Source organism: Streptomyces eurythermus, assembly GCF_014649115.1.
GTDB classification, from domain to species: Bacteria; Actinomycetota; Actinomycetes; order Streptomycetales; family Streptomycetaceae; genus Streptomyces; species Streptomyces eurythermus.
In genome coordinates this window covers 57,672-114,473 of the sequence record NZ_BMSK01000021.1, presented here as the reverse complement: position 1 = coordinate 114,473, position 56,802 = coordinate 57,672, and the positions used below count along the sequence as shown (strand labels likewise).

Here is a 56,802-nt window from a genome sequence, read left to right as displayed (position 1 = left end):
GCCGGCCGTTGGAGCTGGACGCCATCGGCGGCGCCCTGCTGCGGGCGGCCGAGCGGCACGGCGTACCGGTGCCGGTGGCGCGGCGGCTGGTGCGGGAGCTGCGCGAGGCGGGATACTGACCACCGGTCAGTCGAGCTGCTGACCGACGGTCACTCAGGCATACTGACCGTCGGTCACTCGTACGGCTGAAACCTCACCCGTACCACCTGTCCGGCCTCGCTTCACTAATTCGAACAGGCGTAGCATTGCCGCGTGGCTACGACCTATGAATTCCCCAGTGACCTCCTCGCCGGTCAGGAGGAGCTGCATCAGGTCCGGGCCGAGCTGTCGGCCCTGCTCAAGCGGCTGCCCTGGTCGGTCGAGCCGATGGACGGCTTCAGCGACGACAACGGCTGGCGCAAGGTGGAGCGGCCCGCGTCCCCCGGCTGGACGGAGGACGAGCAGGCCCAGGTGGAGAAGCTGCGGCGGCGCGAGCACGAGCTGGCGGTCTTCGTCAGCACCCACCGGTTCTGGACGGAGGTCCCGGCGGCGGAGCGGATGGACGCCCGGACCTGCCTGAAGCACGCCCATGAGGAGCAGGCGGAAGGACAGTGAAAGGAAGAAGGCCCCCCGGAGAGCTCCGAGGGGCCTTGTCCGTGGGCGCGGACGGTTTCGAACCGCCGACATCCTGCTTGTAAGGCAGGCGCTCTACCCCTGAGCTACGCACCCGGACAGGTCGACAGCCTACATTGCCCGGCGGGCCGCACCGCAAACAGACGGCAAGGTCACGCGCCCCGGGCGAACCGACCGGCCCGTGTCCTCGTCCTCCCCGGGTGGGACAATGACACCACCCAGGGCGAATCACCACGCAGGAGAGGCATGTGACGGCGACACCGGGCACGCCAGCGACACCGCCGCACCCGCCGCCGTCCACCGCCCGGACCCGGCGTGACCGCCGCGCCGTCCGGGACACCCCCACCCCGCTCGGCCGCCGCGCCGTCCGGGACACCCTCGTCCTGCTCGGCCTGCCGTTGCTGGCCGCGCCGCTGCTGGCCGCCGCGTTCGCCGGCGGGGGCACCCGGCGCTGGTTCGGCGGGCGGGCCCAGAACCAGCGCGCCGAGGCCCAGGCCGCCAAGGACGCCGCCGCGGCGGCCTTCTACGAACTCGACACCGCCCAGCGGGACCTGCGGATCTCGGTCGAGACCATCGCGGCGGCGGACGACTCCCCCGCCGCCCGCCGCGCCGTCACCGACTTCGCGGCGCTCGGGCACCGCGTCGACGAGGCCAGCCGGCGGTACATCGAGGCCGTCGACGCCCACGACCTGGACCGGGACGCCCTGGAGGCCGGCCCGGCCGCGCGGGCCCGCACCGAGCTGACCGCGGCCCGGGACGAACTGCTGCGGACGCGGCGGGAGCTGGAGGAGTTCGGCCGCTCGCTCGGACCGCTGCTGGACAAGGCGGAGACCCGGCTGGCCCGGCTGGTGCCCGCCGTGGAGCGGGCCCGGCAGTCGCTGCTGGCCGCGAGCAACGCCCTGGACGCCGTACGCGCGAAGCACCTGCGGGCCGACGACCTGGCCGCGCGGCTCGCCGCCCTGGCGCCGGAGCTGACCCGGCTGAACCAGGGCGCCGGGCAGCACGGGGTGGACGCCACGCTGGAGCGGGCCGAGCGGGTGCAGCGGGAGGCCGGGGCGATCCGGGCCGAGGCCGAGCGGCTGCCCGAGCGGGCGGCGGAGATCGACCACCGGCTGGTGTCCCTGCGCACCCGGGCGCAGGCGCTGACCACCCGGGCCGAGCAGGTGGAGCCGGTCCTCAGCGAGCTGCGCCGCCGGTTCACCGCCGCCTGCTGGCAGGACCTCCAGCAGGTGCCCGCGCTGGCGGCCGACCAGGTACGGCAGGCCGAGCTGAGGCTGGCGGAGGCGCGGGCGGCGCGGGACGACCAGCGGTGGGCGGACGCCACGGCGCTGCTGTCCACCGTCCGGGCGCTGCTGAACGCCACCGACGAGGCGGTGTCGGCCGCCGGTGACCGGCTGGCCCGGCTGAACGCCGTGCAGAAGGACCCGCAGGAGGAGATCGAGCGGACCCGGTTCGCGATCCGGGACGCCCAGCGGCTGGCGATGGCGGGCCGCACGACGCCCGACCCCCGGCACGCCCGCCCCCTGGACGACGCGGTGGCCCGGCTGGAGCGCGCGATCGGCACCCTGGCGGAGCGCCACCCCGACTACTGGCACTTCCTCGGCGAGACGGAGGCGGTCAGGCAGAGCGTGGCACGGGTGGTGGCCCTCATCCGCGAGGACCGGGGCGCCGGCCACTGAGCCCGGCGGGCGGCGGACGGCCGCGTGCGCTGTGATCCCGAGCGGCCGGGGCCGGCGTGCCGCCTCCACACCGGACGGGCGGGGTCACGTCGGTACCGGGCGGGCGGGGCGGGCGGGTGACGTGTGGCGCCGGTCGGCCCGGGGCCGCGCATCGCCGGGCACCGGAGCGGACGCGCCGACGGCCGCCGAAAGCGCGCTGCCGACCGCCGAGGCCGGTGCGACGCCGGGCGGCCGAGCGGGGGCGTCGCCAGTCGCCGGACCAGGCGCGTCACCGGTCGCCGCGCCGGAGTGACCCCTCGGCGGCCGGGGCCGGCGTGTTGCCGGGTGGGCGGGGCCGGTGGATATTGGGTGAACGGACGGATGGCCTCCGCTAGCGCCCGAGGAGGCGGACATGGCCACACACGCGGTGCATTCGAGGAACGCCCGGGAACGCCGGCGGACCCGGCTGGACGATCACCTGCCCGTGGACCACCGGCTCAACCGGGTCTACCGCGCCGGGGCGGGCCTGATAGGCGCGTTCCTGGTCGCCTTCGGCATTCTCGGCCTGCTGGACCAGATCGGTTTCTTCAACACGGGCGGCAACCAGGTCGCCGGGCTGAACACCAACGGCGCGCTCAGCGTGCTGTCGATCTGCATCGGCCTGCTGCTGCTGGTGGGCGCGGCCGTCGGCGGGAACTTCGCCTCCACCCTGAACATGGTCCTCGGCGTGCTGTTCCTGCTGAACGGCTTCCTGTTCCTCGGCCTGCTGGACACCCCGAACAACTTCCTGGCGTTCAAGATCCAGAACGTGTACTTCAGCTTCGTCGTGGGCCTGCTGCTGATGACCTTCGGCATGTACGGCCGGGTCGGGCACGCGCTGCCGCACGACAACCCGTACTGGCGGGCCCGCCACCCCGAGCCCTCCCCGCACGAGGAGGGCGGCGGGCGGCCGGGCCCGCGGCAGGGACCGGATCAGGTCCGGTAGGCGTAGAACGCCGCGTTCGGGTACGAGGCGACCAGGCTGGCCACCGACCGGTTGTACGTGTTGGTCGAGTGGTAGGTCACGTACGGCACGCCCAGGCGGTCCCGGGAGGTGACGATCATCGTGTGGTCCTTCGAACCGTCACGGTTGAAGTCCATCTGGATCACGTCGCCGAGGTCCGCCTGGTAGACGTTGGCGAGGCTGGTGGCCCGCTTGGACGACAGGGCGAACCAGGACCACTCGTTCACGCCGACGAACGAGTCCGACTGGATCTCGGAGTTGCCGAACCACTTGTGGAAGTCGTACGTGTACCCGGGCACGTGCTTCCAGCCGCCCGCCTTCAGCGCCTGGCTGACGAAGTTGGTGCAGTCGCCGCCGGCCCCCTGCCCGTTGAAGTTCGGGTAGTCCGGGTTGTACCTGCTCCAGTACTTCTGCGCGTAGGCGACCATGGCCTTGTAGTCGTAGCCGCTCGCGGAGAAGTTCTTCGGGTTGGCCGGCGCCGGCCGGGTGGTGGCCGCGCGGGCCGCGCTCGGCGGACCGTCGTCCTCGGCCTCGGCCTGCGGCGCGGCGACGTCCGGCTTGGCGACCTGGTTCACGGCGAGGTAGCCGTCGTCGGTGTCGCGGATGCCGGTGAGCCGCCAGTTCCCGTGCCGGTCGGCCGAGAAGGTCAGCTCGTGGTGGGCCTGGAAGCCGGTCGACTTCGGGCTCTTCTCGGTGGTCCTGCCGTAGGTCAGCGTCGTGGTCTCGGTGACCGCGACCTTCGCCGTGCGGCCCTTCACCTGCGTCGCGTCGAGCCGGACCTGGGTGCTGCCCGCGCGGTACGTCTCACCCAGCCGGGCGAGCCGGCCGCGGCGGTCGCGCAGCTGCTCCAGCGCCGACGTCTGCTCCCGCGTCTGTCCGCCGGACAGACTCACGGAACCGGAGAAACCGGCCGTGTGCCGGGTCTCCTTCGTCCCCGCGCCTTCCACCAGGGCCTGCGTGCGGTCGGTGAAGACCGCGTCGGCCAGCCGCTGGAAGGTCGCCTTGGTGGCCGCGTCCACCGTCGGGTCGTCGGTCACCGCCGCGCCCGCGCTCCAGTTCGGCACCAGGGCCACACCGGCGACCACCGAGGCGGCCGCGGCGGTCACTATGGCCGTACGTCGCCCCTTACGGCTCAGTCTTCTGGATTTCAATGATGTTCCCCTCTACGCCGGTACACCTACCGGGAGAGGGGCATCTTCGCATGGCCGCCACAGCGGTTGTGAAGAGGGGCGCACAAGTGGAATCAGCCGTGCTGACCGGTTACTTGACGACCGCCGACCAGTCCGGCGACTGGGCCGGGTCCAGGCCCCGCAGGGCGGCCAGGGTCCCCGGCTTCTGCACGTCGAGCCAGTCCGCCAGCTCCTTGAAGGAGACGCACTTGACGCCCTCCTTGGTGCACACGTTCTTGACCACCTGGTCGATGGCCTTCATGTAGATGCCGCCGTTCCAGTCCTCGAAGTGGTTGCCGATGAACAGCGGGGCGCGGCTGCCGTAGTAGACGCGGTTGAAGCCGGCCATGTAGGAGTCGACGGTGCGCTTCTCCCACTCGGGGAACTTGGCCGGGTCGCCCTGGGTCTCGCCCTCGGACTGGTTGTAGAGGAAGTTGAAGTCCATGGACAGGCCCTGGTACTTGCCGTCCTCGTACGGCAGCATCTGCAGCGGGAAGTCCCAGATGCCGTTCTTCTTCACGGGCCATATCTGGAAGTCGCCCGGGGAGCTGGCGTCGTAGCGCCAGCCGTAGTCCTTGATGGCCTTCAGCAGGTTCGGCTGGCCCTCCAGGCAGGGCGCCCGGCCGCCGGTGACCTCCCGCTTGAAGTCGAAGGGCAGCGGCGGAACATCGGTGAAGCCGGTGTTGGTCTTCCAGTTCTCCACGAACTTGTAGAACTGGTCGATCTCGCTCTTCCACTGCGCCACGCTCCAGTCGCCGCCGCCCTTGGCGCCGCAGAAGTGGCCGTTGAAGTGGGTGCCGATCTCGTTGCCGTCCTTATACGCCCTGGACAGCTCCTCCACGGTGGTGCGGATGTGGTCGTCGGTGGCGTAGTCGATCGCGGCGTCCCCCGGGGAGTGCATGGGGCCCTGGTACTGCGCCTTCTTGCTCTTCGGCAGCAGATAGATGCCGGTGAGGAAGAAGGTCATGTGCGCGTTGTACTCCTTCGCCAGCTCCCGGTAGTGCGAGAACAGGTGGTCGCCGCCCTCCAGCGCGCCGTCCCAGGAGAAGACCACGAACTGGGGCGGCTTCTCACCGGGCTTGAGCGGCACCGGCTTCAACTGGCCCTTCTGCGGGCCGGTGTAGGAGGTCGAGCCGTCCCCCAGCACCTCGACCTTGCCGTCCCAGGTCGGGGTCGGGCTGGGCTTCCTGGGGGACGCCGCCGGTTCGGGCTTCCTGCTTCCCGTCGCGGCGGCCGGTGCGCCGTCGCCGTCCGTACCGGACAGCGCCAGGAACCCGGCCACCAGCGAGGCCGCGACGAGGAGCGCGGCCAGGGTCAGGACCTGGGGGCGGGTGACACGGGGCGCGCCACGGCGGCGGGGGGCTCGACGGCGGCCTGACGACGACATCTTGCGGGGCATGCGCGGCTCATTCTGCGGAAGGGGCGGACGGACGGGCTCTTTCCCGGCTCAGCCGAGGCCCGTCGCGGCCGACCAGAGGGCATACGGGACGCTGTGGGCGGGCCCGGCCAGGCCCTGGAGCGGCAGTGGCTCCAGGGACTTGGCCAGGTCGATCCGGTAGACGACGATCGCGGTGGACACCGAGTCGGCCGTGCCCACGTACCAGGCGGCGGTGTCCTTCTCGGTGCCGCCGGCCTTCCCGGACACCCCGGACCGGCCGGCCGCCGCGTCGGGGTGGGCGGTGCGGAAGGAGTCGGTGAGCGCCTCGGTGACCTGCTCGGCCACCCGCGCGCCGACCGCCCGCTTCGGGCACGGGGTGCTCAGCGCGACCGGCGCGCCGTTGCGGGTGATCCGGCCCACCGAGTACGGCTCGGTGTGGTTGCCTCCGGCGGCGAAGGTGGCATAGCCGTTCGCCATCCGGATCGCGCTGGGCGTGGAGGTGCCCAGCGACAGCCCGGGCACCTGGGGGCCCATGCTGGAGCGCAGCAGCCCGGAGGCCACGGCGGTGTCGCGCACCTTGTCCAGTCCCGCGTCCATGCCCAGCTGCATGAACGGGGTGTTCACCGACTTGGCGAGCGCCTCGCGCAGGGTGATCTTCCCGTACGACTTCCCGCCGTCGTTGTGCGCGGCGACCTTCTTGCCGCTGCGGTCCCAGTAGGGGCCCTCGGGCGTGGTGACGGGCACGCCGTCGTCGCCGTCGTAGACGCTGTCCGGGCCCACGGGGGTGGCGGGGCCGCTGCGCGTCTTGTGCACACCGTGTTCGAGTCCGGCGGCGTAAACGAAGGGCAGGAACGCGGTGCCGGCCGGGACGGTGGTGGCGTTGGACTCGTTGTAGCCCTGCTTGCGGTGGTCCGGGCCGCCGTAGACGGCGAGGATCCTGCCGTCCGCGGCCACCGAGGCGGCGCCGTAGTGACCGTTCTGCGCCGCCTCGGGGGTCTCGTCCCGCGCCTCCTCCCGGGCCTTGGTGACGGCGTCGGTGAGGGCCTTCTCCCGCTTGCGGTCGAAGGTGGTGTAGATCTGGTAGCCGCCCAGGTCGAACTGCTTGTCCGTCAGGTGCGCGGCCTTCTTGGCGTAACTCGACGCCAGCTCCACCAGGTAGTCGCTCTGCTCGCCGGTGTCGTACAGCGGGTTGGTCTTCAACGGCTCGGGGAACTTCGTGTACTTCGCCCGCTCCTGCTTCGACAGCTTGCCGATCTTCACCATCCGGTCCAGGATCCAGGACCAGCGCTCCACCGCCCGCGCGTGGTTGGCCTTGCCGAGCGTCGGGTCGTACAGACCGGCGCCCTTGAGCAGCGAGGCGAGCATCGCCGCCTCGGAGACGTCGAGCTTGTCGACGTCCTTGCCGTAGTAGGCCTGGGCGGCGCGCTGGATGCCGTAGGTGCCCCGGCCGAACCAGCTGGTGTTGAGATAGCCCTCCAGGATCTCGTCCTTGCTCATCTTGTTGTCGAGCTTGAGGGCGATCATCGCCTCGGTGAATTTACGGCTGACCGTCTGATTCTGGGTCAGGTAAACGTTCTTCACATACTGCTGGGTAATAGTGGATCCGCCCTCGGTGTCCCCCTCGCCCACCGTGCGGAACAGTGCCCGGCTGATGCCTTTGAGGGATATGCCCGGGTCCGAGTAGAAACTCTCGTTCTCCGCCGCGAGCACCGCCCAGCGCACGTCCTGCGGGATGTCCTCCAGCGGCATCGCCTGCCGCTGCACCCAGCCCGTACGGGCCATGGGCGTGCCGTCGGACCAGAAGTAGACGTTGTCCTGCTGGGTGGCGTACGAGTTGATGTCGCTCGGTATGTCCGTCATCGCGTACGCGGTCACCAGGAACGCGCCGAGCAGGCCGAACGAGGCCAGGAGGCCGCCGATCCACTGGCGCCAGGAGGGCATCCAGCGGCGCCAGCCGGTGCGGCCGGGGCGCGGATAGACGGGCTTCAGGCGGCGCGCGTAGGGCGCTATTCGGCGGGTATACGGGGCGAGCGGGCCGAGCAGACGGCCCGCCGAGCGCTTCCGGCCGGCGGAGCGCGCGCCGCGTCGGCGGTCGGCCCGGCCACCGGTCGGCGCGGACTCCTTCGACGGCGAGGACTCCATCGAGGGCGCGGGGACGCGCAGCTGCATCGTTTCGTCCGCCCTGAGGGCGTCGACTCTCAGATGCAGGGTCTCGTCGGCCCCCAGCGGCTTGTCGCCACGGCCACCCCCCATGGGGCCGTCCTCCCCCTGCGACGCATCGGTCACGCCTGCGTCTCCCTCCGCACTCGGTCTCGCTCGCGCGGGTGAGCTGAGCATCCTCGCCACGGCGTTCACAAATTATCAGTAACGTTTTCGAATGCCCCGCACATATGCCGCACAGATGGCAACACTCATGAAACATTGAGCTGCCCCCGGCACCCCCCTGACGGCTAACCTGGGCCCATGCCTCGCTACGAGTACCGCTGCCGGAGCTGCGGCGACACGTTCGAACTCAACCGCCCTATGGCGGAGTCCGCCGACCCCGCGACGTGCCCCGCGGGGCATGACGACACGGTGAAGCTTTTGTCCACGGTGGCTGTGGGCGGCGTCTCCAGTGGGCCGGCGCCCGCGCCCCGGTCCGGGGGTGGCGGGTGTTGTGGTGGAGGGTGCTGCGGGTAGTCGCCCCCTCAGGCCGGCTGTCGGACCGTTCTCAGGAACTCCCGCAGGATTCGCTCCCCCGCCAGTACGCCCCGTTCCGGTAGTGCGGTGATCCGGGGGGCCGTCCAGCCTGTGTCCGCCAGTTCTCCGTGGCCCGGGCGCCAGCCCCGGTCGGCGGCCAGGAGGAGGTCGGCGTCCAGGAGGGAGTCGCCCGCGGCCAGGGTCAGATCCGCGCCGGTGCGGCGGGCGACCTCGCGGACGGCCGCGCTCTTGGTGAGCGGCTTGGGGACCGCGTAGATCTTGCGGCCCTGGAGCGAGACGGTCCAGCCGCGGTTCTCCGCCCACACCGCCAGCTCCTTCACCCAGTCCTCGGGCAGCAGCTCGCGCTCCACCACCAGGTAGGCGAACAGGTCTTCGGCGACCCGGTGCTTGCGCACCCACACCGGGTCGGCCGTGCGCAGCAGATGCTCGCGGACCTCCGCCAGCGGCGCGCACTCGTCGGCGAGCCGCGCCAGCACGCGCGCGTGCCAGCCGGCGTCGGTGACCCCGTCGACCAGCAGATGCCCCCCGTTGGCGCAGATCGCGTACCGGGGCGGCGGGCCGGGCAGGTTGATGCGCTGGTACTGCTTGCGCGTCCGGGTCGTCGTGGGCACGAACACGGCCGCGTCGCCGAGGTCCGTCAGCAGCCCGGCCGCCGTCTCCGTCATGTAGGACAGCGGCCTGGCCTCGTGCACCTCCACGCACAGCAGCCGGGGCGCCCGGGCGTCCGGCATGGTCAGCGCGAGGGCCGCCGAGGAGTAGATCAGCGTCCGGTCGAGGTCGCTCGCCACCAGCACCGGCATCAGACGTGCACCGCCTTTCCGTCGGCGCCCGTGGCACCGCGTGTGTATTTGGGGTGGATCAGCCCGACGCAGCTGTACGGCAGCTCGCCGACCTCCTCCACCGGCACGCCCCGCTGCTGGGCCAGCAGGCGGACGTGGTCCAGTTCGGGGCCGGCGCCCGCGCGGGCCAGGATCTTCCACGGCACCCGGCGCAGCAGGACCCGGGTGGTCTCGCCGACGCCAGGCTTGACGAGGTTCACGTCGTGGATGCCGTACTCCTCGCAGATCCGCTCGACCGCCCGCCAGCCCGCCCAGGTCGGGGTGCGGTCGGTGGCGAGGAGTTCCTTGACCGCGCCGGTGACGGTGCCGTCGACCTCCTCGAAGCGGGCGGAGACGGCGTCGAGGAAGGCCACGGAGACGTCGGCGCCGGCCAGTTCGCGGTAGAACTTCGCGCCGTGGTAGTCGTCCGGGCCGACCAGGTCCGCGCGCAGCACCGTGCGCGAGACCAGCCCGGACACGGTGGAGTTGAGGCAGGCGGAGGGGATGAGGAAGTCGTCCCGGGTGCCGTACGTGCGCACGCAGGAACCGGGGTCGGCGAGGACGGCGATCTCCGGGTCGAACCCGGTGACGCCCTCCTTCTGCGCGAACTCCTCCAGGGCCTGGGCGAGTTCCCGGGTGATGGCGCCCTTGCCGGTCCAGCCGTCCACGAAGACGACGTCCCGGGGGTCGTGGTGGGCGGCGAGCCAGCGCAGCGCGTTGGCGTCGATGCCCCGGCCGCGCACGATCGACACGGCGTAGTGCGGCAGGTCCAGCCCGTGCCGGAACCGCGCCCAGCGGCGCATCAGAATGCCCACCGGGGTGCCGGCGCGGGCCAGGGAGACCAGCACCGGGCGGGGCGAGCGCTCGGCGATCACCGTCTCGGTGACCACCCCCACCGCCCGCGCCAGCCGGGCCGCCGACGCCTCGAGGGCCGTGTGGAACAGCTCCTGGTAGCGCTCGCTGGGCTGGTACTCCACCGGCAGCGACTCGGCGTAGTGCGCGCCACCGCTCTGGACGGCCTCCTCCCGCTCCTCGGTCGGCGCCTCCAGGGGCACGTCGGACAGGTCCTGGAGCAGCCAGCCGACCTCCTCCGGCGCGTACGAGGAGAACGCGGGACCGCGGAGGGGCTCGGGCAGCATGGCCGGCCTTTCGGGAACGTGCGGGACGTACGACGGTACGACCGCGAGCAGAACGTGCGGGACCTGCTCGGCGAGCCGGGCCAGCAGGCCGTCCGGCGCGTGCAGGGCGGGGGTGTCGGCGACGGAGTCGACCACGGCCACGACGGCGTCGAAACCGGCGCCGGCCACGTTGTAGGCGTAGCGCTCGCCGGGTCCGTCCGCCGGGTCGTCGTGGGCGGGGAAGACCAGGCGGGTACGGATCGCGTAGCCCGGGTCGTCCACCGCGAGCACGGGCGAGCGGGTGGTGGTGGAGAACCGCACCTCGGCGTCCGTACCGCGCTCCAGCTCCCGCGCGAGCCGCAGCGGGGCGTACATCAGCTCCTCGAACCCGAGCACGAGCACCCGGCGCGCGCCGGCGGGCAGGGCCTCGCGTATCCGGCCGGCCATGGCGGGGAGCGCGGCTTCGAGGCGGGCGCGGTGGGCGGGGGTGAAACCGTGGCGGGCGCCGTCGGGGAGGCCGGGGGGCCAGTGCAGGTCGGCTTTTACGACGTGGCCCGGCTGAGGCGCCCCGTGCGGGGCACGGGACGGGACCTCATCCCCCGCCTCGCACTCCGCGACCAGCCGCTGCCCCTTCTCCAGCACCCCCTCCGGCAGCTCCACGACCCCGGAGGCGAGGGCCACCACATCCACCCGCGCCCCGATGTCCCCGGCGAATCGTTCCAGCCGGGCCGTGTCCTCGGCCGACCGCATGTCCACCAGCGCGACCACGACATACCGACGGCGCGGATACCGCGCGTGCAGGTCACGGATGGTGTTCAGCACGGTGTTGCCGGTGGAGAACTCGTCGTCCACCAGCACCAGCGGCCCCCGCCCGGCCAGCAGCCGCGGATCCTCGGGCAGCAGCAGATGCGACGTGGCGTGGGAGTGCGACTCCTCGAACCCGCCCGCCGGGGCGACCCCGCGCACCGGCCGCCGCGTGGAGTGCAGATACGGCACGGCACCGAGCCCGTCCGCCACGGAGTGCCCGAGCCCGGTCGCGGTCTCGGCGTACCCGAGGACGACCGCGTCCGACGCCTCGGCGCCGAGCAGCGCGGCGACCCGGCGGCCCAGGTCCAGCCCATGCTCGTAGATCACGGACGGCGACTGCGGGACGTGCTTGCCGAGGACGTGGGAGACGAGCAGGTGGGCCCGCTTGGGGTTGCGGCGCAGCGCGAGCCCCAGCAGGGCCGGCAGCCCGTCGTCGCCCACGAGCCCGACCCCGAGTCGCTCGGCGACCCAGCTGCCGGACCAGACCCCGTCGTTCACTGCGTTCTTCATGCGTTCCTTGCTGAGGTGGCGAAAGGTTCAGCCGGGTATGCCGGCGGCGAGCAGTTCCACGAAGCCGACGTCCTCGTGGGCGACACCGAACGCCTCGGCGCGCAGCAGGGTCCGCTCGGCCCAGGCGCGGTGCGGCTTCACCTCGTTCATCTTGTTCGTGTAGGCCGACCGCAGTACACCCCCGCCGCCGCGTTCGGGCCGCAGGATGTCCTGGGCGTCACTGAACTCCTCGTGACTGACCACGGAGAGCGCGTGCACGGGCAGGACGTGGGAGGGGTGGATGCAGGTCTTGCCGAGCAGACCGTTGGCCTGGTCCAGGGAGATCTCCCGGAGCAGCCCGTCCATGGCGTGGGCGATCAGCCGCTCGCGCAGCTCGGCGGCCTGCACCTGGAGGAAGGGGCTCTGCCGCAGCTGCGGCTTGAACATGCGCTCGGAGGCGCGGAAGTACTCCCAGACCGGGCCGGTGACGGTGAAACCGGTGCCGTCGGCCCGGCCGAGCATGTTCACGACGTCGGCGATCACGGAGGCGACTATCTGGACGTCGTAGGCGGTCATGTCGGGGGCCCGGCGCAGGCCGTACGAGGAGCAGAAGTCGGTGACGCCGAGGCGCAGGGCCAGCACCCGGTCGCGGTACTTGTCGACCGCGCGGGAGATGCCCTCCAGGGTCTCCACGCGCGACTCGCGGTACAGCAGCTCGGGCGACTCCAGGACCGGCATGGCGAACAGCCGCCGGCCGCCGGCGTGCTCGGCCGCCGTCAGGGCCTCCAGGAAGGGGATGCCGCGTTCCTCGGTGAACTTGGGCAGCACGAACCCGGACAGCAGGCGCCCGGCCGGGCCGAGACGGCGGACCAGGTCCGGTATCTGCTCGGGGGTGCGCACCCGGATGAACAGCAGCGGCGGCTCCGCCCCGGGCCGGGCGGCGAGGTCGGCGAACTGCCGGACGAGGTTCTCCTCGCCCGCCGCCACGTCCGCGTCGTCGATCGAGTCCTCCAGGCACAGCACCATCGAGACCACGCCCCTGCCCGCCTGCTTGACGATGTCGTCCGCGAGCCGGGGCCGGGTCGCCGGGCTGTAGAGCGTGGCACCCAGGGCCGCGGAGAGCAGCCTGGCCGGGGAGTCGGCGGTGAACGCGCACGGCTCCTGGTGGAAGAGGCGCTTCCGCACCTCGGGGGCAATGTGCCCGAAATGACGCATAGGACTCCCTTTGGACTCCGGCCACACCTCTGGGTTCGGTAAAGGGTGGCCGGTAATAGTACGTAGGGACCCATGGCGGAGGTTCCCCGTGGACATGAATTTCCGGTAACTCCCCCATGCCGGCGCCACGCCCCCCACATTGTCGTGACCAGGACCGAGAGGGCAGGATGACCGCATGACGCACGCGATGCTGAAGGGGTCGAACGTCCCGCTGGAGGCCGGCACGGTACGCGCCGTGCTGCGCTGGACACCTGGGCAGGGCGTCCCGGACGTGGATGTGTCGGCGCTGCTGCTCGGGCCCGACGGCCGTGTGCGCTCCGACGAGGACTTCGTCTTCTACAACCAGCCCCGGCACCCCTCCGGGAAGGTGTGGCGGCTGGGCAAGAAGCGGGTCGCCGAGGGGCTGACCGACACGATCCAGACAGACCTGACCGGGGTCGAGCCGGGCGTCTCCCGGATACTGCTGGTCGCCTCCGCCGACGGGGTCACCTTCGACCAGGTGCCGGCGCTGTGCATCCTGCTGTACGACGCGGGGGCCGCCGACGCCGAGCCGCTGGCCCGGTTCGACATCAAGCCGGAGACCGGGTCCGAGACGGCGCTGATCTGCGGTGAGCTGTACCGGCGCGGGGAGGGCTGGAAGTTCCGGGCCCTGGGCGAGGGCTACTCCAACGGGCTGAAGGGGCTCGCGACGGACTTCGGTATCTCGGTGGACGAGTCCGAGGCGGCGGAGGAGCCGCCGACGTCCGCCCTGCCGTTGCCTCCGGAGGTGCCGGCGTACGGGTATCCCCAGCCGGTACCGGTGCCGGTGCCGGCGGCTTCGGCGGGGGACGGGTACTTCCGGATGCCGCCTCAGGGGCCTCAGTTCATCGGGCGGTGAGCGGACGCGACCCGTTCACCCCTACGCCTTCGTCTTGTAGCCCCTGCCCCACTGGAGGCCCCAGCCGTAGAGGCGGTCCAGTTCGCCCTGGAAGCCGTAGACGAACTTCACCTCGCGGCGGACGATCATCTCGTCCTTGACGTTCTCCAGGAGGACGACGGCGCAGGAGCGGGCCTGGGGGTGGCGTTCGTCCAGGCCGATCTCGATGCGGGGGCCGTTGCTCGGGTAGAGGGTGACGACGGCCTGGGTACGGTCGAAGGCGGGCGTCTGGTCGTAGATGTAGACGAAGACCAGCAGCCGCTTTATGTCCTCGCGGTGGTCGAGGTTGACGTACATCGTCTCGCCGGAACCGGAGCCGAACCGGTCGTCGCCGCTGAGCTTGATGTACGGCGGTGCGTTGACGTCGCCGAGGTAGCCGCCGAGGGGCTGGACGACGCCCTTGGTGCCGTCGGCGAGTTCGTACAGGCAGCCCAGGTCGAGGTCGACGTTGACCATGCTCTGGCCGTGGCCGAGGATCTCCGGCGGCTTCAGCGCCTTGAAGGGGTGGCGCAGCAGGCTGGTGCGGGGGCCGGAGCCGAAGTCGGAGGTCCGCATCCGCCAGGTGAGGTTGACGCGCAGATTGCCGGTGGCCGCGCCCTGCTTGGTCAGGGACACCGTCGGGTGCCGCCTGGTCAGCTCGATGGCGTTGGTGGCCGCGTTGCCCGAGTCGAAGGCCGCGGCGCGCCCGCCGAGCAGTCCGTCGAAGAAACCCATTCCCGCCCCCAGGTACCTGTTGTGACACCGACGGGGCGGCCGACCGCGTCGGCCGCCCCGTTCGAAGCGTTCCTCACCGGCGGGGGTGTCACACCCCGGAGGAGACCTCTGCCTTCGCGTCGCTGCCCTCGCCCGCGGCGGCCAGGGCGCGGTTGCGGCGGACCGAGGAGAGGAAGGACGCGAGGATCAGGATCACGCCGATGGAGCCGGTGATGACCTCGTGGATCTCGTACTGGATGGTGATCAGCAGGACCACGGCGAGGGCGCCGATGGCGTAGTGGGCGCCGTGCTCCAGGTACACGTAGTCGTCGAGGGTGCCCTGGCGGACCAGGTAGACGGTCAGTGAACGGACGTACATGGCGCCGATGCCGAGGCCCAGGGCCATCAGGACGATGTCGTTGGTGACGGCGAAGGCGCCGATCACGCCGTCGAAGGAGAAGGACGCGTCCAGGACCTCCAGGTAGAGGAACATGAAGAACGCGGCCTGGCCGGCCAGGACGATCGCGGGCTTCTTCCTGCCGCTGCGGGCCGCCTCTTCCTCCTGCTCGTGCTCGCGCTCCTCCTCTTCCTCCAGCTTGTCCTCGAAGTAGCCGGAGAGACCGCCGACGATCATGTAGGTGATCAGGCCGGCGATGCCGGAGATCAGCACCGTCTGGGCCTTGTCGGCGTGGATACCGCCGTGCTGGTGGGCGTGGGTGGCGACGGTGAAGGACGTGATCAGCAGGACGACCAGGGCGATGCAGACCGACAGCATGTCGACCTTGCCGAGCTTGGCCAGGGGCCGCTCGAGCCAGCGCAGCCACTGGATGTCCCGGTCCTCGAAGATGAAGTCGAGGAAGATCATCAGCAGGAACATGCCACCGAACGCGGCGATCGCCGGGTGGGCGTCGGTCACCAGCTGCTCGTAGCGTTCCTTGTTGTTGATCGCGAGGTCGACGGCCTCGATCGGGCCCATCTTGGCGCTGATGGCGACGATGACGACGGGGAAGACCAGCCGCATGCCGAACACGGCGATGAGCACACCGACGGTGAGGAAGATCTTCTGCCAGAAGGGGCTCATCTTCTTCAGGATTCCGGCGTTGACCACGGCGTTGTCGAAGGACAACGAGATCTCCAGGATGGCCAGGATCGCCACGACCCCGAAGCCGGTCCACCCCCCGTAGAACGCCGCCGCGATCAGACCGAGCACGGTGATCGCGAAGGACCATCCGAAGGTTTTGAGAAGCACTGGCTACCCCATCATCTGTTGAGGCCCCTCCCGGACGAATTCCGGGGAGAGTTCTCCCCCGCGCCGTACGCGGCTTTACGAAACGTTGACTCCGAAGTCTAGAGCGATGCCCCGCAGGCCCGACGCGTACCCCTGACCGACCGCCCGGAACTTCCACTCGCCCTGGTGCCGGTACAGCTCGCCGAAGATCATCGCGGTTTCGGTGGAGGCGTCCTCGCTGAGGTCGTAGCGGGCCAGTTCCTGGCCGTCGGCCTGGTTGACCACGCGGATGAAGGCGTTGGAGACCTGGCCGAAGGTCTGGCCGCGCTCGTCCGCCATGTGGATGGAGACCGGGAAGATGATCTTCTCGCAGTGGAGCGGGACCTTGGCGAGGTCCACCAGGATCGACTCGTCGTCGCCGTCGCCCTCACCGGTGAGGTTGTCGCCGGTGTGCTCCACCGAGCCGTCGGGACTCTTGAGCTGGTTGTAGAACACGAACCAGTCGTCGCCCAGCACCCGGTTGCCGGCGCCGCACAGCAGCGCGCTGGCGTCCAGGTCGAAGGGGGCACCGGTGGTGGAGCGCGCGTCCCAGCCGAGCCCGATCATGACGTTGGTGAGGTTCGGTGCCGCCTTGGAGAGGGAGACATTGCCTCCCTTGGCGAGCGTGACGCCCATGCTGATCCTCCCCTGCTGGTGCTTCCCTGGTTCTCCTGCGCGTCCGGCGCCGCCCGTAAACGGTGCGGCGCCGGACACTGCGGGTGTCGTTACGCTGCCGGGATCAGACGTTGACGCCGAAGTCCTGCGCGATGCCGCGCAGCCCGGAGGCGTAGCCCTGGCCGATGGCGCGGAACTTCCACTCCGTGCCGTGGCGGTACAGCTCGCCGAAGACCATGGCGGTCTCGGTGGAGGCGTCCTCGCTCAGGTCGTAGCGGGCGATCTCCGCGCCGCCGGCCTGGTTGACGACGCGGATGAAGGCGTTGCGGACCTGGCCGAAGGACTGCTGGCGGTTCTCGGCGTCGTAGATCGACACCGGGAACACGATCTTGTCGACGTCGGCCGGGACACCGGCCAGGTTCACCTTGATCTGCTCGTCGTCGCCCTCGCCCTCACCGGTGAGGTTGTCACCGGTGTGCTCCACCGAGCCGTCGGGGCTCTTGAGGTTGTTGAAGAAGACGAAGTGCTGGTCGCTGATGACCTTGCCGGCGTTGTTCAGCAGCAGCGCGCTCGCGTCGAGGTCGAAGTCGGTACCGGTCGTGGTCCGCACGTCCCACCCCAGACCGACGATGACCGCGGTCAGGCCCGGGGCCTCCTTCGTCAGCGATACGTTGCCGCCCTTGCTGAGGCTGACTCCCACGGGTCCTCCATGTGGTGTTCAGGGGCGGGGAGCCCCGTCGTGCTTCGGATATGGGATCAACGTGCCGATCCTAGTGACGGGTTCCCGCCCGCCGCGCAGCTCGGGCCGAGGAAACCCAGGTGTCGGCCCGCGTGGCTCACAGAGCGTCGAGCGCCTTCACGTAGTCGCCGAGGTCACGGGCGTCCGGCAGGCCGTTGACCACGGTCCACCGCACGACGCCCTCCTTGTCGATGATGAAGGTGCCCCGGACGGCGCAGCCCTTGTCCTCGTCGAAGACGCCGTAGGCGCGCGAGACGTTGCCGTGCGGCCAGAAGTCGCTCAGCAGCGGGTACTCCAGGCCCTCCTGCTCGGCGAAGACGCGCAGGGTGGGGACGGAGTCGTTGGAGACGGCGAGCAGCTGGGTGTCGCGGTCCGTGAACTTCGGCAGGTTGTCACGCAGCTCGCACAGCTCGCCGGTGCACACGCCGGTGAAGGCGAAGGGGTAGAAGAGCAGGACCACGTTCTTCTCGCCGCGGAAGTCCGAGAGCTTCACGCTCCGGCCGTGGTTGTCCTTGAGCTCGAAGTCGGGTGCCTTGTCGCCGACCTGGATCGCCATCGTCGTGCATCCCTTCGGGGGACTGTTCGGGTGGAAGTGACGCGTGAGCGCGCACCGGCGCTCGGGTCCACCCTACGCAGCGGTCACCGAGGGGTTCACGGCGGCCGGGCCGGGCCCCGATGAAGGCCCGGCCCGGCCGGCGGTCGGCTCAGACGGTCACCGCTTGGACTTGGCGGCCTTGGGCGTCGCCAGGCGCGAGCCGCTCCAGTCCTTGCCGACGCTGACGCTCTTCGACGCCGTCAGGCCGGCCGTCGTGGCGGCGTCCTGGATGTCGCTCGGTTCCACATACCCGTCACGGCCGGTCTTCGGCGTGAAGAGCAGGATGGCGCCGCCTTCCTCGATGTACGTGGTGGCATCCACCAGCGCATCCGTCAGGTCGCCGTCGTCGTCACGGAACCACAGCACAACGGCGTCGGCCACGTCGTCGTAGTCCTCGTCCACGAGGTCAGTCCCGGTGACCTCCTCGATGGCCTCGCGGAGCTCCTGATCGACGTCGTCGTCGTAGCCGATCTCCTGGACCACCTGCCCGGGCTGGAACCCCAGCCTGGCGGCAGGGTTCGTCCGCTCCTCCGCGTGGTCCGCGGTCGCGCTCACGGGTTGCCTCCTGATCATGTCTTTGTTGAGTATCTCAGCCACGCGCGTGCGCGAAGCATTGGCCGTAGTCCACACGGGCGGGACGGATCGCGCAAGTACCCGGCCGTCGGGACCGTCGAAACGGTGACGATCCCGGCCGTGTCGTCGCAACTCCTGGCACCGTATCGCGCTTTTCCCCTACCCACATCACGCCGGTGTGCCCGGTTTGCACCGTTCGGAATCATCCTGGGTTACGTCGCTCGAACAATTTTGCCAAGCACGTCACACCCCGGGCGTATCGTTGCGTTTTGACCGGTGGTGCGCCGGCGGAGACGACCGTGGAGATGACGTACGCGTTCCCCAGGTACACGATGGGGAACGGTGCAGGCAGCTGTTAACGAGAACTGGCCCTCCGACAGGTAAGGAACAGCGTGGCTTCCGGATCCGATCGCAACCCGATCATCATTGGCGGCCTTCCGAGTCAGGTCCCCGACTTCGATCCCGAAGAGACCCGGGAGTGGCTCGACTCCCTGGACGCCGCCGTCGACGAGCGCGGCCGGGAGCGGGCCCGCTATCTCATGCTGCGCCTGATCGAGCGGGCCCGCGAGAGGCGCGTGGCCGTGCCCGAGATGCGCAGCACGGACTACGTCAACACGATCCCCACCAAGAGCGAGCCGTTCTTCCCCGGCAACGAGGAGATCGAGCGCCGGATCCTGAACGCCACCCGCTGGAACGCGGCCGTCATGGTCTCCCGCGCCCAGCGCCCGGGCATCGGCGTCGGCGGCCACATCGCCACCTTCGCCTCCTCCGCCTCGCTCTACGACGTCGGCTTCAACCACTTCTTCCGCGGCAAGGACGAGGGCGACGGCGGCGACCAGGTCTTCTTCCAGGGCCACGCCTCCCCCGGCATCTACGCCCGCGCCTATCTGCTCGACCGGCTCACCGCCGAGCAGCTCGACGGCTTCCGCCAGGAGAAGTCGAAGTACCCGGACGGCCTGTCCAGCTACCCGCACCCGCGCTCGATGCCGGACTTCTGGGAGTTCCCGACGGTCTCCATGGGCCTCGGCCCGCTCTCGGCGATCTACCAGGCGCGGATGAACCGCTATATGCAGGCGCGCGGCATCGCCGACACCTCGCGCTCGCACGTGTGGGCGTTCCTCGGCGACGGCGAGATGGACGAGCCCGAGTCGCTCGGCCAGCTCACCCTGGCCGCCCGCGAGGGCCTGGACAACCTGACCTTCGTGGTCAACTGCAACCTCCAGCGCCTCGACGGCCCGGTGCGCGGCAACGGAAAGATCATCCAGGAGCTGGAGTCGGTCTTCCGGGGCGCCGGGTGGAACGTGATCAAGCTGATCTGGGACCGCTCCTGGGACCCGCTGCTCGCGCAGGACCGGGACGGCATCCTCGTCAACAAGATGAACACGACCCCGGACGGCCAGTTCCAGACGTACGCCACCGAGTCCGGGGCCTACATCCGCGAGCACTTCTTCGGCGACGACCACCGGCTGCGCGCGATGGTCGAGAACATGACCGACGACCAGATCCTGCACCTGGGCCGCGGCGGACACGACCACCGCAAGATCTACGCCGCGTTCAAGGCGGCCAAGGAGCACAAGGGCCAGCCGACGGTCATCCTGGCCAAGACGGTCAAGGGCTGGACGCTGGGCCCGAACTTCGAGGGCCGCAACGCCACGCACCAGATGAAGAAGCTGACGGTCGACGACCTCAAGCGCTTTAGGGACCGGCTGCACCTGCCGATCTCCGACCGGGAGCTGGAGTCCGGCCTGCCGCCGTACTACCACCCGGGCCGGGACTCGGAGGAGATCCAGTACATGCACGACCGCCGCCGGTCGCTCGGCGGTTACGTCCCGACGCGTGTCGTGCGCTCGGAGCCGCTCGCCCTGCCGGACGACAAGGCGTACGCGACCGTGAAGAAGGGCACGGGCCAGCAGTCCATCGCGACGACCATGGCCTTCGTCCGGCTCCTGAAGGACCTCATGCGGGACAAGGAGATCGGCAGGCGGTTCGTGCTGATCGCGCCGGACGAGTACCGCACGTTCGGCATGGACTCCTTCTTCCCGAGCGCGAAGATCTACAACCCGCTGGGCCAGCAGTACGAGGCGGTGGACCGCGAGCTGCTGCTGGCGTACAAGGAGTCGCCGACCGGCCAGATGCTGCACGACGGCATCTCCGAGGCGGGCTGCACGGCCTCGCTGATGGCCGCGGGCTCGGCGTACGCCACGCACGGCGAGCCGCTGATCCCGGTGTACGTCTTCTACTCGATGTTCGGTTTCCAGCGCACCGGCGACCAGTTCTGGCAGATGGCCGACCAGCTGGCGCGCGGATTCGTCCTGGGCGCGACCGCCGGCCGTACGACCCTGACCGGCGAGGGTCTCCAGCACGCGGACGGCCACTCCCAGCTGCTGGCCTCCACCAACCCGGCGTGCGTGGCCTACGACCCGGCGTACGCCTACGAGATCGCGCACATCGTCCAGGACGGCCTGCGCCGGATGTACGGCGGCTCGCCCGAGCACCCGCACGGCGAGGACGTCTTCTACTACCTCACCGTCTACAACGAGCCCATCCAGCACCCGGCCGAACCGCCGAACGTGGACGTCGAGGGCATCGTCAAGGGCATCCACAAGATCGGCGAGGCCACCGGCGGCGCCGTCCCGGCGCAGATCATGGCCTCCGGCGTGGCGGTCCCCTGGGCCCTGGAGGCGCAGCGGATCCTGGCCGAGGAGTGGAACGTCCGGGCGGACGTGTGGTCGGCGACCTCCTGGAACGAGCTGCGCCGCGAGGCCGTGGACTGCGAGCGGCACAACCTGCTGCATCCGGAGGAGGAGCAGCGGGTGCCGTTCGTGACGCGCAAGCTCGGCGGCGCGGAGGGACCGTTCGTGGCCGTGTCCGACTGGATGCGATCGGTTCCGGACCAGATCGCGCGCTGGGTGCCCGGACCGTACCAGTCCCTGGGCGCAGACGGGTTCGGCTTCGCCGACACCCGGGGCGCCGCGCGCCGCTTCTTCCACATCGACGCCCAGTCGATCGTGGTGGCGGTGCTGACGGAACTGGCGCGGGAGGGGAAGGTCGACCGGTCCGTGCTGAAGCAGGCCATCGACCGGTACCGGCTGCTGGATGTCTCGGCGGCGGACCCGGGAGTGGCCGGGGGCGACGCGTAGCCTCCCCCACTCTCGGCTTCGGCCGACAGGGGGTCGTGGGGAAGGTGCGGGCCGGTGGCCCGCGCCGTTCCCCGCGCCCCTTACGGGGCGCTCCCCTTACGGCTTTTTTACCATTGCGCCATGGAGCAGCTGTCCGCGCAGGCGCGGTGGGAGCGGTTCACCGAACGGCCGTTGTTGGGGCTCGCGGTGGCCTTCGCCGTCGCTTACGCGGTGCCCATCGTGGACGCCTCGGCCGGGCGGTCCCTGACGGCCCTGTGCACGGGGGTCGAGTGGGTGGTGTGGGGGGCGTTCGCCCTGGACTACCTGGTCCGGCTGGCGCTCGCCCCGCACCGGAAGACGTTCGTACGGCGGCACTGGCCCGACCTGTGCGCGGTCGTCCTGCCGGCGCTGCAACCGCTGCGGCTGCTGCGGCTGGTGTCGACGCTGCTGCTGGTGGGCCGGCGGGCGCGGATGGCTCCGCAGATCCGGCTGACCACGTATGTCGTCGGGGCCGTGATCGGCCTTCTGATGTTCGGCTCGCTGGCCGTGCTGTCCGTGGAACGCGAGTCACCGCGCGGGAACATCCGGACGCTGGGTGACGCGGTGTGGTGGTCCTTTACGACGATGACGACCGTGGGGTACGGCGATCACGCGCCGACGACGGGCCTGGGGCGGATGATCGCGGTCGGGCTGATGCTGTCCGGGATCGCCCTGCTCGGTGTCGTCACCGCGAACATCGCCGCCTGGTTCATCTCACGGTTCGAGAAGGACGACGTGGAGGAGCGGCGGCAGACGGAGGCCATCGCCGCGCTGGCCGAGGAGGTGCGGTTGCTGCGCGCCGAGGTGGCACGGCTGACGGAGGCGGAGCCTCGAAGGGGCGCGGAGGGCCGCGCGGTCAGCGCCGGCCCGCCCGCGCCCGGCAACGAGCCGCGGGCCCCCCAGGCCGACAGGGCCTAGAGGAGGCCGTTGCCCCAGGTCGCCGCGCCCGCGAGGGCTATGGCGGCGAGCAGGGTGTCGATGGCGCCCAGGACCAGGGCCACCAGCGCCGGTACATTGCGTTCGCCGGACCAGCTGCGGCCCATGGACTGCCAGCCGCAGAAGATCGCGACGGGACCGAGGACGATCCCCAGCGCGAAGAAGCCGGCCACCGCGCAGATGGCGCCGATGATCCCGAGCGTCGCGCGGTCCGGCCCGGTGTGTGACCACGTCCGGCCACGCGACCGGGGGTACCCGCGTGTTCCGTGCCCGAAGCCAGCCATCATCAACTCCCTGAGGCATCTGGACAGTTCGGCTTCACGGTGCGAGTACCCCGGTTGCGCCGGAGCAGACCGGGCGCGCTGTCCCCCTCCGACAGCGCGCGCCGCGGCCCGGTGGTCCTCCCATGTCCTGCGGAGGAGTTGACCCACTGTGACCTGCGGCGCGCGCCGGGAGCCAGCGATCTTGAGCGGAGTCACCCTGATAGGCGAACTCCGCCCGGAGGAGGCCGTCAGATGTGGCCCACGCCCGCGCCCGCCTCCGCGTTCGCGCCGCGCTTGGTGAGCAGCGCGACGAGGACGGCGACCGCGGCCACGCCCGCCGCCACGAGGGAGGCGAGGCTCATGCCGTCGATGAAGGTGTGGTGGGCCACCTCGGTGATCTTCTCGGCTATGGGTGCCGGGGTGCCCTTGGTCACCGGCGCGACGCCCTGCTGGACCGCCTCGGCCGCCTGGTGCAGCTGCTGCGGGGGCAGCTTCGGCAGCCCGGCGTCCGCCCAGTTGTCGCCGAGGGTGTGGTCGACCTTGGAGGCCATCACCGCGCCCAGCACGGCCGTGCCGAGGCTGCCGCCGATCTGCATGGCCGCCTGCTGGAGTCCGCCCGCGACACCGGACAGCTCCATCGGGGCGTTGCCCACGATGACCTCCGTGGCGCCGACCATCACCGGGGCGAGGCCGAGGCCGAGCAGGGCGAACCAGACGGACATCAGGCCGCTGCCGGTGTTCTCCTCCAGCGTGGACATGCCGTACATGGCGATCGCGGTGACGGCCATGCCGCCCGCCAGCGGGATCCGCGGGCCGGCCTTGGTGATGAGGGCACCGGCCAGCGGGGAGCCGACGATCATCATGCCGGTCAGCGGCAGCAGGTGCAGGCCCGCGTCGATCGGGCTCATGCCGTGGACGTTCTGCAGATAGAAGGTGACGAAGAACAGGCCGCCCATGAAGGCGATGGCCATGAGCACCATCAGGACGACACCCGCGGACAGCGCGACCGAGCGGAACAGCGCCAGCGGGATCAGCGGCTCCTTCACCCGCTTCTCCCAGACGGCGAACAGAGCGAAGCCGACCACCGAGGCGACGAGGAACAGCCAGGTCTTGCCGTTGCCCCAGCCCCAGGCCGGGGCCTTGATCAGGGCCCAGACCAGGCAGAACATCGCGCCCGAGAGCAGGGCGATGCCGAGCAGGTCGAAGGAGCGCGGGGCGTTCTCGGCGCGGTGGTCGAGCAGGATCAGCAGGCCCAGCAGCAGGGCGAGGGCGCCGACCGGCACGTTGATGAAGAACACCGACTGCCAGTTGACGTGCTCGACGAGGACACCGCCGAGGATCGGGCCGCCGGCGGTGGAGGCGCCGATGACCATGCCCCAGATGCCGATCGCCATGTTGAGCTTCTCGGCCGGGAAGGTCGCGCGCAGCAGGCCGAGTGCGGCCGGCATCAGCAGCGCGCCGAACAGGCCCTGGAAGACACGGAAGGTGACGACCGCGGCGATGCTGTCCGACAGTCCGATGGCACCGGAGGCGGCGGCGAAGCCGGTGACGCCGATCAGGAACGTCTGCCGGTGGCCGAAGCGGTCGCCGAGCTTGCCGGCGGTGATCAGGGAGACCGCGAGCGCCAGGAAGTAGGCGTTGGTGATCCACTGCAGCTGCGCCCAGCTGGCGTGCAGGTCCTTGCCGATGGCCGGGTTGGCGATGGCCACGATGGTGCCGTCGAGGGCCACCATCATGACCCCTACGGCGACGGTGATCAGCGTGAGCCACGGGTGGCCGCGCAGGCCCGCGGCCGGCCGCGGCCCGGACGGGGCGGCCGGTGCGTCGTCCCCCGGCCCCGTCGCGTCGATGGTGGTCTGACTAGTCATACACTCAGGTTAGTGACAGCCACTGACAGTTGACAAACCAATTCACTAGTCGGTTACTGACACGAAAAATGGGGGTCAAGTCAGGGCCGGACGGAGGTTCGCCCGCGTTCACAGGAGAGTGGCCATGGAGACGCTGCGCGAGCGGAAGAAGCGGCGTACACGGGAATCACTGCTGCGGGCCGCTCTCGAACTGTTCACCACGCAGGGCTACGAGCGCACCACCGTCGACGAGATCGCCGAAGCCGTCGACGTCTCGCAGCGCACCTTCTTCCGTTACTTCGCGGGCAAGGAGGACGTGGCCTTCGCGGTCCAGGACATGGCGGAGGCGGCGTTCGTGGCGGCCGTACGGGCGCGCCCGCCGCACGAGACGCCGATGCGGGCCCTGCGCCAGGCGTTCCTGGAGAGCTGGGACGAGATGCGCGAGACCGTCGAGTCGGTCGTACCGGTCGAGCTGCACCTGAGCATGTACCGCACGATCGAGGCCGAGCCCGCGCTGCTCGCCGCCCGGCTGCGCCGGCTGGCCGCGATGGAGGAGACCCTCGCGCGGGTGCTGGCCGAGCGGGAGGGCGTCGACGTGGACGGCGACCCCCGGCCCCGGCTGGCCGTGTCCGTGTTCGGCGGGGTGATGCGCGTCACCGAACGGCAGTGGTGCACGAGCGAGGACCCCGGGCCCGAGCTGATCCGGACGCTCACCACGTCGTACCTCGATCAGGTGGGTTCGGCGCTGACCGGAAACTGGCGGAGCACCTGAGATCGTTGGCAGATCGCCGACTCCCTCACCACCGCCCGCCGAAACGTGATCCCCGTCACTCGGTTACCCCGAGACCCGCTCGCTCTCCTAGGGTGTCCTCCCAGTGACTTCCTTCGACACCTCCCCACAGCTCAGCATCTGGCGCGCCCTGCTGGCGCTGGCCGTGGTGTTCGTGATGCTCGCGACCACCGGCTGGACCGCCCTGCGCACCCACCGGGAGTCGTCGGCGCTCGCGGCCTCCCTCGCCGAGTGGCGCCACGGTCACCTGCACGGCCTGCGCCTGCCGGACCCCGACGCCGCCCCCACCCGGCTCGCCCGCTTCTTCGGCTCGCTCACCCCGGGCGACCGCGACCGGCTGGCCCGCCGCTACCCGCTCGCGGTCGGCAACATGAACGGCGCGCCGGTCTCCCTGCGCTACCGGGCCAACCACATCGCGGTGGACCAGGCCCGCAAGACCGAGCGCGCCCGCATGCACGACAGCCGGCTCAGCACCGCGGGCCAGCAGGACGCGGGCCGGCGGATGCACCGCTACGAGTCCCTGCTGAGCGACGGCCGGCAGATCCTGGCCTTCGACCCCGAGGGCTCCGGCCGGATCGCCGAGGTGTTCGGCGACCTCGGCGCGGCCCGGCGGATCTCGGTCGTCGTCCCCGGCGTCGACACCGACCTGCTCACCTTCCAGCGCACCAGCCGCCCCTACAGCGCCCCGGTCGGCATGGCCAAGGCGCTCTACGCGGCCGAGCGCGCGGCGCGCCCCTCGACCCGTACCGCGGTGATCGCCTGGGCCGACTACACCTCCCCCGACGGACTCGGGGTCGACGCGGCCACCGGACTGCGCGCCGAGGAGGGCGCCGTACGGCTGAACGCGCTGCTGCGGGCCCTGCCCGGCCGGGCCCCGGTGTCGATGTTCTGTCACAGCTACGGCTCGGTGCTGTGCGGGGTGGCCGCGCGCGGCATGCCCCGCCGGGTCGCCGACCTGGCGGTGGCCGCGAGCCCCGGCATGCGCGCCGCCAGCGCCGCCGACCTCGGCACGACGGCCCGGGTGTGGGCCATGCGGGACGCCAGCGACTGGGTGCGCGATGTGCCCTACCTGGAGCTGGGCGGCCTCGGCCACGGCGCCGACCCGGTGTCCGCCGGGTTCGGCGCGCGGGTGCTGTCCGCCCGGGACGCCGAGGGTCACAGCGGTTACTTCCAGCCGGGCACGGACAGCCTGCGCAATCTCGCCGACGTCGGGGTGGGCGCGTACAGCGAGGTGACGTGCGCACGGGAGGACGATGCGTGCCGGTCCGGTCTGTCCGGCACGCCGACGGCCCAACGCGCGTAGAAACAGCAGGAAGTGCGGTCCGCGAGGGTGGCGACGGAGGGACACGTGCCGCATACGATGAGCCGCATGGGTGACGTACTGGCGGGATTTCATGCCGTCTGGGAGTTCGAGTCCGACTCCGTGCTCATCCGTTACGAACGGGGGATTCGAACACCCAAGCTGTTCCAGGCGCTGGGCGAGCGCCGGATCCCGCTGGCCGCGGTCGAGGGCGTGACGCTCGGCCCGGGCCGGCGCGGGACGGTCGTCCTGCGCCTGCGGCCGCGCCCCGGCGCCGATCCGCTGATGGAGGCGGCCGACGGGCAGCTGAAGGAGGGCTCCGACCCCTACCGGCTGGTGCTGCCGGCCGAGCGGGAGACCCTCGCCGAGTACTACGCCGACGAGCTGAAGGGGCTGCTCACCGAGTCCGGCCCCGCCGACCGGCACCTGGTCGCGGCGCCCGAGGCACCCCTGCAGTTCAAGGCCTACGACGGCAAGGCGTCCTTCGACGGGACGTCCGTGCAGTTCCGCTGGTCCTGGACGGGGGCGTCCTCGACGAAGTGGAAGGCCGGCGACCAGAGCTTCGCGGTGGCCGAGCTGAGCGGGGTGGAGTGGCGCTCGCCGGAGGTCTTCGAGGGCCATCTGCGGCTGATCCGGCGGTCGGCCGGCCCGGCGGCGCCCGCGCAGCCCGACCAGGACCCGGCGGCCGTCGTCTTCGGGCTGGGCTACGGCCCGGTGCACGAGTCGCTGCCGTTCGCCGCGGCGGTCCTGGCCGCCGTGCGCACCCGGGGACCGGTGCCCGCGCTACCGGCCCCGGCCCGGCGCGACCCCGCCGACATCGCCGAACGGATCCGCCACCTCGGCGAACTCCACCAGGCCGGCCTGGTCACCGACGAGGAGTTCTCCACCAAGAAGGCGGAACTACTCGCCGAACTGTGACCGCCCGGCCGACTCCCTCGTCCGACACGACGGACCGGCAGACCCTGCGGAACGGCCGGGCACACCGGACGGCCGAGCCCGCCGGACGGCGGGGCGCGCCGGACGGCGGGGCGCGCCGGACAGCCGGGCGCGCCAGGCAGTCAGCCCCGGCGGACGGCGGACCCGCCAGGCGGTCGGCCCACCTACAACCGGGCGGCGAGTCCCAGCCAGCCCCACCGGACCGCGGGGCACGCCGGACGGCTGACCCCACCCGAAAACCAGCCCCACCGAGCGGTCGGCCACATTGGACGACCAGCCCCGCCGAGCGGCCGAGCTCACCGGAGGGTAAGGACTCACCGGACAACCAACCCCACCAGGCGGCCGAACCCGCCGGACAGCCGGGCGCGCCGGACAGCCGGGCACGCCAGGCAATCAGCCCCGGCAGGCGGTCGGCCCATCTACAGCCGGGCGGCGAGTCCCAGCCAGCCCCACCGGACCGCGGGGCACGCCGGACGGCTGACCCCACCCGAAAACCAGCCCCACCGAGCGGTCGGCCGCATTGGACGACCAGCCCCGCCGAGCGGCCGAGCTCACCGGAGGGTAAGGACTCACCGGACAACCAACCCCACCAGGCGGCCGAACCCGCCGGACGGCCGGACGCGTCGGGCAGCCGGGCACGCCAGGCAGTCGGGCGCGCCAGGCAGTCAGCCCCGGCGGACGGCGGACCCGTCGGGCGGCGAGTCCCGGCCGATCCCGCCGGGCGGACGGGTTCGCCAGAAGGTCGGACTCACCGGGCGGGCGGCCCCGTCCGAAGGACGGCCCCACCCGGAAGGCCCACCCCGCCGGGCGGCCGGCCCCGCCCGAATGCCATCCCCGCTGCACGGCCAACCCCACTGGGCCGCGCCCGGCGAGTGGTCGTTACTCGCGGCCCGCCGAGGCGAAGCGCATGTCCGGGTAGCGGTCGCCGGAGACTCGGGAGGCGATCGGCTCCAGGGTGGCGAGTTCGTCCTCGGTGAGGGTGATGCGGGTCGCCGCCACGTTCTCCTCCACCCGGCCCGGCTTGCGGGTGCCCGGGATCGGCACCACGGGCAGGCCCGCGACCGACGCCCGCTGCTGCGCCCAGGCCAGGGCGATCTGGCCGAGCGTGGCGCCGCGGGCCTCGGCGATCGCCCGGATCGGCTCCAGCAGGGCCGCGTTGGCCGCCGCGTTGTCGCCGGTGAAGCGGGGCTGCTGGCGGCGGAAGTCGTCGGCCGTCAGGTCCTGCTCGGCGTTGGTGAAGGAGCCGGTGAGGAAACCGCGGCCGAGCGGCGAGTACGGCACCAGGGCCACGCCCAGGTCCCGCGCGGCCGGTACGACCCTGGCCTCGATGTCCCGGCTGAACAGCGACCATTCCGACTGCACGGCCGCGATCGGGTGCACGGCGTGCGCGGCGCGCAGCTCGTCCGCGGTGACCTCGCTGAGCCCGAGGTGCTTGACCTTGCCCTCGCGGACCAGCTCCGCCATCGTGCCGACGGTCTCCTCGATGGGGACGTTCACATCGCGGCGGTGCATGTAGTAGAGGTCGATCACCTCGACGTCCAGCCGCTTCAGGCTGGCCTCGACCGCCTCGCGGATGTAGGGCGCGTCGTTGCGGATGATGCGCTTGGTCGGGTCGTCCGGCGGGATGGACAGGGCGAACTTGGTCGCGATGACCACCTCGTCCCGGTGCGCCTTGAAGAACGGCGAGAGGAACCGCTCGTTCTCCCCGGCACCGTAGGCGTCCGCCGTGTCGTACAGCGTGACGCCCAGCTCCAGCGCCCGGTCCAGCGCGGCACGGGCCTGCCCGGCGTCCGTCGGGCCGTAGCCGAAGTTCATGCCCATGCAGCCGAGGCCCTGCACACCGACCTCCGGCCCGTCCGTGCCGAGCCGTACCGTCGGAATCCTGGCGTCGGTCATCGAGTGGTCCCCTCCGTGGCGTAAAAACTGATCTTGCGGTCGAGTACGGCGAGCGTGTCGCGCAGTTCGGCGATCCGGTTCAGGACGTCCCGGCGGGTCGACTCCAGCAGGGCCTGCCGCTCCGCGTAGGTGTCCTCGCCCTCCCGGACCAGCTCCGCGTACCGGACCATGTCCGCCACCGGCATGCCGGTCAGCCGGAGCTTGGTGACGAAGTCCAGCCAGTCCAGGTCGCGGTTGCGATAGCGGCGCTGGCCGGTGTGCGAGCGGTCGATGTGCGGCATCAGCCCGATCCGCTCGTACCAGCGCAGGGTGTGCGCGGTCAGACCGGTGAACGCGACGACCTCGCTGATCGTGTAGCGGTCCTGGCCGTCGGGGCGGGGGTGGCGCCGGGGAGGGGCGGAGCAGATGTCGGCGGGGGTGGCGTGCTCGGTGGCCGCTGGCGTGGTCTGCATCACCGTCATGCCTCCACGCTATGGCGTTGGAGTGCACTCCAAGCAAGCTGATCCGGTAAGAAAATCCCCAGGACCGGGCCCGGCCGTGGTGGTTAGCCTGCGCCCATGAGTCTCGTGCGACGGGCCCGGCCCGAGGATGCCGGGGAAGTACTGCGACTGCGCCAGGTCATGATCGACTCCCTGTGGGGCGACGGGGGTGACGCCGCGGCCGGCTGGCAGAGCGAGTCGCTGCCGGGACTGCGCGAGCGGCTCGCCGGGGACGACGGGGACTTCGCCGCGTTCGTGGTGGACCACCCCGGCCGGCCGGGGACGCTGGCCGCGCTGGTGGCGGGGACCGTGGAGTACCGCATAGGCAAGCCCGGCAACCCCCTGGGCCGGGTCGGGTACGTCTTCAGCGTGGCGACCGACCCGGACGCCCGCAGGCGGGGCTACGCACGCGCCTGCATGGAGGAGCTGCTGGCCTGGTTCCGGGCGCGCGGCGCCGGACACGTGCTGCTCAACGCCTCGCCGGAGGCCGAGCCGCTGTACACCGCGCTGGGCTTCGCCCGGGATCCCGACCCGTCGATGCGGCTGTCGCTGTGAGCCGCATAGGCTCGGACGCATGTCGTTGCAGAGCCTGGCCCTGATCGAGAACTGGCCCGTCCCCACCGCCGCGGCGGGGGTCGTACGGGCCGACGGAACCGTCCTCGGGACGCACGGCCCCGTCGGGCACCGCTTCCCGCTGGCCTCCGTCACCAAGCCGCTGGCGGCCTACGCGGCGCTCGTCGCGTACGAGGAGGGCGCGATCGAGCTGGACGAGCCGGCCGGTCCGCCCGGGGCGACGGTCCGTCACCTCCTCGCGCACACCTCGGGGCTGGCCTTCGACGAGCACCGGGTCACGGCCCCGCCCGGGGACCGGCGGCTGTACTCCAACGCCGGGTTCGAGCAGCTCGGGGACCACATCGCCAAGGCCACGGACATCCCGTTCGCGGAGTATCTGCGACAGGCCGTGCTGGAGCCGCTGGGCATGACGGCCACCTCGCTGGAGGGCTCGCCGGCCAAGGACGGGGTGTCGACGGTCGAGGACCTGCTGCGGTTCGCGGCGGAGGTGCAGGCGCCCCGGCTGCTGGACCCGCGGACGGTGGCGGCCGCGATGACCGTGCAGTACCCGGGGACCAAGGGCGTCCTGCCCGGGTACGGGCACCAGAACCCGAACGACTGGGGCCTGGGCTTCGAGATCCGCGACGGCAAGTCCCCGCACTGGACGGGCGCCTCCTCCTCGCCGCGCACGTTCGGGCACTTCGGGCAGTCGGGCACGTTCCTGTGGATCGACCCGGACGCCGGGGCGGCCGGGGTCGCCCTGACCGACCGCGCGTTCGGCCCCTGGGCGATCGAGGCGTGGCCGGCCCTCACGGACGCGGTCCTCGCGGAACTGCGCGGCTGACGACGGCCACGGCCGCCGGGGGCCCGCAGCGTCCGGGGGCTACCGTCTCCGGGCGCTACGGCGTCATCTCCCACAGCAGCAGCTCCGCCGGCGCCGTCGCCAGCGCCTGGAGCCCTTCGGCGCCGGTGATCCGCGCCGCGTCGCCGGGGCCCAGCTCCGCCCCGGCCAGCCGGACCGTGCCGCGCACCACATGGACGTACACCCATGGCGCGTCCGGCACCGCCGTCCGCTCCCCGGGCCCCGGCCGCCGTACGTGCAGCACCGCGCCCGCGGCCGGGATCGCGTACCTGACGGGTCCCTCGGCGGCCGGGACGAGGGTGTAGGACGGGGTGCCACCGGGCTCCCGGGGGGTCAGCCACATCTGGAGGAAGGTCAGCGGGGCCGGGCCGTCGTTGCGTTCCACGTGCCGCACGCCCGCCGCCGCGCTCAGGTGCTGCACGTCCCCGGGGCCGACCCGGGTCTCGTGCCCGGCCGAGTCGCGGTGGGTCAGCTCGCCCTCGACGACCCAGGTGACGATCTCGGTGTGGCTGTGCGGGTGCTCGTCGAAACCGGCGCCGGGGGCCAGCCGCTCCTCGTTGCACGCGATCAGCGCGCCGAACCGCAGGTTGTCGGGGTCGTAGTGCGGTCCGAAGGAGAAGGCGTGCCGGGTGTCGATCCCGGCCCCGGGGTCCCCGCCGCGATAGCGCTCACCGGCGCGCCGTACGTCCGTCATCACGGCCCCCACGGTAGCCCCGCGGTGCGGACCGGGCCGCAGTCGGGCCCGGTCCGGGGCACCGTACGGAGACCGGCCGCGACGCCTTACGGGGCGTGGCCGGCCGCCCGGCAAAGGCCCGGCCGGACGCCCCGCCGCACCGTCCCGGCCACCCGTCCACGGCCGCCCGGGCGCCGGCCGCCGCCCCCGCCGGCCACCGGCCCGGCCGGCGGTCACCGCCCCCCGGCGGCACGGGGTCCCGTCCGGATAAGGCAGTCTTGTCCCCGTGCCCGAACCCGAATCCCACCACGGTGACCCCGCAGCCCGTCACGTCCACCCGCACGCCGCGACCCTGAAGCGGCTGGAGAAGTCCTCCGGGAGTCTCGCCGCGCAGGCCATCGCGCGCATGGACGAGACCCTGCCGTGGTACCGGGCCATGCCCCCGGAGAACCGTTCCTGGATCGGGCTCGTCGCCCAGGCGGGCATCGCGGCCTTCACCGAGTGGTTCCGGCGCCCGGACGCCCCCCAGGCGATCTCCACCGACGTCTTCGGGACGGCGCCCCGGGAACTGACCCGGGCCATCACGCTGCGGCAGACCGTGGAGATGGTGCGCACCACCATCGAGGTGATGGAGTCCGCCATCGACGAGGTGGCCGCCCCGGGCGACGAGAGCGTGCTGCGCGAGGCGCTGCTGGTGTACGCCCGGGAGATCGCCTTCGCCACCGCCCAGGTCTACGCCCAGGCCGCCGAGGCACGCGGTGCCTGGGACGCGCGGCTGGAGTCGCTGGTGGTGAACGCCGTGCTGAGCGGGGAGGCCGACGAGGGGGCCGTCAGCCGGGCCGCCGCGCTCGGCTGGAACTCGCCGGAGCACGTGTGCGTGGTGCTCGGCACCGCGCCCGACGGGGACAGCGAGCTGACCGTGGAGGCCATCCGGCGGGCCGCCCGGCACGCCAAACTCCAGGTGCTGACCGGGGTGCTCGGCGACCGGCTGGTGGTCATCGCGGGCGGCAGCGACAACCCGCTGGCCGTGGCCCGCTCGCTGATCGGGCCGTTCGCCGCCGGACCGGTCGTCGCGGGCCCCGTCGTCCCCGATCTGCTGGCCGCCACCCGGTCCGCGCAGGCCGCCGCCGCCGGGCTGAAGGCGTGCACCGCCTGGCAGGACGCGCCGCGCCCGGTGCTCGCCGACGACCTGCTCCCGGAGCGCGCCATCGCGGGCGACCCGAGCGCCCGCGAGCAACTGGTGGAGGAGATCTACAGACCGCTGGAGGAGGCCGGCTCGGCGCTGCTGGAAACGCTGAGTGTCTACCTGGAGCAGGCCAGCAGTCTCGAAGGCGCGGCGAGGATGCTCTTCGTTCACCCGAACACCGTGCGCTACCGGCTCCGACGTGTGACTGACGTCACCGGCTGGTCCCCCTCGGATGTAAGATCCGCGTTCACACTACGGATCGCGCTCATCCTGGGGCGTCTGGCCGATGGTGAACCCCAGACATAAGGTTTTGTCGGGGCTCTACAAAAGCCCTACGTGTTCTTCGTCCCTGTCCCCACGGGCGGCCCCCGCCCACCCCAAGAGAGAGTGTGAGAGTGCTCGTACTCGTCGCTCCCGGCCAGGGCGCCCAGACGCCCGGCTTCCTGACTCCCTGGCTCGACCTGCCCGGTGCCGCGGACCGCGTGGCCGCCTGGTCGGACGCCATCGGACTGGACCTCGCCCACTACGGCACCCAGGCCGACGCCGACGCGATCCGCGACACCGCCGTGGCGCAGCCGCTGCTGGTCGCCGCCGGTCTGCTGTCCGCGGCGGCACTGGGTGACATCTCCGAGATCGCGCCGGACGCGGTCGCGGGCCACAGCGTCGGCGAGATCACCGCCGCGGCCTTCGCCGGTGTCCTGGACGACACGGCCGCCCTCGGCCTGGTCCGCACCCGCGGCCTGGCCATGGCCGACGCCGCCGCGGTCACCGAGACCGGCATGTCGGCGCTGCTCGGCGGCGACCCCGAGGTGACCCTGCCGCACCTGGAGAAGCTGGGCCTGACCCCGGCGAACATCAACGGCGCGGGCCAGATCGTCGCCGCGGGCACGCTGGAGCAGCTGGCCGCGCTGAACGAGGACAAGCCCGAGGGCGTCCGCAAGGTCGTCGCGCTGAAGGTGGCCGGCGCCTTCCACACCCACCACATGGCCCCGGCCGTGGCGACCCTGGAGGAGGCCGCGGCCAAGCTGTCGCCGGCCGACCCGAAGGTGACCTACGTCTCCAACAAGGACGGTCAGGCCGTCGCCTCCGGCACCGAGGTGCTCCAGCGGCTGGTCGGCCAGGTCGCCAACCCGGTCCGCTGGGACCTGTGCATGGAGACCTTCAAGGAGCTGGGCGTCACCGCGCTCGTCGAGGTGTGCCCGGGCGGCACCCTGACCGGCCTGGCCAAGCGGGCGCTGCCCGGTGTCAAGACGCTGGCCCTGAAGACCCCCGACGACCTGGAAGCGGCCCGGGCTCTGTTCGCAGAGCACGCCGGAGCCTAAGGAGAGCCGTACATGGCGAAGATCAAGCCCAGCAAGGGCGCCCCGTACGCGCGCATCCTCGGCGTCGGCGGCTACCGGCCGACCCGGGTCGTGCCGAACGAGGTGATCCTGGAGAAGATCGACTCGTCCGACGAGTGGATCCGCTCCCGCTCCGGCATCGAGACCCGGCACTGGGCCGGTCCCGAGGAGACCGTGGCCGCGATGGCCATCGAGGCCTCCGGCAAGGCGATCGCGGACTCCGGCATCGACGCCGAGCGGATCGGCGCGGTGGTCGTCTCCACCGTCTCGCACTTCAGCCAGACCCCGGCCATCGCCACCGAGATCGCCGACAAGCTCGGCACGAACAAGGCCGCCGCCTTCGACATCTCGGCCGGCTGCGCGGGCTTCGGCTACGGCCTCACCCTCGCCAAGGGCATGGTGGTGGAAGGTTCCGCCGAGTACGTGCTGGTGATCGGCGTGGAGCGGCTGAGCGACCTCACCGACCTGGAGGACCGGGCCACCGCCTTCCTGTTCGGTGACGGCGCCGGCGCGGTCGTCGTGGGCCCCTCGCAGGAGCCGGCCATCGGCCCGACCGTGTGGGGCTCCGAGGGCGACAAGGCCGAGACGATCAAGCAGACCGTCTCCTGGGACCGGTTCCGGGTCGGCGACCTGACCCAGCTGCCCGTCGACAGCGAGGGCAACCTCAAGTTCCCTGCGATCACGCAGGAGGGCCAGGCGGTGTTCCGCTGGGCCGTGTTCGAGATGGCGAAGGTCGCCCAGCAGGCGCTGGACGCGGCCGGAATCACCGCGGACGACCTGGACGTCTTCATCCCGCACCAGGCCAATGTGCGGATCATCGACTCGATGGTGAAGACACTGAAGCTGCCGGAGCACGTCACGGTCGCCCGTGACATCCGCACCACCGGCAACACCTCGGCCGCCTCGATCCCGCTCGCGATGGAGCGGCTCCTGGCGACCGGGGAGGCGAAGAGCGGCGACACCGCGCTCGTCATCGGATTCGGGGCGGGTCTCGTCTACGCCGCCACGGTCGTTACCCTCCCCTAGGCACTCCGTGCCGGATCACCCGGTCCGGTTCGGATACAAATGCCATTAACCCGTCTGGAATATCAAGAAGGAGCGCCTGACATGGCCGCCACTCAGGAAGAGATCGTCGCCGGTCTCGCCGAGATCGTGAACGAGATCGCCGGGATCCCGGTCGAGGACGTCAAGCTGGACAAGTCCTTCACCGACGACCTGGACGTCGACTCGCTGTCCATGGTCGAGGTCGTCGTCGCCGCCGAGGAGCGCTTCGACGTGAAGATCCCGGACGAGGACGTCAAGAACCTCAAGACCGTCGGCGACGCGACCGAGTACATCCTCAAGCACCAGGCCTGAGGCCACCGCGTAGGCCGCGTGTAGCAAGGCCCCGCCACCCGGCGGTGGCGCCGTAATCCCCGCACCGGCGGGGGTAGTCCTCCCCCGTATCCGTTGGAGAAAGAATTCCCGTGAGCCCGACCAATCGCACCGTGGTCGTCACCGGTATCGGCGCAACCACACCGCTGGGTGGCGACGCAGCCTCGACCTGGGAGGCCCTGGTCGCCGGCACGTCCGGTGTCAGCCTGCTGGAGCAGGACTGGGCGGCGGACCTGCCGGTCCGTATCGCCGCGCAGATCGCCGTGGAGCCGGGCGAGATCATCCCCCGGCCGCAGGCCCGCAAGCTGGACCGGTCCGCGCAGTTCGCGCTGATCGCCGCTCAGGAGGCCTGGAAGGACGCCGGTTTCACCGCCAAGGCCGGGGTGGACTCCTCCATGAACCCCGACCGTCTCGGTGCGGTCATCGCCTCCGGCATCGGCGGCGTGACGACCCTGCTGGACCAGTACGACGTCCTCAAGGAGAAGGGCGTACGCCGCGTCTCCCCGCACACCGTGCCGATGCTGATGCCCAACTCCCCCGCGGCCAACGTCGGGATCGAGCTGGGTGCCCGCGCCGGTGTGCACACCCCCGTCTCGGCCTGCGCCTCGGGCGCGGAGGCCATCGGGTACGCGATCGAGATGATCCGCACCGGGCGTGCGGACGTGGTCGTGGCCGGTGGTACCGAGGCCGCCATCCACCCGCTGCCCATCGCCGCGTTCGGCAACATGATGGCGATGTCCAAGAACAACGACGACCCGCAGGGCGCCTCGCGTCCCTACGACGCCGGCCGTGACGGCTTCGTGCTCGGCGAGGGCGCCGGTGTGATCGTCCTGGAGTCCGAGGAGCACGCGAAGGCCCGCGGTGCCCGGATCTACGCCGAGGCGGTCGGACAGGGCATCTCCGCCGACGCCCACCACATCACGCAGCCGGAGCCGTCCGGCAACGGGATCGCGCACGCGCTGCAGAACCTGCTGGACAACACCGACCTGAAGCCGGCCGAGATCGTGCACGTCAACGCGCACGCCACGTCCACGCCGCAGGGCGACGTGGCCGAGATCAAGGCGCTGCGCAAGGTGTTCGGTGACGACGCCGACCACATGGCGATCTCCGCGACCAAGTCGATGACCGGTCATCTGCTCGGCGGCGCGGGCGGTGTGGAGACCGTCGCGTCGATCCTGGCGCTGGTGAAGCGTACGGCTCCGCCGACCATCAACCTGGAGAACCTGGACCCCGAGGTCAACGCGGACATCGTGAGCGGTGAGGCGCGGGCGCTGCCGGAGGGCCGGATCGCCGCGCTGAACGACTCGTTCGGGTTCGGCGGGCACAACGTGGTGCTGGCGTTCCGTACGGTCTGAGTTCCCTGACGTGTGAATGGCCCGGTCTCCTGGTGGAGGTCGGGCCATCGTCGTGGGTGGTGCTTTTTGCCGCCGGGTGCGGGTGCGTGGGGGCCGCTCTACACCACCTGGTGCAGCCAGCGGACCGGGGCGCCCTCGCCCGCGTATCTGAAGGGTTCCAGTTCGTCGTCCCAGGGCTTGCCCAGGAGCTTGGCGATCTCGGCCTCCAGGTCGGTCTCGCCGCGCTGGGAGCGGGTCAGGGCGGCGCGCAGGCGGTCCTCGGGGATCAGGATGTCGCCGTGGAGGCCGGTGACGGCGTGGAAGATGCCGAGGTCGGGGGTGCAGCTGTAGCGCTCGCCCTCGGCGGTCGGGCAGGGCTCGGCGGTGACCTCGAACCGCAGCAGGTGCCAGCCGCGCAGCGCGGACGCGAGCTTGGAGGCCGTGCCGGCCTGGCCCTGCCAGGAGAACTCCGAGCGCCAGGTGCCGGGGGACGCGGGCTGCCGGATCCAGTCGAGGCTGACGCGCGTGCCGAGCACCCCGGCGACGGCCCACTCGACGTGCGGGCACAGCGCGCGCGGCGCGGAGTGCACGTACAGAACTCCACGTGTCGTCACCGGAACCTCCGGGCAGAGCGGGACATCTTGCGGACTGGCTGGGCGGCAGTGGCACGACGGCCGCGTTGATGGCGAGGCTACCTTGCGACGGGGCGAGGAGTGTGACGTACCGTCGGTCCCGGCGCCAGGAAATCGCCGCCATTCACCCAGGGGGACGCTTGTACGGGGGCCGGCCGTTCCCCGGGTGCCGGGCCGGGAACCCTCAGTCGTTGTCATAGGGGGGCACCGGACCGTCGAGCGAGGGGAACAGCAGGGATGCGGAAGCGAAGCCACCGTGTGCGAGCCGCCCTCGCCGTCGTGGCGGCCGTGGTGCTGGGGGTCGCCGGGTGCCAGGGCGGGGACGGTTCGCCGTCGGCGGAGGGCACGAAGGCGCGCGCGGTCCGGCCCCCGCTGTGGGACACCAGCCCGGACTCGGTCGCGGCGGTGGGCGACTCCATCACCCGCGGGTTCGACGCGTGCACGGTGCTGTCGGACTGCCCGGAGGCGTCCTGGGCGACGGGCAGCGACGCGGCGGTGCGGAGCCTGGCGGTGCGGCTGCTGGGGGTGACGGGGGCGGCGGAGCACAGCTGGAACTACGCGGTGACCGGGGCCCGTATGGCCGACCTGCCGGGGCAGATGGCGCAGGCGGTGGCCCGCCGCCCGGAGTTGGTGACGGTGATGGTCGGCGGGAACGACGCCTGCCGGACCACGGCGTCGGCGATGACACCGGTGGCCGACTTCCGCGCGGGCTTCGAGGAGGCGCTGCGCACCCTGCGCTCGGCGCTGCCGAAGACGCAGGTGTACGTGTCGAGCGTGCCGAACCTGATGCGGCTGTGGTCCGAGGGCCGGACGAACGTGCTGGGCAAGCAGGTGTGGAAGCTGGGCATCTGCCCGTCGATGCTGGCCGACGCGGACGATCTGACCAGCGCGGCGACGCTGCGCCGGGAGACCGTGCAGCAACGGGTGGTGGAGTACAACAAGGTGCTGAAGGAGGTGTGCGCCAAGGACCGCCGCTGCCGTTTCGACGGGGGCGCGGTGTACGACTTCCGCTTCGGCACGGACCAGCTGAGCCACTGGGACTGGTTCCACCCCAGCAAGGACGGGCAGGCGCGGCTCGCGGAGATCGCGTACCGGAAGGTCACGGCCTCGCGTCCGTGACCTACTGTTTCCCGCATGAACGAACTTTTCGGCACACTTCCCGACGGCACTCCGGTGCACCGGTGGACGCTGGAGCGCGGCGGGGTGCGGGTGCGGGTGCTGTCGTACGGCGGGATCGTGCAGTCGGCCGAGGTTCCGGACCGGGCCGGGCGGACGGCGGACGTGGTGCTGGGCTTCCCGGACCTGGAGGGCTATCTGCGGCATCCGGAGCCGTATCTGGGTGCCGTGATCGGCCGGTACGCGAACCGGATCGCGGGCGGCCGCGTCCCGCTGGACGGCCGGACGTACCAGGTGACGCGCAACGAGGGCGCCAACTGCCTGCACGGCGGGGAGCGTGGCTTCGACAAGCACGTGTGGGAGGTGACGCCGGTGGAGCACGGGCTGCGGCTGAGCCGGGTCGGCCCCGACGGCGAGGAGGGGTTCCCGGGGCGGCTGTCGGTGACGGTGACGTACACGCTGACGGCGTCGGGGGCGCTGCGGATCGGCTACGAGGCGTTCACCGAGGCGCCGACGGTCGTGAACCTGACCAACCACACGTACTGGAACCTGGGGGGCGCGGGGTCCGGTGACACCGGCGGGCACGAGCTGCGGCTGGCCGCGTCCCGGTACACACCGGTGGGCGCGGACCTGATTCCGGTGGGGCCGCCGGCGGACGTGGCGGGCACCCGTCTCGACTTCCGGGCGCCCCGCCCGACGGGTTCCGGCTACGACCACAACTTCGTCCTGGACAAGGGCGTGACCGGGGACCCCGAGGAGGTGGCGGAGCTGTACGATCCGGTCTCCGGCCGCGTCCTGACGGTGGCGACGACCGAGCCGGGCCTCCAGCTCTACACCGGCGACCACCTGTCCGGCCCGTTCCCGCCGAACGCCGGCACCGCCCTGGAGACCCAGCACTTCCCGGACTCCCCCAACCGTCCCGACTTCCCCACCACGACCCTGCGCCCGGGCGAGGTCTACCGCTCGGAGACGGTGTACGGCTTCGGGGTGCGCGGCTGAGAACGGTGAGCCCCGGTCCAGGGGTCAGGTCCCGGACCGGGGCTGTTCGTGGGGGACTTTGTCCGCGGTGTGCGGGGAGTGTCCCGGATCAGACGTTAATCGGTGCGGTGAGCCGGCGGTCGGTGATCGAGCGGCCGGCGAAGATCTCGTACGAACCCTTCACAAAAGCCCACGCCTTCGCCGTGTCGTCCCACACCTCGAAGGCGCGGCGGGGCAGTTCGACGGTGGCCTCGGCGCTCTCGCCGGGGCCGGCCTCGACGGAGGCGAAGGCGGCCAGGCGGCGGACCGGGCGGTCGGGGGCGGGCCCGTCCGGGGAGAGGTAGAGCTGGATCACCTCCCGGCCCGGCCGTCCGCCGGTGTTGCGGACGCGTACGCGGACGGTGGTGCCGTCGGTCTCCAGCGACTCGTAGGCCCAGTCGGTGTAGCCGAGGCCGTGGCCGAAGGGGTACGTGGGGGTGCGGCCGGCCCGGTCCCAGGCGCGGTAGCCGATGAACAGGTCCTCGCTGTAGGGCAGTTCGCCGTTCACCGGGACGACCTGGGTGACCGGGGCGTCGGCGAGGGTGCCCCAGGTGGTGGGGAGCCGGCCGCCGGGCTCGTGGGTGCCGGTGAGGACGTCGGCGAGGGCGGCGCCGCCCTCCTGGCCGGGGAACCAGGTGAGCAGGATCGCGGCGACCTCGTCCCGCCAGGGAAGTTCCACCGGGGAGCCGGAGTTGACGACCACGACGGTGTCCGGGTTGGCGGCGGCGACCGCGTGCACCAGGTCGTCCTGGCGGCCGGGGAGCCTCAGGTCCCGGCGGTCGAAGCCCTCGGACTCCACCCGCTCGGTGGTGGCGACCACGACCACGGCGGTGTCCGCGTTCCGGGCGGCCTCGACGGCCTCGGCGATCAGCTCGTCCGGGTCGCGCGGCGGGCCGGAGTGGGCGAGCGCGAAGGCGACGACCTTCATCGGGAGGTCCTCGGGGAGGCGGACGGCGTGGGTGAGGGAGACCTCGACCGGTTCCCCCGCGGTGAGTTCGGCCTCGGCACGGGGCACGGGGGCGCCGAAGAACGTGTCGAAGGGGTCGTCCGGTTCGGGGCGCTGGACACCGTCGTAGTACGCCGTCCCGCCGACGGTGAGCGTGAAGGCGCCCGTGCCCTTGACCGCGAAGGTGTGCCGGCCCGACTCGCGGGGGGTGTAGGTGCCGGTCAGTTCGACGGTGTCCAGGGTGTCGTGGGTGACGCCCTCGGGGAGGTCGGTGCCCGTCCACTGGATGGCCGCGCCGGGGGCGGAGCGGGTGCCGATGATCTCGCCGGCCGTGTTCCGGCAGACCGCCCGCACGGTGAACCCCGGGTCGTCCAGGGCCGGTTCGGTGGCCGGGTCGGCGCCGACCGCGTAGGTGAGGGTGCCGTCGGGGAGGGCGGCGGTGAGGCCGTCGAGCGGGGAGACGGTCCGGGCCGGGAAGACGGTGGCGGAGCCGCCGCCGAGGACCCGGGCGTCGCGGGCGGCGGCGCCGATCAGGGCGACGGTGCCGCGCGGCCTCAGGGGCAGGACGCGCCTTTCGTTGCGGGCCAGGACGAAGGAGCGGCGGGCGATCTCGCGGGCCAGGGCGGCTCCGTCGGCCGGCGCGGGCGGTTCGGTGACCACCGGTTCGGCGCCGGCCAGGGCGCCGACGCGGGCGGCGAGGCGCAGCACCCGGCGGACGGCGGCGTCGACCGTGGCCTCGGCGACCCTTCCGTCCCGTACGGCCCGGGCGAGGGCGGGGCCGTAGACGGTCCGCGGGCCGGGCATGGCGATGTCCAGGCCGCCGTTCGCGGCGCCCACCGTGTCCCGGGCGGCCGTCCAGTCGGAGACGTTGACGCCGTCGAAGCCCCATTCGCCGCGCAGGACTTCCTCGACGAGGTGGTGGTGCTCGGTCATCGTCGTGCCGTTGACCGAGTTGTAGGCGGTCATGACGCCCCACGGGCGGGCGCTCCGCACGATGGCCTCGAAGGGTGCCAGGTACAGCTCGCGCAGGGCCCGTTCGGAGACCAGGTTGTCCACCGTGAAGCGGTCGGTCTCGGCGTCGTTGGCGACGAAGTGCTTGACGGTGGTGCCGACCCCGCCGGACTGGACGCCGTTCACATAGCCGCCGCCGATCGCCCCGGTCAGGTACGGGTCCTCGCTGTAGCACTCGAAGTGGCGCCCGCCGAGCGGGGAGCGGTGCAGGTTGACGGTCGGGGCGAGCAGGACGTGGACGCCCTTGCGGCGGGCCTCCTGGGCGAGCAGCGCCCCGGCGCGGCGGGCGAGTTCCGGGTCCCAGGCGGCGGCGAGCGCGGTCGGCGAGGGCAGGGCCACGGAGGGGTCGTCGGCGCTCCAGCGCACGCCCCGGACGCCGACCGGGCCGTCCGACATCACCAGGGACGCCAGGCCGATCCCGGGCAGCGCGGGCAGGCTCCACATGTCCTGCCCGGCCAGCAGCCGGGTCTTGGTGTCGAGGTCGAGCGCGCGCAGGGCGGCCGCCACGACGGCCTCGCGGGCCTCCTCGGCCGAGGTGGGCTCCGGTCCCGTCATCGGTTCCTCCTCGTGGCATCCCTGCCGGCCCGTGCGGAACCTCCATGGTGCCCGTGCCGCCGCCGGCCCGGTAGGCGGCGCCGCCCGGCGGTCAGTGCGAGGGGGCCAGGGCGAGGCTGACGCCGAGGCCGGCCAGGACGGAGCCGATCGCCTTGTTGAGGACCTTCTGGCCGCGCAGCAGCACGGCGCGCATCCGGGAGTGCGAGAAGAACACGGCGACCGCGCCGAACCACGCCAGATGGGCCAGCGACATGAACAGGCCGTAGCCCACCTGCCCGTACAGCGGGGTGCCGGGGCCGACGACCTGGGAGAAGGTGGAGACGACGAACAGGGTCGTCTTGGGGTTGAGGACGTTGGTGAGGAAGCCGGTGCGCAGGGCGGCGAACGGGGTCAGCTCCGTCTTGTTCCCGAGGTCGACGTCGACCTCGCCGCGGGCGCGGAAGGTGCGGACGCCGACGTAGACGAGGTAGGCCGCGCCGATCAGCTTGACGACCGTGAAGACGACGGTGGACGAGGCGATGAGCAGTCCGACGCCGAGCAGGGTGTAGGCGACGTGGACCAGGACGCCGGCCGCCACGCCCGTGGCCGCGAGCAGGCCGGTGCGGCGGCCGTGCAGACAGCTGTTGCGGACGATCATCGCGAAGTCGGCGCCGGGGGCGATCACGGCGAGGACCGTGATGACGGCGACGGCCAGCAGCTGGGTCACGAGGTGACGTCCTCCGTGTCGGGCCGCCCGCCGGGGGCGGCGTCGGTGTCGGCGGTCTCCTCGCCCAGCAGGTCACGGGCGAGCAGCGTGGCGCCCGCGACCGCGCCCGGCATCAGGAACACCGCGACGAACGGAACCAGGAAGGCCAGGCCCAGGGGGGTACCGAACCCCCAGACCAGCATCTTGCGGGAGCGCAGCAGGGCGAGCCGGGCGCGCAGGTCGACGTCCCGGCGCTGGAGGGCGACGGCGGCGAGTTCCTCGGTGAGGAAGAACCCGGTGACGAAGAAGCCGATCACGGGGACGACGGTCTGCCCGACGAACGGCAGGAATCCGAGGGCGAAGAGCAGGACGCCCCACAGCCCGGCCCGGGCCAGGATCCGCAGGCTGTCCCGGGCCGAGATCCACAGCTCGCGCCAGAGCGGCAGGCCGGAGACGGGAGCGGTGCCGTCGGGCGAGACGTCGGCGTCGACCCGCTCGGAGAGGGACTCGTAGAAGGGCTGGCCGACCAGCAGGGTGACGGCCGTGAAGGTGAGCACGGCCAGCAGCAGGCCGAGCGCGAACAGGACGGCCGTCAGGAAGCCGCGGAACAGGCCCTGCCAGGGACCGGACCAGTCGTCGGCGAACGGGGTGGCCCAGGCGACGGCGTCCTCGCCCCATATGGCGAGCGCGACCAGCGCGGCGGCGTACAGCACCAGTGTGATCAGGCCGGGCAGCAGGCCGAAGCCGTACCGGCGCCCGTGCCGGGTCACCCACCGCTGGCCCTTCAGCAGATAACCGAAACCCACCCCGAGATCGCGCATGGCCAGGACTCTACTGGCTTCGCTTGGCGGGGCGGGGGCTCAGTCCCCGAGCATGCGGCGCAGCAGGTCACGCAGGGAGCGGCGCTCCTCCTCGGACAGCCCCGCGAGGGGTTCGCGGGCGAACCGCAGGCCCTCGCGCAGGTCCCGGGCCACCTCGCGGCCCTGCTCGGTGGCGGCGGCCACCTTCACCCGGCGGTCGGCCGGGTCGGGGCGGCGCTCCACCAGTCCCCGGGACTCCAGCCGGTCCACGATCCCGGTCACGTTCGACGGCTCGCACTTCAGCTTCTGGGCCAGCTTGCGCATGGGCAGCGGCTCCAGCGAGAGCAGGCTGAGCAGCCGGGCCTGCGGGCCGGTCAGGGTGTGCTCGCCCGCCGCCTCCTCGTAGTCCGCGTAGAAGCGGGCCACGATCTCACCGATCAGCTCGAGGACCTCCATGGTGAGGGGGTCGGGGCGGCGGGCGTTCGATGGGGTGGACATGCCCGCCAGGATACCCGGTTACTTGACATCATGAAATATTCAGGAGCATGGTTGTTTCAGGTAGTGAAGTACCACCCTGAAAGGCTCTGTCATGATCAACCGCGAGTGGCACCTCCTCAGCCGTCCCGTCGGCTGGCCGAAGCCCGAGGACTTCGCGCTCGTCGAGTCACCCGTCCCGGCCCCGGCCGAGGGTCAGGTGCTGGTGCGGAACAAGTACCTCTCCGTCGACCCGTACATGCGCGGCCGGATGAGTGCCGCCAAGTCCTACGCCGCCCCCTTCGAGCTGGGCAAGGTCATGCAGGGCGGCGCGGTCGGCGAGGTGATCGAGTCCAAGGCCGAGGGCATCGAGGCCGGCGACCACATCCTGCACTTCTTCGGCTGGCGCGAGTACGCGGTCGTGGACGCGAAGAACGCCGTCAAGGTGGGGCCGACGGCCGTGCCCGCCGTCACGGTCGACGCCGACGCCCAGGGCGTGCCGCTGTCGGCGTACCTCGGCGTCCTCGGCATGACCGGCCTGACCGCCTACGCCGGCCTGCTGCGCACCGCCTCCTTCAAGGAGGGCGACATCGTGTTCGTGTCCGGCGCGGCCGGCGCCGTGGGCAGCCAGGTGGGCCAGATCGCCAAGCTCAAGGGCGCCTCCCGGGTCATCGGCTCGGCCGGGTCCGACGAGAAGGTCAAGCTGCTCGTCGACGAGTACGGCTTCGACGCCGCGTTCAACTACAAGAACGGCCCGGTCGCCGAGCAGCTGCGGCAGGCGGCGCCCGACGGCATCGACGTCTACTTCGACAACGTCGGCGGGGAGCACCTGGAGGCGGCCGTCGGCTCGCTCAACCAGGGCGGCCGGATCGCGGTCTGCGGCATGATCTCGGTCTACAACAACACCGAGCCCGCGCCCGGCCCGAGGAACCTGGCCCGGCTGATCCAGACCCGGGGCCGGATCGAGGGCTTCCTGGTGGGCGACCACTACGACCTCCAGCCGCAGTTCGTCCAGGAGGTCGGCCCGTGGGTGGCCTCGGGCGCGCTGAAGTACCGCGAGACCGTGGTCGAGGGCATCGAGAACACCCTGGAGGCGTTCCTCGGGGTCCTGCGCGGCGACAACATCGGCAAGATGGTCGTCAAGCTCTGACCTTCCGGGTTTTTTCGCGATGCGGTAACTTCTTTCCGGAATCCTGTGGCGATCGTGGGCGCGAGTCGCCGTGGACCGAGGAGGAAGACAACCGCATGCCCATCACGCAGTCCGACGTCCTGTACACCGCCGTCGCCACCGCCGAGAACGGCCGTGACGGCCGGGTCGCCACCGACGACGGCAAGCTCGACGTGGTCGTCAACCCGCCCAAGGAGATGGGCGGCAGCGGCGCCGGCACCAACCCGGAGCAGCTGTTCGCCGCCGGGTACAGCGCCTGCTTCCAGGGGGCGCTGGGGGTCGTCGCCCGGGAGGAGGGCGCCGACATCTCCGGGTCGACGGTCACCGCCAAGGTCGGCATCGGCAAGAACGACGACGGGTTCGGGATCATCGTGGAGATCTCCGCGAACATCCCGAACGTCGACGCCGCGACCGCGAAGAGCCTGGTCGAGAAGGCGCACCAGGTGTGCCCGTACTCGAAGGCGACCCGGGGCAACATCACCGTGACGCTGGCCTGACCCTCGTCGTCGGCCACGACGGCAGCCGCATCCTTGGACGTGGGATGCGGCTGCCGTCGTATGCGCACCGCTCAGCGACACCACCACAGGAAGCGGTCGCAGGTCTTCTCGGGCGAGGGACTTGGGGTGGGGGCGGAGGTCGTCGGGGCCGTCGTGGGGGCGGTGGTGGCGGGCCCGGTGGGCGCCGGGGCGGCTGTCGTCGTCGCCGGTGTACCGGAACCCGTGGCACCCGCGGTCGCCGACCGCCCCGCATCCCCGGACTCCCCCGGCGAGGCGGAAGCGGAATCCTTGTCGCCCGTGCCGTCCCGGTCGTCCTCGTCGCCCTTGTCTCCGGCGGACGGCGAGGCGGAGGCGGAGCCCGGGGCCGAGGCGCCCGGGGAGCCGGAGGCGGCGCCCGGGAAGGCGGCGGACGTCACGCCGGCCGGTCCCGCCGTACGGTCCGGAGCGCCGGAACCGGAATCGTCCTCCGCCTCGGTCTCCCCGGCCGTGGCCGATGGGTCGTCGGCGAAGGGCGAGAAGGGCGCGTCCGTACCCAGCTCCGCGAGACTGAGCCCGCCGGCCGCGAGCGCGAACCCGGCGACGACCACGAGGACCCGCCGCCGACGGCGCCGGTGCCCGGCCGCCTTGCGCTCCCGCCGCCCGGCACGGGCAGCGGCCCGCCCGCCGGAAGGATCTCCAGCGGTGCGCTCCTCACCGGCGTCCCCTTCGGCGGGGCGCCACTCGGCGGGGTGCCCTTCATCGGCGTACCCGCCGCCGGTGCGCCCCTCGGCGGTGTGGACACCGGCCTCCGTATGGGCACCGGCGTCCGTGTGGGCGCCCTCGCCGGCAGGCGGGCGACGGCCCCCGGTGGCGGAGGCGTTGCCGTCACCGCCGGGCACCTGGCCGTCATCCGCGAACTCCCGGCCGTGGCCGACGGGTTCGCCACCGCTCCCGCCCGGTCCACCACCGTCCCCGGCCGGTGCGCGGCCCGGAGCGGCGGGACCCGGGCCGCGCTGCTCGGGCACGCGGACGGTGCCGGGCGGGGCGTAGGGGATCCCGGCGGGCGCGAGGCCGTCGGCGTCGGGACGCCAAGCGCTCCCCGCGCTCCCCTGGCCGTCCCCGGCGGGCCACCGGTCGACCGTGGCGGACGCCCGGTTCGGCAGGCCGCTCGCGGCGAGTCCGTGGGCCTCCCCGTCGGCTCCCGCCCCGCGGGCCGGGCCGCCCCAGGCGTCCCATGACGCCTCCCCGGCACCGTACGCGTCGTCGTACGCGGGCGTGCCGCAGCCGGGGCAGGCCAGGGCGCCGTTCAGGTGGCGTCGGCAGGGGTGGCAATAGTCCATGACGCGGGAAGACTAGAGTCCGCGCGGGCCGGGTTCCAGGTGTGGCTGTGAAGGTTCGGTGCGGGAGCGAAACAATCTCGAAAGCCTTGCCGAAACCGTTACCTGTTCGACCCATTGACACCCCCGGCGCCCCGTCCTTACTGTCACGCCAGCATTTCGAACGTGCGACGAAATACCGAACAGCTGAGGGGCAACTGCCGTGCGCATCACCGGAATCAGCACACACGTGGTCGGCACGCCGTGGCGCAACCTGACCTATGTCCAGGTGCACACCGACGAGGGGATCACGGGAGTCGGCGAGACGCGGATGCTCGGGCATACGGACGCGCTGATCGGCTATCTGCGGGAGGCCGAGGTCAACCACATCCTCGGTTCGGACCCGTTCGCCGTCGAGGACCTGGTGCGCCGTATGAAGTACGGCGACTACGGCCGCGCGGGCGAGATCGTGATGTCCGGCATCGCGGTGGTCGAGATGGCGTGCTGGGACATCAAGGGCAAGGCGCTGGGCGTGCCGGTGTGGCAGCTGCTCGGCGGAAAGGTCACCGACAAGGTCAAGGCGTACGCCAACGGCTGGTACACCACCGAGCGGACGCCGGAGGCGTACCACAAGGCCGCCCAGGGGGTCGTGGAGCGCGGTTACCGGGCGCTGAAGATCGACCCGTTCGGCACCGGCCACTTCGAGCTGGACCACCAGGAGACCCTCTACGCCGTCTCGCTCATCGAGGCCGTACGGGACGCCATCGGCCCGGACGCGGAGCTGATGCTGGAGATGCACGGCCGCTTCTCCCCCGCCACCGCGGTCCGGCTGGCCAAGGAGATGGCGCCGTTCAAGCCCGCCTGGCTGGAGGAGCCGGTGCCGCCGGAGAACCTGAAGGCGCTGGAGAAGGTCGCCGCCAAGGTCGACATCCCGGTGGCCACCGGCGAGCGCATCCACGACCGCATCGAGTTCCGCGAGCTGTTCGACAGCCAGGCCGTGGACATCATCCAGCCCGACGTCGGCCACATCGGCGGCATCTGGGAGACCCGCAAGCTCGCCGCCACCGCCGAGACCCACTACATGCTGGTCGCGCCGCACAACGTGGGCGGCTCCGTGCTCACCGCCGCCTCCCTCCAGGTCGGCTTCACCTCCCCGAACTTCAAGATCCTCGAGCACTTCAACGACTTCGCGGACGCGGAGATCAAGAAGGTGGTCAAGGGCGCGCCGCAGGTGAACCCGGAGGACGGCTGCTTCCACCTCTCCGACGCGCCGGGTCTCGGCGTCGAGCTGGACGTCGACGCGGCGGCCGAGTTCCCGCAGCAGCGGGCCCACTTCGACCTGTGGGCCGAGGGCTGGGAGAAGCGCAATCCGAAGGACGCCCAGTGAGTTCTCAGGTCCTGGTCGAGGCGCCGGGCGTCCACCGGGTCGAGGCCCACACGCCGCGCGAGCCGGGTCCCGGCGAGGCGCTGGTGGCCGTGCACGCGGTCGGCATCTGCGGCAGCGACCGCGAGGTGTACCAGGGCAACCGGCCCGAGGGGTACGTCCGTTACCCGCTCGTCCCCGGGCACGAGTGGTCGGGGACGGTCACCGCGGTGGGGGCCGGGGTGCCCGGCTCGCTGACCGGCCGCAAGGTGGTCGGCGAGGGCTTCCGCAACTGCCAGGTGTGCGACCGCTGTCACGCGGGCGAGACCACGCTGTGCTCCGCCGGGTACGAGGAGACCGGGTTCACCCGGCCCGGTGCCATGGCGGCCACCCTCACCCTGCCCGCCCGGCTGCTGCACGTGCTGCCGGACGACGCCGACCTCACCGCCGCCGCGCTGCTGGAGCCGGCCGCCTGTATCGCCGCCGCGGCGCTGAAGGCGAACGCCCGGCCGGGCGAGCGGGTCGCGGTGGTCGGCACCGGCACCCTCGGGATGTTCGCCGTGCAGTTCCTCGCGGCCGGTTCGCCGGCCGAGCTGCTGGTCGTGGGCACCCGCGGCGACCGGGAGGCGCTGGCCCGGCGGTTCGGGGCGAGCGACTTCCGGCTGCGGGACCAGGAACTGCCCGCCGGCTTCGACGTGGTGATCGAGACCGCCGGGTCCGCCTCCGCCGCGCGGACCGCCGCCGCGCTGCTGCGGCGCGGCGGGCGTCTGGTCCTCACCGGGATCCCGGCGCCGGGCGCGGACGGGCTCGACCCGACCGATCTCGTCGTACGGCAGCTGGAGGTGCACACCGTCTTCGGCGCGCCGCCGGACGCCTGGGCGCACGCGGTGCGGGTGTTCGGTGCCGGACTGCTGGACCCGCTGCCGATGGTCACGCACGAGGTGCCGCTGACCGACTTCCCGCGGGCCATCGAGCTGGTGGGGGCCGGCGATCCCGCCGTGGGCAAGGTGCTGCTCCGCCCCTGACCGTACGCCGGCCGGGGGGTGCCCTGACCACGCCCCGGCCGGCGTACACCCACGCTTCTTTCGTTACCCAGAGCCGCGACCCTTGTCCGAAATACCGAACACGAAGGACAGCTTGTGACCGACGCTTCCGCCCCGGCAGCCCGCAGGCCCGGCGAGCAGGTGCTCGCCGCTCTCGGTCTGGGCGCGCCCGCCCTCGACCCCGCCGACGCCTCCGTCCACACCTTCCCGGGCGGCGGCCGCTGGCGCACCGAGATCCCCTCGTGCGAGGGTCCCGAGGCGCTGGCGGTCGTCCTCAAGGAGGCCTCCCGCCTGGATGTGCCGATCCACCGGATCAGCCAGGGCAGCGGCGTATGGATGCTCACCGACGCCGAGATCACCGAGATGGTCGAGGCGACCGCCGAACGCGACATCGAACTGTGCCTGTTCACCGGCCCGCGCGGCACCTGGGACATCGGCGGCTCGGTGCGGTCCGACTCCCGGGGGGCCGGACTGCGCGCCCGGGGCCACGACGCGGTCGCCGGCTGTGTGGAGGACGCCGTCCGGGCCACCGAGCTGGGCGTCAAGTGCCTGCTCGTCGCCGACGAGGGCGTGCTGTGGACCCTGCACCGGGCCCGCACCGCCGGCATCATCCCGGCCGACACCACGCTGAAGGTGTCCGCGCTGATCGGCCCGGTCAACCCCGCCTCGTACGCCGTGTACGAGCGGCTCGGCGCCGACTCCGTCAACGTGCCCAGCGATCTGACGCTGGACCACCTCACCGAGATCCGGCGGATCTCCGGCGCCCCGATGGACATGTACATCGAGGCCCCCGACGACCTCGGCGGCTACGTCCGGATGTACGAGGTCGCCGAGCTGATCCGGCGCGGCGCCCCGCTGTACCTGAAGTTCGGCCTGTCCAAGGCGCCCGGCATCTACCCGTGGGGCCGCCACCTGCGGGACCTCACCCTGGACACCGCCCGGGAGCGGGTGCGGCGCGGCCGGCTCGCCCTGGACCTGCTCGCCCGGCACGGCGCGGACGGCGACATGGCGCCGCTCGGCTCCCGGCTGCCGGGTTCCCTGAACCGGTTCCCCGTAGAAGCGTCCGCCCCTGCCCACGACGAGAACGACAAGGACTGATCCCCATGCACAACCGCAGAGCCGCCCTCGCCTCGATAGCCGGCGCCGCCTCGCTCGCGCTCGCCCTCACCGCCTGTGGCCAGAACAGCGAAGGCGGCAGCAAGGAGAAGTCCGGTGACGCCAAGGGCGCCACCATCGGCATCGCCATGCCGACCAAGTCCTCCGAGCGCTGGATCAACGACGGCAACAACGTCGTCAAGGACCTTCAGGCCAAGGGCTACAAGACCAAGCTGGTCTACGGCGAGGACGACCCGGAGACCCAGGTCTCGCAGATCGAGAACCTCATCACGCAGGGCGTGAAGGGCCTGATCATCGCGGCGATCGACAACAAGTCGCTGAACAGCGTGCTCCAGCAGGCCGCGGACGCGAACATCCCGGTCATCTCCTACGACCGGCTGATCCTCGGCACCAAGAACGTCGACTACTACGCCTCGTTCGACAACGAGAAGGTCGGCACGCTCCAGGGCACGTACATCGTGAACAAGCTCGGGCTGGACAAGGGCGCGAAGGGCCCGTTCAACATCGAGCTGTTCGCCGGCTCCAACGACGACAACAACACGAAGTACTTCTTCGGCGGGGCGATGAAGGTGCTCCAGCCGTACATCGACAAGAAGCAGCTGGTCGTCAAGTCCGGGCAGACCCGGCTCAACCAGGTCGTCACCCTGCGCTGGGACGGCACCACCGCGCAGAAGCGCATGGAGGACATCCTCACCTCGTCGTACAAGTCCGGCCGGGTCGACGCGGTCCTCTCGCCGTACGACGGCATCTCCATCGGCATCCTGTCCGCGCTGAAGTCGGACGGCTACGGCTCGGGCAGCAAGCCGCTGCCGGTCATCACCGGCCAGGACGCCGAGCTGGCCTCCGTGAAGTCGATCATCTCCGGGCAGCAGACGCAGACCGTCTACAAGGACCTGCGCAAGCTCGCCGAGGTCGCCGCCACGATGCTGGACGAGTCCCTGAAGGGCAAGAAGCCCGAGGTCAACGACACCAAGACGTACGACAACGGCGCCAAGGTCGTGCCGGCCTACCTGCTCCAGCCGGTCAGCGTCGACAAGTCCAACTACCAGAAGGTGCTGGTCGACGGCGGTTACTACACCGAGTCCCAGCTGAAGTGACCCGCCCATTTCCTACGGAGTGAAAGGCACGACCATGGCGGGACCCGTCCTGGAAATGCGCTCGATCGTCAAGACCTTTCCCGGTGTCAAGGCGCTGTCGGACGTCACCCTGTCCGTCCGGCGGGGCGAGGTCCACGCCATCTGCGGGGAGAACGGCGCCGGCAAGTCCACCCTGATGAAGGTGCTCTCCGGCGTCCATCCGTACGGCACCTACGAGGGGGACATCCTCTTCGACGGGGAGATCTGCCAGTTCCGTGACATCCGGGCGAGCGAGCAGCACGGCATCGTCATCATCCACCAGGAACTGGCACTGGTGCCGCACCTGTCCATCGCGGAGAACCTCTTCCTCGGCAACGAGCACGCCACGCGCGGCCTCATCAACTGGCGCGAGACCCTGCGCCACGCCACCGAACTGCTGCGCCGGGTCGGCCTGGACGAGCACCCGGAGACCCGGGTCGCCGACATCGGCGTGGGCAAGCAGCAGCTGGTGGAGATCGCCAAGGCGCTGTCCAAGCAGGTGAAGCTGCTGATCCTGGACGAGCCGACGGCGGCCCTGAACGACGAGGACAGCGACAAGCTCCTCGATCTGATCCTGGAGCTGAAGAAGCAGGGCATCACCTCGATCATCATCTCCCACAAGCTCAACGAGATCCGCAAGGTCGCCGACTCGGTGACGATCATCCGGGACGGCCGCTCCATCGAGACCCTCGACGTGAAGGCGCCGGAGACCACCGAGGAGCGGATCATCGCCGGCATGGTCGGCCGCGACCTCGACCACCGCTTTCCCGAGCGCACCCCGCACCAGCCGGAGCAGGGCGTCGCACCGGCGCTGGAGATCCGCGGCTGGACCGTGTTCCACCCGATCGACCAGCAGCGCAAGGTCGTGGACGACGTGTCGCTGACCGTGCGCCGCGGAGAGATCGTCGGCATCGCGGGCCTGATGGGCGCGGGCCGCACCGAACTCGCCATGAGCGTCTTCGGGCGGACCTACGGGCGGTACGCGGGCGGCACGGTCCTGAAGGACGGCCGGGAGATCCGTACCAAGACGGTGCCGGAGGCGATCGGGCACGGCATCGCGTACGTCACCGAGGACCGCAAGCACTACGGCCTGAACCTCATCGACACCATCAACCGGAACATCTCGCTGACCGCGCTGGACAAGGTCGCCAACCGGGGCGTGGTGGACGAACACGAGGAACGGCAGGTCGCCGAGGGCTTCCGGACGTCCATGAACATCAAGGCGCCCACCGTGTTCGAGCCGGTGGGCAAGCTCTCCGGCGGCAACCAGCAGAAGGTCGTCCTCAGCAAGTGGATCTTCGCCGGTCCGGACGTGCTGATCCTCGACGAACCGACCCGCGGCATCGACGTGGGCGCCAAGTTCGAGATCTACACGGTCATCGACCAGCTCGCCGCCCAGGGCAAGGCGGTCGTCTTCATCTCCTCCGAGCTGCCCGAGCTGCTCGGCATGTGCGACCGCATCTACACGATGGCCGCCGGACGGCTGACCGGTGAGGTGCCGCGGGCCGAGGCCACGCAGGAAGTGCTGATGCGCCATATGACAAAGGACAAAGAGGTAACGCGATGAGCACGGATGTGACCGCCAAGAGCCCGGCCCCCGCGCCGCCGGGCGGGAGCGGACCGGCCCCCGACGGACTGCTCGGCGTGATGCTGGCCGGCCTGCGCCGCAATATGCGCCAGTACGGCATGCTGATCGCGCTCGGCCTGATCGTGGTCCTCTTCGCGATCTGGACCGACGGGGACCTGCTGCTGCCGCGCAACGTCTCCAACCTGGTGCTGCAGAACAGCTACATCCTGATCCTCGCGATCGGCATGATGCTGGTCATCATCGCCGGGCACATCGACCTGTCGGTCGGCTCGCTCACCGCGTTCACCGGCGCCTTCGCGGCCGTACTGACCGTGCAGCACGGGGTGTCCTGGCCCGTGGCGCTGGTGCTGTGCCTGCTGGTGGGCGCCGCCGCGGGTTCGATCCAGGGCTATCTGATCGCCTATCTCGGCATACCGTCCTTCATCGTCACCCTCGCCGGGATGCTCCTCTTCCGCGGTCTGACCGAGATCCTCCTCAAGGGCCAGACCCTCGGCCCGTTCCCCGACGGCCTGCAGAAGCTCGGCAACGGCTTCCTGCCCGAGGTCGGCCCGAACACCAACTACCACAACCTCACCCTGCTGCTCGGGCTGGTGCTGATCGCGGCCGTGGTGTGGCAGGAGTTCCGGGACCGCCGCCGCCAGCAGGAGTTCTCCCTGGACGTCCTGCCGACCCGGCTGTTCCTGCTCAAGCTGACCGCGCTGGTCGCCGCGATCCTCGTCATCACCCTGCTGCTCGCCAGCTACAAGGGCACCCCGATCGTGCTGATCGTCCTCGGCGTGCTGGTCGTCGGCTACGGCTACGTCATGCGCAACGCGGTCTTCGGCCGGCACATCTACGCCATCGGCGGCAACCTGCCGGCGGCCAAGCTGTCCGGCGTGAAGGACAAGAAGGTCACCTTCTACGTCTTCCTGAACATGGGCGTGCTCGCGGCCCTGGCGGGTCTGGTGGTCGCCGCCCGGCTGAACGCGGCCTCCCCGAAGGCCGGCGTCAACTTCGAACTCGAGGCCATCGCATCCTCGTTCATCGGCGGCGCGTCCATGAGCGGCGGTGTCGGCACCGTCCTCGGCGCCATCATCGGCGGTCTGGTCCTCGGCGTGCTGAACAACGGCATGAACCTCCTGAGCGTCGGCACCGACTGGCAGCAGGTCATCAAGGGCCTGGCCCTGCTCGTGGCGGTCGGGTTCGACGTGTGGAACAAGCGCAAGTCCGGTTCGTAAGCACCAGAAAGCGAGAGCCGCACCCATGGAACTGAACAGACGCACGGTCATCGCGGGAGCAGCCGCGGCGGGCCTGGCCGCCACCACGCTCGGCGGCACGGCACACGCGGCCCCGGGAAGGAAGCCGGTGAAGGAACACTTCGGCACGCTCGCCGACGGCACCGAGGTCCACCGCTGGTCGCTGGAGAACGGCGGCACCCGGATGAAGGTGCTCTCCTACGGCGGTGTCGTCCAGACCCTGCAACTCCCCGACCGGCACGGCCGGTACGCCAACGTGGTCGCCGGTTTCGACAACCTCGCCGACTACGCGGCGAAGAGCCCGTACTTCGGCGCGCTGATCGGCCGCTACGGCAACCGCATCGACGCCGGCCGGTTCACCCTCGACGGCAAGCCGTACCAGCTCGACGTGAACGACGGCGACAACAGCCTGCACGGCGGCGCCAAGGGCTTCGACAAGCGCGTGTGGGACGTCGAGCCGTTCACCGAGGGCACGGACGTCGGCCTGCGGCTGCGCTACACCAGCGCCGACGGCGAGATGGGCTACCCGGGCACGCTGCGCACGCGGGTGACGTACACCCTCACCCGGCACGGGGACTGGCGCATCGACTACAAGGCGACCACCGACAAGGCCACCGTCGTCAACCTCACCAGCCACGTCTACTGGAACCTGGCCGGCGAGGGCAGCGGCGGCATCGAGGACCACGAGCTGTCCATCGCCGCCGCCCGCTACACCCCGACCGACTCCGGGCTCATCCCCACCGGGGAGCTGGCCAAGGTCGCGGGCACCCCGTTCGACTTCCGGCACGCCAAGCCCATCGGCCGGGACCTGCGGGCGGGCCACGAGCAGCTCGTGCTGGCCAAGGGGTACGACCACAACTGGGTGCTGGACAAGGGGATCACGGCGCGGCCCGAGCACATCGCGACCCTGCGCGACCCGCACTCCGGCCGCACCCTGAAGATCGCCACCGACCAGCCGGGGCTCCAGTTCTACTCCGGCAACTTCCTCGACGGTACGCTCACCGGCACCTCGGGCCACACCTACCGGCAGGGCGACGCGCTGTGCCTGGAGACGCAGCACTTCCCGGACTCGCCGAACCAGCCGGCGTTCCCGTCGACGGTGCTGCGCCCCGGCCAGACGTACCGGACGACGACGATCCACCGCTTCAGCGCGTGAATTCGATTGATGACCAGGTGAGTTGAACACACCTCCCGACACCTCCGTATCCAGGAACGGTCCGCACGGGCCGCGCTCGGATACGGAGGTCTCCTTTTGGCCGGCAACGTCACTTCGCTGTTCCGGGACGGCGCCGGAGCCGGCCCGGTGGACTTCCGCGTCCCGGGCAACCCGTACTTCCCGACGCCCGGGATGTTCGACGAACTGGCGGCCCGGTTGCGCGAGATCGTCACGTCCTGCCCGAGCGACACCGACACCGTCACCGCCGAGCTGAGCGCTCTGCTCCACCTCCCGCCGCAGTGCGTGGTGGTGGGCCACGGCACCAGCGAACTCATCACCTGGATCGACCACTTGCTGGTCCGGGAGTCCCTAGCAATCCCGGTGCCGACGTCCGACCGCTGGACCGGCCGGCCGGCGGTGACCGGCAAGCGGGTCGACATGTTCCCGCTCCAGGAGGCGGACGGCTTCGCCCTGGACCTCGACCGGTACGCCGGCTTCCTGCGCGCCCGGGGCAGCCGAGCGGCCGTGGTCTGCACCCCCAACAGCCCCGACGGGGGCCGGCCGCGGCGCGAGCGGCTGGTGCGGTTCCTGGACGCCATGGCCGACCTGGACCTGGTGGTCGTGGACGAGTCGTACCTGGAGTTCGGCGACGCGGAGCCCGAGCCGAGCGTCGCCCAGGAGGCCGTGCTCCGCCCCAAC

General features: G+C 71.5%; 53 protein-coding genes and 1 tRNA gene (2 of these 54 running past the window's edge). 30 read left to right on the top strand and 24 right to left on the bottom strand.

The window, feature by feature from the left end:
• Positions 1-119: the 3' portion of a ketopantoate reductase family protein gene (locus tag IE251_RS32935; RefSeq protein WP_189756604.1), read on the top strand. Its footprint begins 781 nt before the window's first position; only the last 119 of its 900 coding nucleotides appear in the window; its start codon lies beyond the left edge, outside the window; its stop codon occupies positions 117-119.
• Between the two features lie 133 nt (positions 120-252).
• Positions 253-594, top strand: a complete 342-nt coding sequence (locus IE251_RS32930) for a DUF8825 domain-containing protein (RefSeq protein WP_189756603.1) — start codon at positions 253-255, stop codon at positions 592-594.
• Between the two features lie 42 nt (positions 595-636).
• Here the strand turns inward: IE251_RS32930 and IE251_RS32925 are convergent.
• Positions 637-708 (bottom strand) — tRNA-Val (locus tag IE251_RS32925).
• A 152-nt stretch (positions 709-860) separates the two neighbouring features.
• Here IE251_RS32925 and IE251_RS32920 point away from each other — a divergent pair.
• Together IE251_RS32920 and IE251_RS32915 are read left to right on the top strand one after the other, a co-directional pair.
• Entirely contained in the window at positions 861-2,291 is a 1,431-nt protein-coding gene (locus IE251_RS32920) for a hypothetical protein (RefSeq protein WP_189756602.1), read from the top strand.
• 391 nt (positions 2,292-2,682) lie between these two features.
• Positions 2,683-3,255, top strand: a complete 573-nt coding sequence (locus IE251_RS32915) for a DUF4383 domain-containing protein (protein ID WP_189756601.1) — start codon at positions 2,683-2,685, stop codon at positions 3,253-3,255.
• Here the strand turns inward: IE251_RS32915 and IE251_RS32910 are convergent.
• From IE251_RS32910 to IE251_RS32900, 3 genes are all read right to left on the bottom strand, one after another.
• Complete coding sequence (locus IE251_RS32910) at positions 3,243-4,346, bottom strand: amidase domain-containing protein (RefSeq protein ID WP_229897036.1); 1,104 nt, start codon at positions 4,344-4,346, stop codon at positions 3,243-3,245. The two genes, IE251_RS32915 and IE251_RS32910, sit on opposite strands and share 13 nt — an antisense overlap.
• Before the next feature lie 187 nt (positions 4,347-4,533).
• Complete coding sequence (locus IE251_RS32905; protein ID WP_189756599.1) at positions 4,534-5,841, bottom strand: polysaccharide deacetylase family protein; 1,308 nt, start codon at positions 5,839-5,841, stop codon at positions 4,534-4,536.
• Between the two features lie 48 nt (positions 5,842-5,889).
• Positions 5,890-8,028, bottom strand: coding sequence for a transglycosylase domain-containing protein (locus tag IE251_RS32900; protein WP_373302083.1), 2,139 nt, complete (start codon positions 8,026-8,028; stop codon positions 5,890-5,892).
• A 255-nt stretch (positions 8,029-8,283) separates the two neighbouring features.
• On the opposite strand from IE251_RS32900, the gene IE251_RS32895 reads away from it, so the two are divergent.
• A complete protein-coding gene (locus tag IE251_RS32895; RefSeq protein WP_030776818.1) occupies positions 8,284-8,499 on the top strand; it encodes an FmdB family zinc ribbon protein in 216 nt (71 codons plus the stop codon).
• Between the two features lie 8 nt (positions 8,500-8,507).
• Here the strand turns inward: IE251_RS32895 and IE251_RS32890 are convergent, their stop codons facing one another.
• Genes IE251_RS32890 through IE251_RS32880 form a run of 3 tightly spaced genes read right to left on the bottom strand, consistent with a single transcriptional unit; the run spans position 8,508 to position 12,967 of the window.
• Positions 8,508-9,320 carry an HAD family hydrolase gene (locus IE251_RS32890; RefSeq protein ID WP_189756598.1) on the bottom strand — a complete coding sequence of 271 codons (813 nt, stop codon included), beginning with the start codon at positions 9,318-9,320 and terminating at the stop codon, positions 8,508-8,510.
• Complete coding sequence (locus IE251_RS32885; protein WP_189756597.1) at positions 9,320-11,773, bottom strand: phosphoribosyltransferase; 2,454 nt, start codon at positions 11,771-11,773, stop codon at positions 9,320-9,322. The genes IE251_RS32890 and IE251_RS32885 overlap by 1 nt, the downstream gene beginning before the upstream one ends.
• Before the next feature lie 27 nt (positions 11,774-11,800).
• Positions 11,801-12,967, bottom strand: coding sequence for an HpcH/HpaI aldolase/citrate lyase family protein (locus IE251_RS32880; RefSeq protein ID WP_189756596.1), 1,167 nt, complete (start codon positions 12,965-12,967; stop codon positions 11,801-11,803).
• A gap of 175 nt (positions 12,968-13,142) precedes the next feature.
• Here IE251_RS32880 and IE251_RS32875 point away from each other — a divergent pair, with 175 nt between their 5' ends.
• On the top strand, positions 13,143-13,844 hold the full coding sequence (locus IE251_RS32875) for a TerD family protein (RefSeq protein ID WP_189756595.1): 702 nt from the start codon (positions 13,143-13,145) through the stop codon (positions 13,842-13,844).
• Positions 13,845-13,865: 21 nt separating this feature from the next.
• Here the strand turns inward: IE251_RS32875 and IE251_RS32870 are convergent, their stop codons facing one another.
• From IE251_RS32870 to IE251_RS32845, 6 genes are all read right to left on the bottom strand, one after another.
• The gene (locus IE251_RS32870) at positions 13,866-14,597 is read right to left on the bottom strand and encodes a TerD family protein (protein ID WP_189756594.1); all 732 of its coding nucleotides are present in this window, start codon (positions 14,595-14,597) and stop codon (positions 13,866-13,868) included.
• An 88-nt stretch (positions 14,598-14,685) separates the two neighbouring features.
• Positions 14,686-15,825, bottom strand: a complete 1,140-nt coding sequence (locus IE251_RS32865) for a DUF475 domain-containing protein (RefSeq protein ID WP_189756593.1) — start codon at positions 15,823-15,825, stop codon at positions 14,686-14,688.
• 75 nt (positions 15,826-15,900) lie between these two features.
• The gene (locus tag IE251_RS32860; protein ID WP_189756592.1) at positions 15,901-16,479 is read right to left on the bottom strand and encodes a TerD family protein; all 579 of its coding nucleotides are present in this window, start codon (positions 16,477-16,479) and stop codon (positions 15,901-15,903) included.
• Between the two features lie 103 nt (positions 16,480-16,582).
• Positions 16,583-17,158 carry a TerD family protein gene (locus tag IE251_RS32855; RefSeq protein WP_030776832.1) on the bottom strand — a complete coding sequence of 192 codons (576 nt, stop codon included), beginning with the start codon at positions 17,156-17,158 and terminating at the stop codon, positions 16,583-16,585.
• Between the two features lie 136 nt (positions 17,159-17,294).
• On the bottom strand, positions 17,295-17,753 hold the full coding sequence (locus IE251_RS32850; protein ID WP_030776834.1) for a peroxiredoxin: 459 nt from the start codon (positions 17,751-17,753) through the stop codon (positions 17,295-17,297).
• 156 nt (positions 17,754-17,909) lie between these two features.
• Positions 17,910-18,347, bottom strand: a complete 438-nt coding sequence (locus IE251_RS32845; protein WP_030776836.1) for a DUF3052 domain-containing protein — start codon at positions 18,345-18,347, stop codon at positions 17,910-17,912.
• 410 nt (positions 18,348-18,757) lie between these two features.
• Here IE251_RS32845 and aceE point away from each other — a divergent pair, with 410 nt between their 5' ends.
• Both aceE and IE251_RS32835 read left to right on the top strand, forming a co-directional pair.
• Positions 18,758-21,505 (top strand): pyruvate dehydrogenase (acetyl-transferring), homodimeric type, encoded by a 2,748-nt coding sequence (gene aceE / locus IE251_RS32840; RefSeq protein ID WP_189756591.1) that lies wholly within the window; start codon positions 18,758-18,760, stop codon positions 21,503-21,505.
• A gap of 120 nt (positions 21,506-21,625) precedes the next feature.
• Positions 21,626-22,441 (top strand): potassium channel family protein, encoded by an 816-nt coding sequence (locus tag IE251_RS32835; protein WP_189756590.1) that lies wholly within the window; start codon positions 21,626-21,628, stop codon positions 22,439-22,441.
• Here IE251_RS32835 and IE251_RS32830 read toward each other — a convergent pair.
• Both IE251_RS32830 and IE251_RS32825 read right to left on the bottom strand, forming a co-directional pair.
• Complete coding sequence (locus tag IE251_RS32830) at positions 22,438-22,746, bottom strand: hypothetical protein (protein WP_063766405.1); 309 nt, start codon at positions 22,744-22,746, stop codon at positions 22,438-22,440. The genes IE251_RS32835 and IE251_RS32830 overlap by 4 nt on opposite strands.
• A gap of 224 nt (positions 22,747-22,970) precedes the next feature.
• The gene (locus IE251_RS32825) at positions 22,971-24,590 is read right to left on the bottom strand and encodes an MFS transporter (RefSeq protein ID WP_189756589.1); all 1,620 of its coding nucleotides are present in this window, start codon (positions 24,588-24,590) and stop codon (positions 22,971-22,973) included.
• Between the two features lie 124 nt (positions 24,591-24,714).
• On the opposite strand from IE251_RS32825, the gene IE251_RS32820 reads away from it, so the two are divergent.
• The 3 genes from IE251_RS32820 to IE251_RS32810 all read left to right on the top strand — a co-directional run bounded on the left by IE251_RS32820 (position 24,715) and on the right by IE251_RS32810 (position 27,577).
• On the top strand, positions 24,715-25,341 hold the full coding sequence (locus IE251_RS32820; RefSeq protein ID WP_189756588.1) for a TetR/AcrR family transcriptional regulator: 627 nt from the start codon (positions 24,715-24,717) through the stop codon (positions 25,339-25,341).
• A 103-nt stretch (positions 25,342-25,444) separates the two neighbouring features.
• Positions 25,445-26,662 carry an alpha/beta hydrolase gene (locus IE251_RS32815; RefSeq protein WP_189756587.1) on the top strand — a complete coding sequence of 406 codons (1,218 nt, stop codon included), beginning with the start codon at positions 25,445-25,447 and terminating at the stop codon, positions 26,660-26,662.
• A gap of 66 nt (positions 26,663-26,728) precedes the next feature.
• Positions 26,729-27,577, top strand: a complete 849-nt coding sequence (locus IE251_RS32810; RefSeq protein WP_189756586.1) for a DUF4429 domain-containing protein — start codon at positions 26,729-26,731, stop codon at positions 27,575-27,577.
• 897 nt (positions 27,578-28,474) lie between these two features.
• Here the strand turns inward: IE251_RS32810 and IE251_RS32805 are convergent.
• Together IE251_RS32805 and IE251_RS32800 are read right to left on the bottom strand one after the other, a co-directional pair.
• Entirely contained in the window at positions 28,475-29,491 is a 1,017-nt protein-coding gene (locus IE251_RS32805; protein WP_189756585.1) for an aldo/keto reductase, read from the bottom strand.
• Positions 29,488-29,952 carry a MerR family transcriptional regulator gene (locus IE251_RS32800; protein ID WP_189756584.1) on the bottom strand — a complete coding sequence of 155 codons (465 nt, stop codon included), beginning with the start codon at positions 29,950-29,952 and terminating at the stop codon, positions 29,488-29,490. Before IE251_RS32800 ends, IE251_RS32805 begins: the two co-directional genes overlap by 4 nt.
• A 96-nt stretch (positions 29,953-30,048) precedes the next feature.
• Between IE251_RS32800 and IE251_RS32795 the strand changes: the two genes are divergently transcribed.
• On the top strand, positions 30,049-30,525 hold the full coding sequence (locus tag IE251_RS32795) for a GNAT family N-acetyltransferase (protein ID WP_189756583.1): 477 nt from the start codon (positions 30,049-30,051) through the stop codon (positions 30,523-30,525).
• Positions 30,526-30,544: 19 nt separating this feature from the next.
• The gene (locus IE251_RS32790) at positions 30,545-31,366 is read left to right on the top strand and encodes a serine hydrolase domain-containing protein (protein WP_189756582.1); all 822 of its coding nucleotides are present in this window, start codon (positions 30,545-30,547) and stop codon (positions 31,364-31,366) included.
• 55 nt (positions 31,367-31,421) lie between these two features.
• On the opposite strand, the gene IE251_RS32785 is transcribed toward IE251_RS32790, so the two are convergent.
• Positions 31,422-32,078: a pirin family protein gene (locus IE251_RS32785; protein WP_189756630.1), complete on the bottom strand. Its 657-nt coding sequence runs from the start codon at positions 32,076-32,078 to the stop codon at positions 31,422-31,424.
• Between the two features lie 265 nt (positions 32,079-32,343).
• On the opposite strand from IE251_RS32785, the gene fasR reads away from it, so the two are divergent.
• The 5 genes from fasR to fabF all read left to right on the top strand — a co-directional run bounded on the left by fasR (position 32,344) and on the right by fabF (position 37,312).
• A complete protein-coding gene (gene fasR / locus IE251_RS32780) occupies positions 32,344-33,549 on the top strand; it encodes a fatty acid biosynthesis transcriptional regulator FasR (protein ID WP_030776870.1) in 1,206 nt (401 codons plus the stop codon).
• Between the two features lie 89 nt (positions 33,550-33,638).
• Positions 33,639-34,565 carry an ACP S-malonyltransferase gene (locus IE251_RS32775; RefSeq protein WP_189756581.1) on the top strand — a complete coding sequence of 309 codons (927 nt, stop codon included), beginning with the start codon at positions 33,639-33,641 and terminating at the stop codon, positions 34,563-34,565.
• A gap of 12 nt (positions 34,566-34,577) precedes the next feature.
• Entirely contained in the window at positions 34,578-35,609 is a 1,032-nt protein-coding gene (locus IE251_RS32770) for a ketoacyl-ACP synthase III (RefSeq protein ID WP_189756580.1), read from the top strand.
• A gap of 81 nt (positions 35,610-35,690) precedes the next feature.
• On the top strand, positions 35,691-35,939 hold the full coding sequence (locus IE251_RS32765; protein WP_189756579.1) for an acyl carrier protein: 249 nt from the start codon (positions 35,691-35,693) through the stop codon (positions 35,937-35,939).
• Positions 35,940-36,049: 110 nt separating this feature from the next.
• Positions 36,050-37,312 (top strand): beta-ketoacyl-ACP synthase II, encoded by a 1,263-nt coding sequence (gene fabF, locus IE251_RS32760; protein ID WP_189756578.1) that lies wholly within the window; start codon positions 36,050-36,052, stop codon positions 37,310-37,312.
• Positions 37,313-37,410: 98 nt separating this feature from the next.
• On the opposite strand, the gene IE251_RS32755 is transcribed toward fabF, so the two are convergent.
• Entirely contained in the window at positions 37,411-37,905 is a 495-nt protein-coding gene (locus IE251_RS32755) for a DUF3145 domain-containing protein (protein WP_189756577.1), read from the bottom strand.
• A gap of 255 nt (positions 37,906-38,160) precedes the next feature.
• Here IE251_RS32755 and IE251_RS32750 point away from each other — a divergent pair, with 255 nt between their 5' ends.
• Together IE251_RS32750 and IE251_RS32745 are read left to right on the top strand one after the other, a co-directional pair.
• Positions 38,161-39,042: an SGNH/GDSL hydrolase family protein gene (locus IE251_RS32750; protein ID WP_189756576.1), complete on the top strand. Its 882-nt coding sequence runs from the start codon at positions 38,161-38,163 to the stop codon at positions 39,040-39,042.
• 15 nt (positions 39,043-39,057) lie between these two features.
• The gene (locus IE251_RS32745; RefSeq protein ID WP_189756575.1) at positions 39,058-40,038 is read left to right on the top strand and encodes an aldose epimerase family protein; all 981 of its coding nucleotides are present in this window, start codon (positions 39,058-39,060) and stop codon (positions 40,036-40,038) included.
• A gap of 88 nt (positions 40,039-40,126) precedes the next feature.
• On the opposite strand, the gene IE251_RS32740 is transcribed toward IE251_RS32745, so the two are convergent.
• From IE251_RS32740 to IE251_RS32725, 4 genes are all read right to left on the bottom strand, one after another.
• Positions 40,127-42,568, bottom strand: a complete 2,442-nt coding sequence (locus IE251_RS32740) for a beta-glucosidase family protein (RefSeq protein ID WP_189756574.1) — start codon at positions 42,566-42,568, stop codon at positions 40,127-40,129.
• A gap of 91 nt (positions 42,569-42,659) precedes the next feature.
• Positions 42,660-43,274, bottom strand: a complete 615-nt coding sequence (locus IE251_RS32735; RefSeq protein WP_189756573.1) for a LysE family translocator — start codon at positions 43,272-43,274, stop codon at positions 42,660-42,662.
• Positions 43,271-44,074, bottom strand: a complete 804-nt coding sequence (locus IE251_RS32730) for an EI24 domain-containing protein (protein WP_189756572.1) — start codon at positions 44,072-44,074, stop codon at positions 43,271-43,273. The genes IE251_RS32735 and IE251_RS32730 overlap by 4 nt, the downstream gene beginning before the upstream one ends.
• A gap of 39 nt (positions 44,075-44,113) precedes the next feature.
• Positions 44,114-44,551 carry a MarR family winged helix-turn-helix transcriptional regulator gene (locus IE251_RS32725; RefSeq protein ID WP_189756571.1) on the bottom strand — a complete coding sequence of 146 codons (438 nt, stop codon included), beginning with the start codon at positions 44,549-44,551 and terminating at the stop codon, positions 44,114-44,116.
• A gap of 91 nt (positions 44,552-44,642) precedes the next feature.
• Here IE251_RS32725 and IE251_RS32720 point away from each other — a divergent pair, with 91 nt between their 5' ends.
• On the top strand, positions 44,643-45,677 hold the full coding sequence (locus tag IE251_RS32720; RefSeq protein ID WP_189756570.1) for an NADP-dependent oxidoreductase: 1,035 nt from the start codon (positions 44,643-44,645) through the stop codon (positions 45,675-45,677).
• A gap of 95 nt (positions 45,678-45,772) precedes the next feature.
• On the top strand, positions 45,773-46,192 hold the full coding sequence (locus IE251_RS32715) for an organic hydroperoxide resistance protein (protein WP_030776901.1): 420 nt from the start codon (positions 45,773-45,775) through the stop codon (positions 46,190-46,192).
• 71 nt (positions 46,193-46,263) lie between these two features.
• On the opposite strand, the gene IE251_RS32710 is transcribed toward IE251_RS32715, so the two are convergent.
• Positions 46,264-47,511 (bottom strand): SCO2400 family protein, encoded by a 1,248-nt coding sequence (locus IE251_RS32710; RefSeq protein WP_189756569.1) that lies wholly within the window; start codon positions 47,509-47,511, stop codon positions 46,264-46,266.
• A 199-nt stretch (positions 47,512-47,710) separates the two neighbouring features.
• On the opposite strand from IE251_RS32710, the gene IE251_RS32705 reads away from it, so the two are divergent.
• From IE251_RS32705 to IE251_RS32670, 8 genes are all read left to right on the top strand, one after another.
• Complete coding sequence (locus IE251_RS32705) at positions 47,711-48,874, top strand: mandelate racemase/muconate lactonizing enzyme family protein (RefSeq protein ID WP_189756568.1); 1,164 nt, start codon at positions 47,711-47,713, stop codon at positions 48,872-48,874.
• A complete protein-coding gene (locus IE251_RS32700) occupies positions 48,871-49,875 on the top strand; it encodes a zinc-dependent alcohol dehydrogenase (protein WP_189756567.1) in 1,005 nt (334 codons plus the stop codon). Before IE251_RS32705 ends, IE251_RS32700 begins: the two co-directional genes overlap by 4 nt.
• 114 nt (positions 49,876-49,989) lie before the next feature.
• Positions 49,990-50,991 (top strand): hypothetical protein, encoded by a 1,002-nt coding sequence (locus IE251_RS32695; protein ID WP_189756566.1) that lies wholly within the window; start codon positions 49,990-49,992, stop codon positions 50,989-50,991.
• Between the two features lie 5 nt (positions 50,992-50,996).
• The gene (gene chvE / locus IE251_RS32690) at positions 50,997-52,106 is read left to right on the top strand and encodes a multiple monosaccharide ABC transporter substrate-binding protein (RefSeq protein WP_189756565.1); all 1,110 of its coding nucleotides are present in this window, start codon (positions 50,997-50,999) and stop codon (positions 52,104-52,106) included.
• Positions 52,107-52,140: 34 nt separating this feature from the next.
• Positions 52,141-53,691 carry a multiple monosaccharide ABC transporter ATP-binding protein gene (mmsA, locus tag IE251_RS32685; RefSeq protein ID WP_189756564.1) on the top strand — a complete coding sequence of 517 codons (1,551 nt, stop codon included), beginning with the start codon at positions 52,141-52,143 and terminating at the stop codon, positions 53,689-53,691.
• Positions 53,688-54,929 (top strand): multiple monosaccharide ABC transporter permease, encoded by a 1,242-nt coding sequence (gene mmsB, locus IE251_RS32680; protein ID WP_189756563.1) that lies wholly within the window; start codon positions 53,688-53,690, stop codon positions 54,927-54,929. The genes mmsA and mmsB overlap by 4 nt, the downstream gene beginning before the upstream one ends.
• Before the next feature lie 25 nt (positions 54,930-54,954).
• Positions 54,955-56,103 carry an aldose epimerase family protein gene (locus IE251_RS32675; RefSeq protein WP_189756562.1) on the top strand — a complete coding sequence of 383 codons (1,149 nt, stop codon included), beginning with the start codon at positions 54,955-54,957 and terminating at the stop codon, positions 56,101-56,103.
• 96 nt (positions 56,104-56,199) lie between these two features.
• Positions 56,200-56,802, top strand: partial view of a pyridoxal phosphate-dependent aminotransferase gene (locus IE251_RS32670; RefSeq protein WP_229897032.1) — the 5' end (the start) only. Its footprint extends 816 nt past the window's final position; 603 of the gene's 1,419 nt are visible here — the first part of the coding sequence; it begins with the start codon at positions 56,200-56,202; the stop codon falls past the right edge of the window.

Coding starts and splice junctions, on each gene's coding strand:
- IE251_RS32915 (WP_189756601.1), top strand. CDS start 2,683: ATGGCCACACACGCGGTGCATTCGAGGAACGCCCGGGAACGCCGGCGG.
- IE251_RS32905 (WP_189756599.1), bottom strand. CDS start 5,841: ATGCCCCGCAAGATGTCGTCGTCAGGCCGCCGTCGAGCCCCCCGCCGC.
- IE251_RS32895 (WP_030776818.1), top strand. CDS start 8,284: ATGCCTCGCTACGAGTACCGCTGCCGGAGCTGCGGCGACACGTTCGAA.
- IE251_RS32890 (WP_189756598.1), bottom strand. CDS start 9,320: ATGCCGGTGCTGGTGGCGAGCGACCTCGACCGGACGCTGATCTACTCC.
- IE251_RS32885 (WP_189756597.1), bottom strand. CDS start 11,773: ATGAAGAACGCAGTGAACGACGGGGTCTGGTCCGGCAGCTGGGTCGCC.
- IE251_RS32880 (WP_189756596.1), bottom strand. CDS start 12,967: ATGCGTCATTTCGGGCACATTGCCCCCGAGGTGCGGAAGCGCCTCTTC.
- IE251_RS32875 (WP_189756595.1), top strand. CDS start 13,143: ATGACGCACGCGATGCTGAAGGGGTCGAACGTCCCGCTGGAGGCCGGC.
- IE251_RS32870 (WP_189756594.1), bottom strand. CDS start 14,597: ATGGGTTTCTTCGACGGACTGCTCGGCGGGCGCGCCGCGGCCTTCGAC.
- IE251_RS32860 (WP_189756592.1), bottom strand. CDS start 16,479: ATGGGCGTCACGCTCGCCAAGGGAGGCAATGTCTCCCTCTCCAAGGCG.
- IE251_RS32850 (WP_030776834.1), bottom strand. CDS start 17,753: ATGGCGATCCAGGTCGGCGACAAGGCACCCGACTTCGAGCTCAAGGAC.
- IE251_RS32835 (WP_189756590.1), top strand. CDS start 21,626: ATGGAGCAGCTGTCCGCGCAGGCGCGGTGGGAGCGGTTCACCGAACGG.
- IE251_RS32830 (WP_063766405.1), bottom strand. CDS start 22,746: ATGATGGCTGGCTTCGGGCACGGAACACGCGGGTACCCCCGGTCGCGT.
- IE251_RS32825 (WP_189756589.1), bottom strand. CDS start 24,590: ATGACTAGTCAGACCACCATCGACGCGACGGGGCCGGGGGACGACGCA.
- IE251_RS32820 (WP_189756588.1), top strand. CDS start 24,715: ATGGAGACGCTGCGCGAGCGGAAGAAGCGGCGTACACGGGAATCACTG.
- IE251_RS32810 (WP_189756586.1), top strand. CDS start 26,729: ATGGGTGACGTACTGGCGGGATTTCATGCCGTCTGGGAGTTCGAGTCC.
- IE251_RS32805 (WP_189756585.1), bottom strand. CDS start 29,491: ATGACCGACGCCAGGATTCCGACGGTACGGCTCGGCACGGACGGGCCG.
- IE251_RS32800 (WP_189756584.1), bottom strand. CDS start 29,952: ATGACGGTGATGCAGACCACGCCAGCGGCCACCGAGCACGCCACCCCC.
- IE251_RS32795 (WP_189756583.1), top strand. CDS start 30,049: ATGAGTCTCGTGCGACGGGCCCGGCCCGAGGATGCCGGGGAAGTACTG.
- IE251_RS32790 (WP_189756582.1), top strand. CDS start 30,545: ATGTCGTTGCAGAGCCTGGCCCTGATCGAGAACTGGCCCGTCCCCACC.
- IE251_RS32785 (WP_189756630.1), bottom strand. CDS start 32,078: ATGACGGACGTACGGCGCGCCGGTGAGCGCTATCGCGGCGGGGACCCC.
- IE251_RS32770 (WP_189756580.1), top strand. CDS start 34,578: ATGGCGAAGATCAAGCCCAGCAAGGGCGCCCCGTACGCGCGCATCCTC.
- IE251_RS32765 (WP_189756579.1), top strand. CDS start 35,691: ATGGCCGCCACTCAGGAAGAGATCGTCGCCGGTCTCGCCGAGATCGTG.
- IE251_RS32750 (WP_189756576.1), top strand. CDS start 38,161: ATGCGGAAGCGAAGCCACCGTGTGCGAGCCGCCCTCGCCGTCGTGGCG.
- IE251_RS32745 (WP_189756575.1), top strand. CDS start 39,058: ATGAACGAACTTTTCGGCACACTTCCCGACGGCACTCCGGTGCACCGG.
- IE251_RS32740 (WP_189756574.1), bottom strand. CDS start 42,568: ATGACGGGACCGGAGCCCACCTCGGCCGAGGAGGCCCGCGAGGCCGTC.
- IE251_RS32730 (WP_189756572.1), bottom strand. CDS start 44,074: ATGCGCGATCTCGGGGTGGGTTTCGGTTATCTGCTGAAGGGCCAGCGG.
- IE251_RS32725 (WP_189756571.1), bottom strand. CDS start 44,551: ATGTCCACCCCATCGAACGCCCGCCGCCCCGACCCCCTCACCATGGAG.
- IE251_RS32720 (WP_189756570.1), top strand. CDS start 44,643: ATGATCAACCGCGAGTGGCACCTCCTCAGCCGTCCCGTCGGCTGGCCG.
- IE251_RS32715 (WP_030776901.1), top strand. CDS start 45,773: ATGCCCATCACGCAGTCCGACGTCCTGTACACCGCCGTCGCCACCGCC.
- IE251_RS32710 (WP_189756569.1), bottom strand. CDS start 47,511: ATGGACTATTGCCACCCCTGCCGACGCCACCTGAACGGCGCCCTGGCC.
- chvE (WP_189756565.1), top strand. CDS start 50,997: ATGCACAACCGCAGAGCCGCCCTCGCCTCGATAGCCGGCGCCGCCTCG.
- mmsA (WP_189756564.1), top strand. CDS start 52,141: ATGGCGGGACCCGTCCTGGAAATGCGCTCGATCGTCAAGACCTTTCCC.
- mmsB (WP_189756563.1), top strand. CDS start 53,688: ATGAGCACGGATGTGACCGCCAAGAGCCCGGCCCCCGCGCCGCCGGGC.
- IE251_RS32675 (WP_189756562.1), top strand. CDS start 54,955: ATGGAACTGAACAGACGCACGGTCATCGCGGGAGCAGCCGCGGCGGGC.